The organism is Actinomyces sp. Marseille-QA0893 (assembly GCF_976954355.1).
In genome coordinates this window covers 344,606-401,744 of sequence record NZ_CDRJSY010000001.1, presented here as the reverse complement: position 1 = coordinate 401,744, position 57,139 = coordinate 344,606, and the positions used below count along the sequence as shown (strand labels likewise).

The following is a 57,139-nucleotide window of genomic DNA, read 5'->3' as shown; positions in this document are numbered from 1 at the left end:
TCGCGGGATCGATGCGGGGCGACGTGTGCACGACATCGTCGGAGTCCGGCTTCCGCGTGAAAGCGCGTAGCCGCATCCAAGGCTGGATTTGCTATGTTTTCCCACTTCGCAAAGAGATACAGGTGACATTTAGGGTGTTCGTATTTCACCCGGTTGACAATTTCTATATGCTGACTGTGCATTGAGATTTCACTTCAGCGTGAAACTCCGGCTTCCTCTTCGCGATAGGCGGATCTGCGAAGAGTGGAGATGCGTTCTGCTAGCAGAACGCACGGGGACGGGGCTTCCTCGATGAACCGAGAAAGCCCCGCCTCGGTCCGCAACGTGTGCCCGTCTTCTTCGATGAGGAGAAGACGGGCACAGCTGTATTCGCACCAAAACACGAAGTGTTCTTTTTGAGCGTTTTATGGAAACATTGTGTAATCCATCCCACATTCATCAAGGAAGAAAGAACAGTGAAACAGGTAGCTTACGCGCGATATTTTCAGCGTAGGTTCGTGTGGATCCTCATCACTTTGTCCGCATTCGTGCTCCTCGCTGGATCCCTGAGAGGAACCATCACCGCACTGCCTCCCATCATCGAGGAAATCCAAAGAGACTTGGGACTTTCCTCGGCCGAGGCCGGACTAGTGACCTCAATCCCCGTATTCTGTTTCGGTTTCTTCACCCCATTTACCGCGCTTATCCTGCGAAGAATCCGCCTGAATCGTGCCGTCTGTTTGGGACTGTTAATCGTGATCTTCGGCGCCGTGCTCCGCTCGCTCGGTATGACCTGGTCGCTATTTGTCGGTACCTGTGTGATCGGCATCGGAACGACCTGTTCCAACCTGGTCGTCACTATGCTCATTGGTCGCGATTTCCGCCATCGCGCGGGAATCATGACGGCGGTTTACTCGACGATGATCGACCTCATGATTGCAGCTTCGACCGCTTTCACCTTCCCGCTGGTCGCATACATTGGTTGGCGAGGCGCGGCGGGAGTGTGGGGAGTCGGTCCAGCTCTGATCGCGCTCGTGGCCTGCCTTGCAATCTACCCACTCAATCGCCCGGGAATTCGCCCCTTCTTCGCCCAAAGAGCCGGATGGACGATTCACGCGGATGACTCAGTCGTAACGGATGGACCCGCCAAGGCCTCGGAAATCTATCGCTGGCCCATGGCATGGCTCATGGCTTTCGCCTTCGCTGTCAATACCTTCTGCTACTTCGGCGTCGCAGCATGGCTGCCGAAAATCCTTGCAGACATGCTTGAGATGGGCCCAAACGATGCCGGTTTTGCGGCATCGATCTACCACATCGTGGGTGTTGCTGCGCCGCTGAGCATGATGGCGGTCCAGAAAATGATCCGCGCTCAGACCTCAACAATCCTCACACTGGTCTCGCTGTCGTGGCTTCTCATGCCGATCGGAATGCTCCTTCTGCCGGGAGGCTGGGCTTTGTGGAGTGCATGCGGGGGACTTGGCCAAGGTGCATTTTTCTCAATTACCTTTACGCTGGTCATTGAACGCACGACCAACATGGCTCAAACCCGCACGCTTTCTGCCCTTGTCCAAAGCATTGGATACGGCTTTGGTGCCTTGGGGCCGTGGGTTTTGGGGCGCATGTACGACATGACGGCTAACTGGCTGTGGCCCTTCATCCTTTTAACAGTCCTGACAGGAAGCCTCGTCGTGATCTCCCAAATAGTTGCCCGCTCGACCTCAACCCCCAAGCCTCAATGAGCCCTCACCAGCCAGAAGGTCAGGCCTGGGATGAATACGGTCGTCTCCGAGCTGAACTTGCCGAAGCATGCGCAAAGCGTCCTCTAGCCATCTACGTACACGTTCCCTTCTGCCAGATTCGTTGCGGCTACTGTGACTTCAATACCTACACCGTCGGTTTTGGCCCCGGAGCTGATCGAGAGAGCTACGACCAAAGCGCCCTTACTGAAATGCGTATGGGAGCAGGAATCCTCAGCGATGCTTGTATGCCTCAGCGCCCCGCCTCGAGCATCTTTTTCGGTGGTGGCACCCCCACGCTCTTATCCACCGACATTCTTGGACGTCTCCTTGCGGGGGTAGGTGAGAACTTTGGGATCGCGCGCGGCGCGGAAATTACCGTAGAAGCGAACCCCGAAAGCGTGGACGAGGCGGCGCTTGAACGCCTCGCCAAGGCTGGCTTTACCCGCGTTTCCTTTGGCATGCAATCAGCCGTCCCCGAGGTCTTGCGCGTCCTCGATCGCCGTCATGATCCAGCGAAATTGCCCGGGTTGGTTGGCGCGGCCCGCAGACTCGGGATGGACGTCTCAGTCGACCTCATCTACGGAGCCCCCGGAGAAAGCCTGACGGACTGGCAGACCTCGCTTGAAGAAGCGATCGCAATGGAACCGGACCACATCAGCGCCTACGCCCTTGTCATCGAAGAAGGAACAAAAATGGGCGCGCAGGTCGCCCGCGGGCAACTTCCCATGCCCGACCCAGACGACGAGGCCTCGAAATACGAAATTGCGGATCGTCTCCTCGGCGAGGCCGGCTACAGCTGGTACGAAATTTCAAACTTCGCGCGCAGGGAGGTGGGCGAAGAAGGAATTGTTTCCACCCAGCTGCGCCACGCCTCGAAACATAATCTTGCCTACTGGCGCGACTGGGATTGGTGGGGGATCGGTCCGGGCGCCCACTCTCACATCGGTCGCTATCGCTGGTGGAACGTCAAACATCCTTCGGCGTATGCGCAAAGACTACGAGAGGGACTTTCTCCCGCACACGCCGGTGAAATCCTCGACGCGCCGACGCGAGAAATGGAACGCATCCTCTTGGCTGTGCGCACCAGCGAAGGCGTTCGAGCTCCCGAGGAGGGGGAAGGGGACCGCGAGGCTTTTTACGCCGCGCTTGGACCCCTGGCCTCGAAAGGACTGATCGACGCGCAGGCGGCTAAGGAGGGGCGGGCGATTCTGACTCTCCAGGGCAGGCTTTTAGCTGACTACGTGACGCGCGAGCTCCTTGGATACTGAGTTACGAGCCGCACACTTAGGCGGGAAAGAGTGTTGATCGGGGAATAGAGCGGCACGTCCTCATAGTGTGGAGCGGTGACTTCAGATATGTACGGGACCAATATCTTCGAATTCGACCCGCATCGTGATGGGCCGGGTGCGCGCAGGCCGCGCTCTGTTGAAGTTGCCATCGAGTACGGCATGGTGCTTGAGGATATTTCCAGCGGATGGGTTGGCGCGGTGACCCGCGTTGAAAAATCCGGGGGAGTGCACCTGGTTGAACTCGAGGATCGACACGGGCGCAAGCGTTCTTTTCCACTTGGTGGCGGGTTTTGGCTTGAGGGGAAGCCCATTGTCGCTCTCCCTCCCAAGGCTGCACCCGCGCGTCAGACTCCCGCTTTGACTACTCCAGGCGGCCGAGCGGTCACAAACTCCGGATCGATTGCTGCTGAAAATCGCGTTGCGCGCGTCGCGCGAAAGTCTCGAATCTGGGTCGAGGGACGTCACGACGCCGAGCTCATCCAGCACGTGTGGGGAGAAGACCTTGCCGATGTTGGAGTTGCAGTTCAGCTTCTTGAGGGCGTTGACCACTTGGAGGAAATCCTCGAAGTCTTTGGACCCACCGAGAAAGTACGAGCGGGTGTGCTTGTGGATCACTTGGTCCCCGGATCCAAAGAATCCCGCATCGCCGAGGCCGTGAGTGCGCGCTGGAAGGATGCGGTCCTCATTGTCGGCCACCCCTATGTCGATATTTGGCAATCGGTGAAGCCTCAGCGTGTGGGACTTGAAAAGTGGCCCGAAATTCCTCGGGGAGTGGATATTAAACACGGGACTTTGGAGCACTTGGGCTGGCCCCATGCGACTCAGGCCGATATCGCGATGGGGTGGAAACGAATCCTCTCCACGGTTCGCAACTATAAAGACCTCGAGCCGGCCCTTCTGGGGCGCGTCGAGGAGCTCATTGATTTCGTCACTCAGCCCGGTTTGGAATGATCTCTCTTTCCCATTCGGCTCCGGGTAAAAACTGTTGATAACAGGGCGAATTGGGTATTTGCGGAGTAAACTGGCACTCAAATAGCGTGAGTGCCAGATTAGGGGAGGATGAATGAACGACCGTCGCCTAGACGTTCTACGAGCCATCGTGTCCCAGTATGTCCACACGCGTGAACCAGTGGGTTCCAAAGCCATCGCGCAATCCCAAGATCTTGGGGTCTCTTCGGCGACCATCCGAAACGACATGGCTGTCTTGGAAGAAGCCGGGCTCATCTACCAGCCCCATACCAGTGCTGGCCGCGTACCAACCGACAAGGGCTACCGAGTTTTCGTCGACCAATTGGCGACCCTCAAGCCCATGAGTGCCCCAGAGCGCCAGGCGGTCGAGAAATTCTTGGCCCGCGCCGAAGACCTCGATGACGTCGTCATGGCCACAGTCCGCCTGCTTGCCCAGGTTACGCGCCAGGTTGCCCTCATCGAATACCCCGTGAATGCTCGCTCAACACTGAGCCGCATCGAATTTGTCGATCTGAGCGACTCGCGCCTGCTCATCGTTGTCATCACCGAGCAGGGCAAGGTTTTTGAACGCCTGCGTGAGATGCCCCAAGACCTCGCCCAAGAAGATCTCTTGACGCTGCGCTCGGTCCTCAACGCCGCCTACCAGGGCAAAGACGCGGGAGAAGTTCGTGCCCATTACGAGGCCATGGCTGAGTGTCTGCCGCCCGCACTGTCTGGGTGCGCCGGAGACATCAGTGAAATCATCGCCAGCCTCCTCCAAGGAGAGCCTTCCGCGCGAATCGCTATGGCGGGAATGTCGAACCTTGCTCGAAGCGGTGTTGACTTCCGCGACATTGCACCGGTTTTAGACGCCCTCGAAGAACAAGTCGTTCTCCTGCGTCTCTTCGCCGAAATGGACGAAGGAAACGGCGACGTCCACGTCTCCATCGGTTCTGAAAACGGACACGATGCATTCGTTGAGACCTCCCTCGTTTCAGGAACCTACGCTTCCGGGGGGAACTCAGCCCACGTGGGAATCCTCGGGCCCACCCGCATGGACTACGCCTCGACAATGTCCACGGTCCACGCCGTGGCCTCGTATCTGTCCAAGTACTTGAACTCAACACACTAACCGCAGCCGCAGAAGGATATTCGTGAACGATTACTACGCAATCCTCGGGGTCTCACGCGACGCCGACCAAAGCGAAATCAAAAAGGCCTATCGCAAGAAGGCTCGCGAATTACACCCGGACTACGGCGGGGACGAGGAAGCTTTTAAGGAGCTATCGGTCGCCTACGAAACTCTTTCCGATCCGGAAAAGCGCCGCATGTACGACATCGGTGGTGCAGACGCTGCCCGAGGCGGCGGATACGCTGGTGACTCCTTCGATTTCGGGGACATCCTCTCAACGATGTTCGGTGGAGCCTTCGGTGGCGGATTCGGCGGGGGCGGCGGCCCTCAGTCGCGCACTCGCCAGGGCCGCGAACAGCTCACGCGCATTGAGATCAGCCTGGAGGAAGCAACCTTCGGTGCGCATCGCGAAATTTCGCTCAATACCTACGTTGCCTGCGATGTCTGCCACGGATCGATGTGCGAGCCCGGGAGCGAACCGACAACCTGTGGGACCTGTAGCGGTGCAGGCTATTCGATTCAAACCCAGCAGACCATGCTGGGAACCATGCGCACCCAAGTTCCTTGCCCCACCTGCCAGGGATATGGAACCGTCATCGAACAGCCGTGCCATGAATGCGCGGGCCAAGGGCGCGTGCGCACTCGCCGAAGCCTGACCATCGACATCCCCGCAGGTGCAGGAGATGGCATGCGCCTACGCCTCGCCGGACAAGGTGAGGTCGGCCCCGGCGGCGGCCCGAATGGTGATCTCTATGTCGATATCGTCGAAAAGAGGCACCCTACCTTCTCGCGTCAAGGCGATGATCTGTACATGACCGTCACCATTCCCATGACTGCAGCAGCTTTGGGAAGTACTTTCGAGCTCGATACCTTGGATGGAAAACAATCCATCACGGTCAAGCCTGGAACTCAGCCCGGCGACGAACTGCGTCTGTCCGGCTTGGGGGTCGGACACCTGCAGCGTCCCGGCCGCGGTGACCTGCATGTCGGCATCAACGTCGAGATTCCGCGCAAGCTTGATGACCGTTCCCGCGAGCTCCTCGAAGAGCTTTCCGCTGTGCGCGGGGAAGAAAGCGCCCGTCCCGAAAAACAGGGTTCCTCCTTCTTCGACAAGCTTCGCGAAACCTTCATAGGCCAGTGATCGGAACACATCGATGACCCTTCCCGTTTTCATCGCTCCCGAGGCCGCCGCCCTCCAAGACTGCGCTCTTGGGGATTCCTACACTCTTGACGGGGATGAAGGCTTCCACGCCGCAACTGTTCGTCGCATGGACGTGGGGCAAATGCTCGACGTTGTTGACGGCGACGGATTGCGTGTCCGCGGGAGCGTGATTGAACGAGCGAAAAAGTCATTGACTCTTCGCGTTGAAGAGATCATCCACGAGGCGCTCCCGTCTGTACGTTTGATCCTTGTTCAGGCTTTGTCCACGGGTGGCCGGGATGAAATGGCCATTGAAATGGCAACGGAAGTCGGGGTCGACGCTGTAATTCCTTGGCAGGCTAATCGCAGTGAAGTGCGCTGGAAGGGCGAAAAAGCCGCGAAAGGCATGAAGAAGTGGGAGTCGACTTTAAGGGCGGCCGCGAAGCAGTCTCGTCGTGCCTTCATTCCTCGCCTCGAAGATGCCTGCACTTCCCAAAGACTTGCTCAGTGGATTGGCGAAGAAACAGCAGCCGGCGCGTGGGTGATCGTCTGTCACGAGAGTACGCGGGCCCCTTTGAGTCTTCTCCTGCGTGAACTGCGTGCTGCTGCAGAAAAGCCTTTGCCTGCCACTGTCGAGGCCTCTGGTCAGGCGGTGCCGGGAACTTGCCTTCCGCCTCGGATCAGCGTGATCGTTGGCCCTGAAGGTGGGGTTGACCCCGACGAGCTTTCCCTTTTCGAGGCCGCGGGTGCACGCGTGCGTCTATTGGGGACGACCGTGTTGCGCGCTTCGACCGCGGGCCCGGTTGCCTTGTCACTGATCAGCGATGCAATTGGACGGTGGTGACATGGAGGCAAAACGGATCGAAATTCCTAGGGGCGTCGACCCGGTTGTCCTTTTCGGCACATCAGATCGCGTCTTGCGCTCCCTCGAAAAAGGATTCCCGCAGGTGCGCTTCTCTCTCCTGGGACGCACTCTGTCGTTGATTGGCCCCGAAGGCATTGTCGATATGGCTGTTCAACTGGTCGACGAACTGGTTGAACTTGCTAAAGAAGGACACTCTCTTGATGCCGACGGAGTCGAACAGGCAATCGCACTCCTCACTTCGGCACATTCGTCGACCGAGCGTCCCCAGGAGATTCTTCGTAGTCGGGGCCGTTCGATACGCCCGCAGTCTGCGGGGCAAAAAGCCTACGTTGACGCCATCGAACGCTCGACCCTGGTCTTTGGCCTCGGCCCTGCCGGTACCGGGAAAACGTACCTCGCAATGGCACAGGCGGTCTCAGCTCTGCTCTCTGGTCAGGTTCGTCGCATTGTTCTCACGCGTCCCGCGGTCGAAGCGGGGGAGAATCTGGGTTTCTTGCCGGGAACTTTGACGGACAAGATCGATCCCTATCTACGTCCCCTCTACGATGCCTTGGGTGACATGATGGATCCTGATGCTCTTCCCAAGCTCATGGCCTCCGGTGCGGTTGAAGTTGCTCCTTTGGCCTATATGCGCGGCAGGACTTTAAACGATTCATTCATCATCTTGGACGAGGCGCAAAACACGACGCTCGCACAGATGAAAATGTTCCTCACCCGTCTGGGTTTCAACTCCAAGGTCGTCGTCACCGGTGATACCTCCCAAATTGACTTAGCGGGGGAGCGCAGCAGTGGCCTGCTCGTCATCGAAGATATTCTGGGCGGCATCGATGACATAGAATTTTGTCATCTGACAAGCGCTGATGTTGTGCGCCATCGACTTGTTGGCGAGATCATTGACGCATACGAACGCTGGGATGAGTCACTGGCACGCCTGAAAGCGCGCCGAGACCGCTCACTTCACTCCCGTTCCCGACACAATGGACATTAAGTCATGACTGAAGTTCTTAACGAAACCGACTACGAGATCGACATCGCAGAGTTCGTGCAATTGGCTGACTTCGTGCTCAGCGCAATGCACGTCTCAACCGAGGTCGAACTCAACATCATCTTCATCGACCCCGAACCCATGGAAGAACTTCACGTGCGCTGGCTGGACCTTGAAGGCCCCACCGACGTCATGAGCTTTCCGATGGACGAACTCCGCCCGGGTACCGCCGAACACCCCACGGCCTCGGGAACTCTGGGGGATATCTGCATCTGCCCGCAGGTCGCCGAAAAGCAAGCTCGCGAGGCGGGTCACTCGACCGCAGAGGAAATGCTCTTCCTCGCTACCCACGGGATGCTTCACCTCATGGGATACGATCACGCTGAACCCGAAGAAAAAGAAGAGATGTTCGCCCTGCAACGCCAGCTCCTTTTGAGCTTCTTGGCGCAGCGATGATCGAAGCGGCAGTACCCGTCGCGGCGATGAGTATCGTCGCCGCGATTGCACTTCTCTTTGCGATGGCCCTTGCGACCAGCGAGTTTTCGCTTTCGAAATTGACTCGCGCCATTGTCGAGGACTTAATTCAAGAAGAGAGGAAACACGCGGGCGCTCTCATGGAGCTGGTGGACCAGCGTCGCGTGGTTATTTTTGTCCTTCGAGGCGTTCGCACTTTCACGCAGGTGGTCTTCGCCGTCTCGATGGCGACGATCGCGCTGCATCTTGCCAATCACTGGTGGCTCGCTGGATTGGTTACGATTGTGGTCGTCACCCTCGCGCAATTCCTTGCCAATAGCGTGATTGCAACGCGTTGGGCACAGCGCAACCCCACGGGTGCCGCGCTGCTACTCACCCCGCTCATCACCCGCCTCGTGGGAATTGCGCGCTTCTTTGCCCCTGTTGCCCACAAAGCCCGCGCGGTCCTACCCCAGCCGGAGCGTACCGAAGCTGAAATGCGCGCAGAAATGGCGGATGAACTGCGCGAAATGGTTGACCAGGTTGGCGAAACCGAAGGTTTTGAAGAAGAAGACCGCCAGATGTTGCGCTCGGTCTTCGAACTTGGGCACACCCTCGTGCGTGAAGTCATGGTTCCGCGCACGGAAATGGTGACGATCTCTTTCGATACGCCCGCGCACAAGGCCCTGCGACTCTTCGTCCGATCGGGCTTCTCGCGTATCCCCGTCACCGGGACAGATACCGACGATGTACGCGGAATCCTCTTCTTCAAAGACGTCGTGCAGCGGCTAGAGACCTACGAAGGTGACCACGAACTGCGCGCGGACCAAATGATGCGCCCTGCCGAGTTCACCATCGAAATGAAACCCGCCGATGACCTGCTTCGCCAGATGCAAGCCGAGCACTTCCACCTGGCACTGGTCGTTGATGAATACGGTGGGATTTCAGGCCTCGTCACCCTTGAAGACATCATCGAGGAAGTCGTCGGCGAACTCACCGACGAACACGATCGCAACACGATCGAACCCGAAGAGATTTCCCCCGGCGTGTGGCGTGTCCCCTCTCGGTTCTCCATTTGGGAACTCGGCGAATTGTGGGGAGTGGAATTGCACGATGATGACGTCGACTCTGTGGGCGGTCTGCTGGCCAAAGCAATTGGTCGAGTTCCCCTGCCCGGAGCAACTGGCGATATGCTCGGCGTGCACATGGTTGCCGAAGAAGCGCGCGGGCGCCGCCGACAAGTCGGAACAATCGTGTGCTCGTATGTCCCCGAAGTTTCCTCCGATGACACCAACCAAAGCCAGGAGTAGCAATGCATTTTCCCAGCGATGACGAATTGATGGCTGGCCCCAACGCCTTTGAAGGCGTGGACATCGACTCCTTCGATTTCCCCGAGGAAGATGGTGACGAGGCCATGGAGGCGGCCGGAGAGGTGGATCTTGAGGGCTCAGACTTCGGTGATTCAGATCTTGACGAGGCCGACGAGGAGACCGCGCAGGACGTGGCCGATAGCGTTGACTCCTTGCGTCAACTGCGTGCCGAAACAAACGCGGCAGCGGACATCATCATCCCCGAGTTCCCCGAAGATTTTCGAGCGGGTTTTATCTCAATCGTTGGGCGTCCTAACGTTGGAAAATCAACACTGACGAACGCCCTTGTCGGACATAAGGTGGCGATCACCTCGGGGCGTCCGGAGACGACTCGCCACAATATTCGCGGCATCGTTCACGGTGACAACTACCAGCTGGTCCTGGTCGATACCCCCGGATATCACCGCCCGCGAACGCTCTTGGGAAAGCGCTTGAACGACATGGTCCGCGAGGCCTTGGCCGAAGTTGATTGCGTGATCTTCTGCTTGCCTGCAAACCAGCGCATCGGACCGGGCGACCAGTTCATCGCGCGTGAATTGCGTTCCGTGCGCAGGCCGATCATTGCGGTCGCGACCAAGTGCGATAGCGTGCCTCGTGAGCGCGTTTTGGAACACCTCATGGCGATTGAAAAACTGGGGGAGTGGAGCGCAATCGTTCCGGTTTCTTCCTTCGAGAACAAGGGAATCGATCGCCTTCGCGAGGTTCTGGCGCAGACGGTTCCTCTTTCTCCGCCCCTGTACCCGCAGGACAACATTTCGGATGAGTCCCGCGAAACGATGATTGCCGAATTTATTCGCGAGGCCGCACTCGAAGGCGTGCGCGACGAACTTCCGCACTCGCTGGCCGTGCAAGTCGAAGAAATTATCGAACGATCCAAGCGCGAGGGTGATGACCGCCCGCCCTTGTTGGATATCCACGTCAATGTCTACGTCGAACGTGATTCCCAAAAGGCCATCATTATCGGTAAGAAGGGTGCGCGTTTGAAGGAAATCGGTACGCGGGCTCGGGCCAATATTGAAGAGTATTTGGGACGCCGGGTCTACTTGGATTTGCACGTGCGAACCGCAAAGGATTGGCAGTCGGATCCGAAGATGCTTCAACGCCTCGGTTTCTGAGTGTTTCCCCCGCTTTCGATGTGAAAGTGGGGGATTCAACATCTGTGCCCTGACCAGGGTCCTGAGTCTGAACGGGTATTTCATGGCATGCTTATCCTGTGAGCGAAAATCCCCAAAACCCTAACGCTTTTGAGCTTTCATCGTTTGCCCCGGACGACGCATCACTGACCGTGCATCGCATGGCCGCGCATGATCGTCTGGCCTACCAATCCCGAGTTGTTTTGCGCTTGGGCCAGATGCTTCTTGCGGCTGGTGCTGGTTCCTACCGCGTCAAGGCCTCGATGCGCACCTGCGCCGAGGCGGTTGGCATTGAAAAGCACCACGCTCAGGTGACCTTCACTGAGGTCGTTGCAACCGCCTATGCGAATGGTACTTTCCGTACCGAACTTGCTGAGCAGCGTCTCTTGGGCGTCAACGCTGACCGAATTGACCGCATCACAAACTACTTGGCGTCAATTGAAGGCACACAAGTGCTCGTCGAAGACGTCGATAAGGCTCTTGACGAGATTGAACGCGTCAAGCCCCTCTACGGGTGGCTCGCGAATGCTCTTGCTTCGGGACTCGCCTGTGCGGCCTTCGCATTCCTGAACGCTGGGGGATGGGTGGAGTGCTCGGTCGTCGCGATCGCGGCTTTCGTTGGTCAGTTCCTCCGCCGTCAAATGCTCAAGCGCCACATGAACCACTTCGGTGTGTGGATGGTGTGTGGAGGCGTCGCTGCAAGCGTGTACATCCTGTGCGTCTACTTGGCGCAAAAGTACATGGGGATTGAACCCACTCACCAAGCTGGATTTATTTCAGCGCTCCTCTTCTTGGTTCCAGGATTCCCGCTGGTTACCGGGATCATTGACCTAGTTCGTCACGATTTCGCCGGCGGTATTCAGCGCATCGTCTACGTCGCCATGCTGGTTGTCTCCGCTGGTGTTGCCGTGTGGAGTATCTCCGAGGCCTTTAACTGGTCTGTTACTCCCGAATACGTTGTTTCACTGCCTGCCTATATCCACTTCCCGCTGCGCTTCTTCACCAGTTTTGTTGCAGCCTTTGGCTTTGCGATGCTCTTTAATTCCCCGCCTAAGGTTTGCGCTGCTGCGGCTCTGATCGGCGCGGTCATCAACACCGGCCGTATCGCTTTGGCTGTTGAACTGGGAATGCCGGTGCCCGCGGCAGTGGGACTTGCTGCCCTGTGTGCTGGACTTTTGGCGGCTGCTGTTGCGGCGAAGACGCGCTATTCGCGTGTGACCTTGTCCGTTCCTGCCGTGGTCATCATGATCCCCGGTGTTCCGCTGTATCGTTCGCTCACGTACTTGAACAATGGCCAGACGTTGGAAGCCCTCGAGCAGCTGTCTACCGTTCTCTTCACAATTGTTGCGATTGGTATTGGTCTGGCGATTTCGCGAATGCTGACGGACCGTGCGTGGCTCATGGAATCGCCGACCGGTGTTCCTCGCCTAGAAGAGTCAATGAACGAGGCCTAAAAAGCGTGTCCACCATGTGCACTCGTCGTGCCCGGTGCCACGAGCCTTCATAGACTGAAGATGTGAAGACAACATCTAAGGTTCCTCGTCCTGTCGGTTCTGGAATGCCCACGGTCAAGTACCGCGCCTTCCTTGACACCAACCCGGTGGATCTTCCCGATCGCCAGTGGCCCTCCAAGCGCATTACCCACGCGCCCAGGTGGATGTCCACGGATTTGCGTGACGGAAACCAAGCGCTGATTGAGCCCATGGATTCCGCGCGAAAGCGCAAGATGTTCGATCTTCTCGTTCGCTTGGGCTACAAGGAAATCGAGATTGGCTTCCCCTCGGCGTCGCAAACGGACTTCGATTTCGTCCGTTCGCTTCTTGAAGACGATGCTCTTCCCGAGGACGTGACGATCTCGGTGCTCACGCAATCGCGCCCTGAGCTCATCGAGCGAACGGTTGAGTCCATCGTTGGTTTCCCGCGCGCAACAGTGCACCTCTACAACGCGACGGCCCCCGTGTTCCGTGAGGTCGTCTTCAAGGCTGACCGTGCGCAAACCGTTGAGCTTGCACGCTTTGGTACACGTGAGGTCATCGCGCAGGCAGAACGTCAATTGGGCGATGAGACCATCTTTGGCTTCGAATATTCACCCGAAGTTTTTATTGATACCGAGCGTGATTTCGCGCTGGAAGTGTGCGAAGCCGTTATGGATATCTGGCAGCCACAAGAAGGCCGCGAGATCATCCTCAACCTGCCCTCGACCGTTGAACGCGCGACCCCCAATGTCTTCGCCGACCAGATCGAGTACATGTCGCGTAACCTTTCCCGACGCGAGCACATTGCGCTGTCTGTTCACCCGCACAATGATCGTGGAACCGGTGTCGCCAGTGCTGAACTTGCACTCCTCGCCGGCGCAGACCGCATCGAAGGCTGCCTCCTGGGACAAGGCGAACGTACCGGTAACGTTGACCTGCTGACCTTGGGACTGAATCTTTTCAGCCAGGGAATTGATCCGGGCATCGACTTCTCGGACGTCGACGAGATTCGCCGGACGGTCGAGCACTGCACCCAGATGGAAGCATCGCCTCGTGCGCCATACGTTGGCGACCTTGTTTACACGAGCTTCTCGGGATCTCACCAAGACGCAATCAAGAAGGGCTTCGCAGCCCGCAAGATCAAGGTGGACGCGGCCGGAGGCGACGAGAACTCCGTGGTGTGGGAGCTTCCTTACCTCCCCATCGACCCGCACGACGTGGGGCGCTCTTACGAGGCCGTGGTGCGTGTGAATTCTCAGTCCGGTAAGGGCGGGGTTGCCTACCTCATGTCGCGGGCGCACAACCTGGAATTGCCTCGCCGACTGCAGGTCGAATTCTCGCGGATCGTCCAGCGTCACACCGACACCTACGGCGGCGAAATCAACGCCGACGCACTGTGGAAGATCTTCGCTGACGAGTACTTGCCCACCAGTGCTGCTCCCGGCCTGCAACCGTGGGGCCGCTTCGAATTGCGCAAGTCGCAGGTGGGAACTGTCGACGATGAACACGTTGAATTGCATGCAGAACTCACGGATAACGGTGTGCTGACCGCGATTGATGCAAACGGAACCGGCCCGATTGATGCCTTCGTGTCAGCCCTGCACCAATTCGATTTGGATGTGCGCGTCTTGGATTACTCCGAGCACGCAATGAGTCAAGGTCGCGACGCAAAGGCAGCTTCGTACGTGGAGGCCGCTGTTGACGGACAGATCGTGTGGGGCGTTGGCATCGATTCTTCGATTACCCGCGCATCCTACAAGGCCGTGATTTCGGCGGTTAACCGCGCGCTGCGCAACCAGTAAACACGAGGCGCGGCTTCAAGGACAGCGAGTCGACCGCTGAGCGCAGCGCATAGGTGAAGGGGGGCATCGTTAAGATGCCCCCTTTTCTTTCCCTGCACTTCGACGAGGGAAAACTCCGCCAAAAGTGAAAGGTTACGTGGCCTCGCGCTGCCGCCCTACTTGGCCTCGTCAGCGGGGAAAGCCCGCATCCCCGCCCCCGTACTGACCGCCCTACTCGGCCTCGCCTGAGGGGAAATCGCCACCCGCAATCTCATCAAGAAGGTCCAGGGAAGGCACAAAGAAAACCTGGCCGAAAAGTACCTTCGAGAAGGTGAGAAGGTAGTCCTTCTTCGACACCATGTTGGTAAGCATTCCTTTGGTGACGCTCCAGCGGCCCGCATAACCGATGAAGTAGGTTCCGGTGATCCCGGATGCCGGGTCAGAGAAGGGAACATTCATTCGAATGATCTTGTTCTCTTCTCCATCGATGATGAATTTTGAAGTGACGTTGTGTGCATTGGGAGCTTTGGCCTCGTCATCAAGCTCGAGATCGGTGAACTGCTCGCGACCAATTGCTCGCTCTTGCTCGTGTGTTCCAAGGGAATGCCACGCATCCATGTCGTGGATCCACTTCTGCGCGAAGGCGTACGAACCGCCTGCGAACTGCGGGTCTTCGCTGCCGACTTCGGCCCACAGCGATGCATCGATCCCGGTCGGGTTCTCGGTCCCATCAATGAAACCGATGATTGCGCGTCCCTCGAGGTAACGGAAACCGTGGGTCTCATCCACAACCCTTGCAAAATCCTTGAAAGACAGGCGGTACTGTTCGGCGACTTCGTAGACAACGGCCTCGCGCTTGGCACGAATGTGAAGGAAAAGGTCAGCGTCCGCGCCGATTCCTTCGGGCATAGCGATGGAAGGGGTTTCTGCGTTGACGAGGCCCTTGAACTCCTCAAGTTCCTGCGGGCGGGCTGCACCCGGGAAAAGATAATCCCAGCCATTGCGGCTCACGCCGATGGAGACTCGCAGATCGTCGCCCTGTGCGCGGATATTCATTGACCGATTGATTGCCTGGGAGGTGTCAGCAAAATCGCGGAAGGCATCCAACTCTGCGGCCTGATCCTGACGATTAAAACGCAAGTAAACGAAGAGAACGCATTCTCCCGCGTCCTTGTAAACGTCTTGGGGATGAGTGGACATGATGACCTCCGTCGTGGGTACCTTCATGTTGATCATAGGTCGTGGAACTAGTGTTTGCCCTCGCGGCGGATGAGCGGGGGAGGGGCATCAGTCGAGTAACGATCAAGTGCCGTCGCGACCGAACCGCGCATGATGACCTCAATGTTTTCGGTCAAAATGTAGGGATCGGCTTGCATGTCCCGGTTGAGCCAGTGGAAGAGGTGCGCGACAACACCCAAGGTGAAGTGATCGATGATGAAATCACGCTGGGCTGGGTCAAGAGGAGCGCTTCCTTCCAATTCGTTGATGATTGCCCGCATCATTTCCCGGAAAGCGCGGTAGAAAAATTCCTCGATTTCACTGCGGCTGAGGGAAGAAACGACCGCATAGGTCTGCTCGCGGTGCTCGCTCATGTACACCAAGAGATCACAGAACCCGTCGGACCACTCGCGGTAGGTCGCATGAGCCATGATGTGTGTGACGATATCGCGCTCGAAGACCCAGGTGGCCAGGGACATGACATCGGGGAAGTGATAATAAAAAGCCTGGCGCGTGACCCCTGCTATTTCGGTGAGGCGGCGAACCGTCACCTTGGTGAGAGGCGTGGTTCTGAGCTCCTCTTTGAGGGCGTTGCCGAGCCTCTCGTGGGTTAACTCTGCGTTGGTCGACATGAATGTCCTAGGTCGATAGTCCTGTGTGATGTCTGAATGGGAACACGTGGGATGTCGCGTTCTCTTGAGTATTAGACACTTTCGATTCGGTGTCCAATGACTCGCGCGAGAAGTGCCTCTTAGAGTGAGCGCATCATCTTGTTTCACAAAGGAGTTGGAGACATGTTCCTCTTCGAGTCAATTCCCTGGTATTCCTGGCTTGCCTGGTTCGGGGTCCTTGCTGCTTTGATCATCGGCAACGAGATCACCCGCCGCTGGAAGTGGGCAGGGATCGCAATCTTCATTGTTCTTCCCATTGTTCTGACCATCTTCGTCTGGCCGACAACAGCGGGTCCCGATTCCTCGACAGGAACCTGGTTCCACTGGGTCAAGGTCTACTCCGCCCTTGCTGGGTGCCTGGGCTTCATGGCAATCCGCTACATCCCCAAGTTGCAGACGAATCGTTGGGCTCTTGCCTTCCCGCCGGCGATCTTGGCCATTAACATCACCGAGGCCTGCATCCGTGACTTCCAGGTCGGTGCTATGGGTGTGCGTGAGATGGTCGATGGAGTCTTCATGGTTTCCGGCCCGTGGAACTACATGAACGGTATCGCCGGTCTGCTCAACCTCCTGACGATCTGTGGGTGGTTCGGTATCTTTATCTCTCGCGATAAAGAACAGGACATGATCTGGCCCGACATGCTGTGGTTCTGGATCATCGCCTACGATCTGTGGAACTTCGCCTACGTGTACAACTGCGTGGGAGACCACTCCTTCTACGCCGGTGCAGCTCTTCTCATTTCCTGCACTATCCCCGCTTTCTTTATCAAGCGAGGCGCGTGGCTCCAGCACCGCGCGCACACCCTGGCGCTGTGGATGATGTTCACCATGGCAGTGCCCTCATTCGTCACCTCGTCGAAGTTCGCAGTCAATGCCTCTCACAACGACGCGGCCCTCATGACCGTTTCTGCGATCGCGCTCGCGGCTAATGTGGCCGTTGCGCTCTACCAGATCTACGTGATTGTCCGTGGGCGTAAGAATCCGCTGCGCGATGAGCTCTACACCGATCTCGAGGCATACAAGAGCGTTCGCGAGGCCAATATCTGAGTGGTTGTCGCGCCACTATTCGCGATCTAGATCCTTCACGTATTCCACATCTATTCGGGCGATATCTATTCGGGCGATGCAGGATCTGAAATTACACAGGCATATTGCGCTTGGGGTCACTTCGGCCCCAAGCGCAATTTTGTGTCGCGGCGGGCCTGCTCTGGCAGGGAATGTGAAAATAAGAAGGTGATCAGGAGTTACAGGGACGAGGCCGTGGTTTTGCGCACGCAAAAACTAGGTGAGGCCGACCGTATCATTTGGCTCCTGACCTCTGAACATGGCCAGGTACGTGCTGTTGCCAAAGGCGTGCGCCGAACAACATCTAAGTTCGGAGCACGCCTCGAGCCCTTTTCTGTCGTCGATATTCAGCTTCATCGCGGGCGAAGCCTCGACACGATCATTCAAGTTGAAACGATTGCCTCCCATGGGGAAATGCTCGCCTCTGACTACGAACTCTACTCACGGGCCTCGGTCATCGTTGAAACCGCAGACAAACTATCAAGCGACGGAGACGACGGGACCCACCAGCAGTATCTTCTGCTGGTCGGAGCGCTCCACGCACTGTCTCATCGCCGGCACGACCCAGCCCTGATCTTGGCCTCGTACATGCTTCGCGCCCTAGCGATCGCAGGGTGGGCCCCGTCCTGTTTCGACTGCGCAGTGTGTGGAGCCGAAGGACCACACGCTGCCTTTTCGATCACCGAAGGCGGTGCCGTGTGCGAGAACTGTCGCCCACCCGGCGCCTCTCTTCCGGCTCCTGACTCAATGGAGCTCATGGGATCTCTTCTAAGCGGTGATTGGCATGATGCTGATAACTCGCCGACGTGGGCGCGCTCGGAAATGATGGGACTGGTTTCTAGCTACACTCAATGGCATATCGAGCGACGCTTAAAATCACTGCAACTCCTGGAAAGGAGCGCACACGGATGAGCTCTGAATTCGCACAACTGACGCCCATGGATCGCGCGCCCAAAGACCCACGTCAGCCGGTCGCAGGACCGGGGCAGTGGCCTCGGCAAGCACCCGAATTTGCGGCCGGGGAAGTACCTCGCCACGTCGCCATCATTATGGACGGCAATGGGCGCTGGGCCAATGATCGGGGACTTCCGCGCACCGAGGGACACCGGGCCGGCGAATATGCGCTTCTCGACACGATCGCCGGGGCCATCGACGCGGGAGTGCGTTATCTTTCCGTCTACACTTTCTCGACGGAAAACTGGAAGCGCTCGCCTGCAGAGGTCCGCTTCATCATGAGCTACGCCAGCGATGTCTTGGCTCGGCGAACGGAGCTGCTGAACCAGTGGGGAGTGCACGTGCGCTGGAGCGGGCGCGAGCCGAAACTGTGGAAATCGGTCATTCACGCTTTGGAGCGCGCGGAAGAAAAAACGCATCAAAACACCACTTTGGATTTGGTGATGTGCGTGAATTACGGGGGTCGCGCGGAAATCGCGGATGCTGCGCGCTCGATCGCACAAGATGTTGCCGCGGGGCGTTTGTCGCCGCGCGGGGTGAATGAGCGGACTTTTGCTCGCCACCTGTATCTGCCCGATGTTCCCGATGTTGATTTGATGATCCGAACTTCGGGGGAGCAGAGGCTCTCGAACTATATGCTGTGGCAGATGGCCTATGCGGAATTCATGTTTAGTCCGAAACCGTGGCCGACTTTTGACCGCGAGGCGCTGTGGGACTGTCTTCTTGAATACGCCGGGCGTGAGCGGCGCTTTGGCGGCGCTCAGGACCTTGTGGCTGGTGGGGCTGGCGCTTAGGGCCTCGTGCGCTGAGCCGTCCAGTTTCTACTGCCTCATCCGCGCCTCACGCTGCTCCGCGTGTGTTTTGCGCCCACTCTCCGCTGCTCCGCGTGTGTTTCACGCACGCTCCGCGCCAGCTCCACATGAAGTCGGTGAATGTCACAGGCTATGCCCTGTGTCTTTTTCCGACTTCGTGTGTCATTTGGGGAGGGGGCGGAGGAAGGCACGGATGGCGTGTGTTATTCCGCGACTTCCTGTGTCAATTCGGCGTGCTCGAGGCTCTGTTCGCTTCCGCGCCCGCGGCGTCGCTTGACCAGAACGACCGTTGCGACAACCGCAGCCGCTGCAAGCAGGCCAAGCCAAGCCCACACCGAACCAGCTGCCGCGCGCACAACCGCCATCCACACGGCGAGCATGCCTAGACCGTACATGATCGACCAAGCGATACAGCCCGGAATCATCGCGAGCGTGTACTTTTTCCATGACATTCGCACGACGCCAGCTCCGGCATTGACTGCAGTCTGAACGCCGACAGTGAGGAAGCACAGGGGAATGATGACGATTCCCCACTGCTCGAGCAGCCGAGCACCGTACTTCGGGACGGGACCGTTAAACCAAGCAGCGATCTTTCCTCGCAGGCCGTTCTTCCCCGCAGAGGCCAACGCGCCTTTTGCTGCACCGCGACCCAGCCAATAGGTCAGCTGTGCGCGATGAAAAACAACGAAAAACAGGAAGATAAAGAGCGGCAGTCCCGAGGACGCCCACGAGGGTGTCAATTGTTTGCCTTTCGCGTGCAGTCGGCGCACAGGCCAAAGAGCTCAATCGAGTGCTCAATCTGGGTATAACCGTGCGTCTGCGCAACCGTAGAAACCCACTTTTCAAGTTCTTCAACACCCAAATCCTCGGCTCGCCCACAATTGCGGCACACCAGGTGGTGGTGATGCGTGTGAGTATCGCACTTGCGATACAGGGCCTCGCCCTCGCTGGAGCGCAGGACGTCAATTTGATGGTCTTCAGCCAATGCCTGGAGGTTGCGATAAACCGTCGCCAAGCCGATCTTGTGCCCGCGCGAGGTCAGGTCCTCGAAGACCTTCTGCGCGCTGCGGAAGTCGCGGTGCTCACTGAGGTTGTCGAAAACCGCCTGGCGCTGCTTGGTCATTCGCTGCATGGCGATCCTTTCATTGACGAGGCCTATGTTTCCTTTTTCGTATCCCTAGCCGCGCGCGGTGGTGGCGTGGGCCTGGTCCGTGCGCGAGGCCTCGGGATGATCAGCGGGGGCGGACAGTGCGCGCATCCTCTGCTTGCGGCGGAAGTGGTCGCGTAGGCCTCGGATTCCGTATCCAACAGCATAGAGAGCAATCGCCCCAACAACAATTGTTGCGCCGGGGGAGAGGTCGACGTAGTAGGTCAGGGTTAAACCGCCCAGACATAGCACTGCTCCCAGGACCATCGCATACGCCATGGTCCGGCGGAAGGAATGCGCCCCCAATTGTGCGATCGCTACGGGAACGACCATGAGAGCCGAGACAAGGAGCGACCCAACGATTCGCATCGCGACAACAACTGTAAGGGCTGACAAAATCGCGATGAGCATGGTGAGTGCGCGCACAGGAAGCCCGGTCGAGCGAGCGAATTCCTCGTCATTTGTCACCGAGTAGAGTGCGGGAAGCAGCCCGATACCGATCACGACAATGACAAGAGCCAGGAGACAAATCGACCAGACGTCACTGCTTGAAACAGTTGAAATTGAGCCGAAAAGATAGGCGTTCAGCTGGGAAGATGTGCCGTTAGCCAGCCCGATGAGCAGTACGCCTCCGGCGATACCGCCGTAAAAGAGCATGGCAAGGGCGACGTCTGAGGAAGTTCGCCCGGACTGGCGGACAAGCTCGATGGTAACCGCGCCAAGTAAGGACACAACTAGGGCTCCGGGGATTGCCCACTGATCATGCGGCGTGACATTTGCGGCGGTCCCGGCAAGCCATCCCAAGGCGACTCCCGTCAAGGAGATGTGGCCGATCCCATCACCGAGCATCGCGAGGCGACGGTGCACTAGGTAGGTCCCGACGATTGGCGCGCATAAGCCGACCAAGAGCGCAGCAAGAAGGGATCGTTGCATCAACGGGGATGCGAGCATATCGAAGATCATCGGCTTCCCTCCGTTTCGCGGTGGTCGGCCGTAGTGCAGTGGTCGGCGTGTGGATCGCGCGCTTCGCTTCGGGCAGGGCCGTCATAGGTAAAGTGTCCGGATCGGATGTGGAGTTCACGGTCGAGGACTGGGGCAAGTTCGCCTAACTCGTGGAGTACCAGCAGGATTGTGACCCCCTCGTCCTTTGCGGCTTGGCAGATTTCAGCCAGCCTAGCGCGTGAGGATGCGTCGATCCCAGCCATGGGTTCGTCCATGATGAGGAGTTCCGGCTTGCGGACCAATGCGCGCGCAATGAGTACGCGCTGTTGTTGACCGCCGGAAAGAATGTGGAGTGGGTCCTTCGCGCGATGTGCGAGGCCGACGGCGCGCAGTGCGTCGAGTGCTTTGGTGCGGTCGCCGCGAGAGTGCCACCACTTGCGGTTTCCCAGGAGTCCGGAGAGAACAACTTCAATGCATGATGAAGAAATCGCGCCGCCTGAGGATGCTCGTTGGGGAACATAGCCGATCCGCTGCCATGGGATTGAGGAGCGCTTTTGGATGGAATTGCCAAAAAGCGTGATATCTCCCGAAGAAATGGGGGCCGTCCCAAGGATTGCTTTCATGAGCGTGGATTTTCCAGCGCCATTTGGGCCGGTTACGGCGACGCATTGCCCTTGGGGGATTGAAGCGGTGATGCCGTGAAGAATGAGGTCGTGTTCCCAAGCGACGTGGACATGGTCCAGTGCGATCACCGGGTCAGTAGAGATATTGAATGTCGTTCCCATTAGTGTCGAGTGTAGTCGTTGGGGCGGCATGGTTCACTGTGGAATCATGCCGCCCCAACGCGGAGATATCAGTTCAAATCTGGTGCGGTGTTTACTCGCAGCTCAGAGCCTTTTGCAGTGCTTCAAGGTTCTCGTTCATCACTGCTTCGTAGTCCTTCGAATCATCGGCCTGAGATTCGATCGGGTCGAGAACTGCAGTGGTGATTCCCAGATCCTTTGCCAGGGTTTCAGCAACCTTGGGGCTGAGGAGCTCTTCGGTGAAGATGGTCGTGATTCCCTTTGCCTTGACCGCATCGGAAATCTGCTTGAGACGTGCGGGGGAAGGGGTGGAATCGGGATCGAGGCCGGACAAGCCCAGCTGGGTGAGGCCGGTGCGGTCAGCAAGGTATCCGAAGGCCTCGTGAGAGGTCACAAATTCCTTGTGCTGGCACTTTGCAGTGCCGTCGACAAGCTTCTTGCTCAGGGCTTCCATCTGAGACTTCATGGAAGCAGCGTTCTTCTTGTAGGTTTCGGCGTTGGCCGGATCTGCTTGGGCAAGGGCGTCGCCGATTTGGGTAGCTGCGCTAGCCATGCGGGTGGGGTCGAGCCAGAAGTGAGGATCGGTTGAACCGTGCTCGTGCTCATGTTCGTGAGCTTCTTCTGTCTTTTCGCCGTCGTCAGCGACATCTAGTTCGCTTTCGTGCTTTTCTGCGTCAACCAGGTCAACGCTGGTCGACACGTCGATGACGGTCTTGGGGGCGTTGAGCTCAACGGCCTTGTCGACTGCGGATTGGAAACCCTTGAGGTAAACGACAGCTCCTGCCTGGGAGAGCTGCTGGACTTTTTGGTTCGACAATTCGAGGTCGTGGGGTTCTGCTCCCGGAGGGGTGAGGGACTCGACGCTGACCAGGTCTCCGCCGATCTTCTCGGTCAGGTACTGGAGGGGGTAGAAGCTAGCCATGACCTTCATGGGGGAAGCGGAAGCTTGGGAGCTTGAAGCGCTTGAGGAAGGTGAGGAAGCCGAAGAAGAACATGCGCTCAGTGCAAGCGCTGCGGCGGCGGTAACGGCAAAAACAGTATGTGAACGCGAAAAACTCATGATAATCATTATCAAGCGTATTGATAACGATTGTCAAAAGTGGGCTCGCCCTGTGGAAGCGCGTACGACGAGGTCAGGAGTAAACGCAAAATCCTGATGTTGCTGCGGTTTTTGTGAGTGGATCGCATCGAAGAGTGAAGAGACTGCCGAATGTGAGATAGCTTCAACCGGCTGTCGGACCGTTGTAAGAGCGGGGGAGAGATGGGGCATGAGAAAGGAGTCGTCAAAGCCGATTACCGAAATGTCTCCGGGAACGCTCAGTCCTCTCGACTGAATGGTCCTGATTGCACCCATTGCCTGCAGATCTGATCCGGCAATGATCGCCGTAATTCCCGCATCGATCAGGGAATGGGTTGCCGAGGCCGCGGCCTCGTAAGTGTAGAAGGTTTCCACGACCATAGGGTTGGGGATCCCAAGTTCTTGGGACATGACTTGGCGGAAGGCCTCGCCTTTGCGCAGTGCTGGGACGACGTGATGACGTCCACCGAGCATTGCAATCTTGCGGTGGCCTAGTTCTTTGAGGTGTTGGACTGATGCACGAATTCCCAGAGCGTCTTCCGTTGAAAAGTCTGGCGCTTGGACCTCGTTCCGAGCGCCGTTAATCGTGACGAAGGGGAGATGAATCTGGGAGAGATTTGTATAGCGGCTCAGGTCCGCTTGCAGGTCTGCGTGGCGGCCAGAGACAAAGATGAGTCCTGAAACTCCTCGCGCAAGAAAGGCTTGAGTGTGTTCTTCTTCGCTGGTGGTGCCGGGGGTTTGCGAGGCGATAAATGCCTGGCCACCCGCCCTGTCGACCTCTGTGTGGAGGGTGTGAGCGAAGGTGGCAAAAATGGGATTTGTCAGTTCGGGGACGATTACTCCGATGATGAGGCGATTGTCATCGGCAAGCATGCTGGGGCGTTCGTAGCCAAGTTCGTCGATTGCTGTGAGAACTCGGTATCGAGTGTCGTCCGAGACCTGTCCGACTCCGTTAAATACGCGCGAGACGGTTGCGATAGAAACACCGGCATGTGAGGCAATGTCGGCCATGCGGGTGCGGTTCTTCGACATCGAAGGGCCTTTCAGAATGGGCATGCATGATAGACGGGATGTAACCCAAAGATATCATTTTTCTAACAATCCTGAAACCGCTTGCTGAAAATGATTTTCTGTGATTAGAGTGGTCTTAAGTGCGAAGTACAACTATGTACGAGCAATACTCAATTGATCAGGAGTTGACATGCGACGAGGCATAGCAGTATGCGGAGTTTTGGCAGTTACAGCAACGCTTGCAGCGTGCTCGAATGGAAGCTCGAGCTCTTCGAGCAGCCAGTCGGCGAGCGCGAGCGCTTCTTCCGTCGGTTCGCTGACGGTGTGGGCCGATGACACCCGTTACTCGCAGATCCAAGAGCTGGCCAAGGACTTCACCGCAGCCACCAAGGTTGACGTTCAGGTTGTTCAGAAGTCTGAGACCGACATGGACCAGGAGTTCATCAGCCAGGTTCCGACCGGAAATGGCCCCGACATCATCGTTATGGCTCACGACAAGCTCGGCCAGATGGTGAAGAACGGTGTTGTTTCCCCCGTTGACTTGGGCGATGCAAAGTCAAAGTTCTCTGAGGCAGCAATCCAGGGCGTGACCTACGACGGCAAGACCTACGGCGTCCCCTACGCCGTTGAGTCTGTTGCGCTGGTTCGTAACAACAAGCTCACTTCCGATTCCCCGAAGACCTTCGACGAAATGGTTGCCTCGGGTAAGAAGGCTGGTTCGGAGTACCCCTTCGTTGTTCAGATGAGCACCGACGGCGATCCCTACCACCTCTACGCTTTCGAGAGCTCCTTCGGTAACGAGGTCTTCAAGCAGTCCGCTGACGGCTCCTACACCTCTGATCTGACCCTGGGCGGCGAAGGCGCATCCGAGTTCACCCAGTGGCTCAAGGAGCAGGGCGCAGCAAAGACCCTTAACCCGAATATCACCGCTGACGTCGCCAAGGATGCTTTCCTCAAGGGCAACGCAGCCTACATGGTGACCGGCCCCTGGAACGTCACCGCTGCTAAGGAAGCCGGACTCGACGTCTCCGTCCTCCCGATTCCTTCCGCAGGTGGCAAGGAAGCCAAGCCCTTCGTCGGCGTCCAGATGTTCTACCAGAGCTCCAAGACCCAGAACCAGGTTCTGGTCAGCAAGTTCTTCCAGTACCTGGAGACCAAGGAAGCACAGTCCAAGCTGCAGCAGCTGGGCGGACGTGTTCCGGCAATGACCGAAGTTGCTGACTCGCTCACCGACGAAAACCTCAAGCAGTTCGCTTCCATCGCCGGAAAGGGCCTCCCCATGCCGGCAATCCCCGCAATGGGTTCCGTGTGGGATTACTGGGGCAAGACTGAGGTTGCCATCGTGAATGGCGCCGATCCCGCATCCTCGTGGGAGACCATGGTTAACAACATCAAGACCTCGATGAACAAGTAGTCAGGTCTCTCGGTTTTGCGGGCGCCAAAACGGGGCGCCCGCAAAACCCATACCTGAGCATTTTGTGCTCACGGTCCCCTAATCGCTGTTATAGGTAACGAAGGACCACAATGCCTGCAGCTTCTTCCTCGAATACCGTTCAGAAGGACCGAACCTCGCATGCGCGTGATGTCATGCGACCCGGTTTTATTGTCAAACTCGTCATCATGATGCTCATTGACGCGCTGGGCATCTATGGAATCATGGCGGCATGGGCCGTTAATTCTCGGATCATCATCGGTGTGATGGCGGTCCTGCTCATCATCATTAACTGGGTTTATTTTTCGAAGAGGGCACTTCCTGCCAAATATCTTCTTCCCGGCATGATCTTCCTCTTGATCTACCAGCTCTTCGTCATGGGCTACACCGGGTATGTTTCTTTGACCAACTACGGAGATGGCCACAACTCAACAAAGGCAGACGCGATTGAAGTTGCTCTTTCGTCGAACCGTCAGCGTGTTGAAGGGGCTCCAACTGTCCAGACCGCGGTCGTTGAAGACGGAAGTGAACTCGGCCTCGTTGTCGCAGACCCCGCGACAGGCGAACTGAAGCTCGGTACGGCAACCAAGCCCCTCCAGAGCGTCCAAGGTAAGGTCACTGCAATGGGAATTACCGAGGTTTCGGGCTATGAAGTCCTTGACCTGGGTGCTCTTGCCAGCCGCCAGACGGAAGTTTCCAAACTGACGGTCCCCGTGAGTTCTAACCCGAATGATGGCTTCTATCTAACGACGGATGGAACTTCTGGCTACCTCGCCAAGTCCACCTTCACCTACGACGAAGCCGCCGATGCTCTGACGAACACCGAAACCGGTGTTGTTTACAAGGCGAATAACCAAAAGGGTGTCTTTGAAGATAGCCAGGGGAACCAGCTGTCCACCGGCTGGCGAGTCTTTGTTGGCGCCTCGAACTACACCGCAATGTTCAAGGATTCCGGCCTGGTTAAGCCTTTCGTAAGTTCCTTGGTGTGGTCCTTTGTCTTTGCTATCGGTTCGGTGCTGACGACTTTCGCCTTCGGACTGGTCCTTGCGTTGATCTTCTCTGATCAGCGCATCCGAGGTCGAAAGATCTACCAGTCGCTGATGATCCTTCCTTACGCATTCCCGGCCTTCTTGGCAACCTTGGTGTGGAAGGGCATGCTCAACGAACAATTTGGTTTCATCAACCGGACTTTCTTCGGTGGTGCACAGATCCCGTGGCTCAGTGATCCCATCCTCGCGAAGTTTGCGATTCTGGGGGTTAACCTCTGGCTGGGATTCCCTTACATGTTCCTAGTGTGTCTGGGTGCACTTCAGTCTCTTCCGGGAGATGTTGAGGAAGCGGCAAAGATGGATGGCGCTTCTGGTCTGCGCACAGTGTGGTCAATTAAGTTGCCACTGGTTTTGCAGTCCACCACTCCGTTGCTCATCGCCTGCTTCGCCTTCAACTTCAACAACTTCTCGCTGATCTACATGCTGACGAAGGGTGGCCCCGACTTTGAAGGTGCGCAGTATTCGCTTGGGCAGACTGACATCTTGATCTCGATGGTCTACAAGATCGCCTTCGCCGGCGGTGGATACAACTACGGTCTGGCATCGGCCATGTCGATCTTCATCTTCGTGGTGGTTGGCGTGATTGCCTGGCTTGGATTCCGTCAGACGAAGGCATTGGAGGAACTGTGATGGCTGAACGTAAGAACAAAGCACAGTTGACCACTCTTCGTGGCGCGCACTGGTGGCGTGAAATTGGCTGGAAGCACATTGTCGGTATCGCTGTCATCATCTACTGCGTTATTCCGCTGCTTTACGTGCTTTCGGTGTCTTTTGTTCCGAATGCTGTTTTGACTGCGCCGCTGAGTCTGTCGAATGGAATCTCCTTCGATAACTTCAAGGCATTGGGTTCGGATCAATACAGCATGTACTGGCAGTGGATTTTTAATTCACTGGTGGTTTCGACCGTCACTGCAATTGGAACGGTCCTCATGGGTGCGGCCGCTGCCTACGCCTTCAGTCGCTTCCGCTTCCGAGGCCGTCGCGGAACCCTGACCTTCCTGCTTCTGGTTCAGATGTTCCCGCAGATGCTGGCTTTCGTGGCTCTGTTCCTGCTCTTGCTGGGAATTAAGGACATCTTCCCTGCGCTGGGCCTGAACTCGAAGCTCGGTCTGATCTGCGTCTACCTTGGTGGAGCGTTGGGGTCGAACACCTTCCTGCTCTTCGGTTTCTTCAACTCCGTTCCTCGCGAGCTTGACGAGGCTGCAGAAATTGACGGTGCGTCCCATGCCCAGACCTTCTGGACCATCATCATGCCGCTGGTTCTTCCTGTTCTGGCAGTTGTTGGTCTGCTGAGCTTCATTTCCAGCTTCGGCGACTTCGTCATTGCCAAGGTTGTTATGCAAACCCCCGATCAGTACACGCTGGCGGTCGGTATGTACAACTGGGCTGCCGACGAACGAAATGCCCCGTGGGGTGTCTTCGCGGCTGGATCGATCATCGCTGCAATTCCGGTGATCTTGCTCTTCCAGTACCTGCAGAAGTACATCGTTTCCGGTTTGACCTCTGGTGCGGTGAAGGGCTGAGCGCCCGCTTCTCGCTGACCCGGCCCCGGCCTCGTTCCTCTTTGTGGGGACGAGGCCGGGGTTCTTTTTGTGCGCGAAAGCCGGGGAGGGCGGTGCTTCGCAAGAGATTTTCGTGTGGGACTTGACAGGTTGGTTGGTTATATGGTTCATTAGTCATGTAATGAACCACTGAAGCTGAAGGGAGGACCTGCGCATGGCACCCACATTCGTCTCGGGGATCCCGATCTACGTGCAGATCGCCGACGACATCCGCGCGCAGATCTTGCGCGGCGCCCTGCGCGCCGGGGATCAGCTCACCTCCACCACGGAGTACTCCGCGACCTACCGCATCAACCCGGCCACCGTCGGCAAGGCCTTCGCGATTCTCGTCGACGAGGGACTCGTCGAAAAGCGACGCGGCATCGGCATGTTCGTCGCCGAAGGCGCCCGCCGCGCGCTCGTGGCCGACGGGCTCGCCACCTACGTGGAGGAGACCCTGAACCCCGCCGTCGAAGCGGGCCTGGCCCTGGGCCTCGACCTCGACGCCATCATCGACCACGTCCGCGCCTACAACGCTGACACTACTGCCAAGGAACGCTCATGATTACCCTCAACTCCATCAGTCACACGTATCCGGGAGAGAACGAGGCGGCGCTGCGCGACATCTCGCTCACCCTCGGGGACGCAACCGTCACCGCCCTCGTTGGCCCCAACGGCTCGGGCAAGACGACGCTCATGCAGATCCTGGGCGGTCTGCTCCCGTCTTCGGCAGGAAACGTGTCCATAAATGGAACGAAGGTGAGCTCTAATGACCTGCTCGGATACTCGATCATGGTCTCCTCGGACAGGGACTTCGACAACTCCTCGGCCGCCGCGCTGGTTGCCTATGCCTCGCTGCGCCAGACGTGGGATCAGAAACTTTTTGACCACTATGTCCAGCGTTTTGACTTTCAGCTGAAGGGCCGTAAGAAGTTGCGCAAAGTGTCTTCGGGGCAGGCTGCCATCTTGACCGGTGCCGTCGCGCTGGCCTCGGGTGCTCCCATCACTATCCTTGACGAGATTCAGGCTCCCATGGACGTCCCCACCAGATACGCGTTCTACGAGGAATTGATCACTCTGGCAGCTGACATCATGGAAGGGCGCCGTCCCTGGCGCAGCTTCCTCATCTCTTCGCACATGGTGTCCGAACTTGAAAACGTTGCCGAAGACGTCGTAGCCCTCAAAAATGGGCGTCTGCTTGCCCATGAGGGCGTTGACGAGTTCACTTCGCGTTTCTGTGCGATTACCGGTAACGCCGCTGACGTGGAACGCTTCCTGGCCGATCATTCCGATATTGCCGTCATTACTTCTCGCGCGCTTGGGTCCGCACGAGAGATAGTTGTGGACCTGCGTGGCCGTGGTGTCGCTGACCATGAGATTGCATCCCACTCACTGACCTCCTCACCCTGTTCTTTCCAGGACGCCTTCGCCTACCTCATCCAGGAGAACGACCAATGAACACCGCAACCCCAGACCTCATCAAATCCTCCCCCTCGCCCCTGCGTATTGGGCTTGTTCGCTCGCGATTCACTGTCGTGCTCTACCTGCTGGTGGTGGGCTGCCAGTTCCTCACCAACTTGGCGATCAACGGCATCGTCTACCTATCAGTCTCCGATGTCACCAAGAACATTGAACAGTCCGCCACAAACTCCGCTTTTGTCACGGGTACTTTCCTCTTTATCTGTGGGATCATCAGCGCCACCGTCGACTTGCGAGCCTCTGCTCTTAGCGGTGGCTCGCGCACCGCACTCACCGCAGCGAGTTACGTGCATTCCATTGTCATCATTGGCTTGGGGTCTCTTATCTGGTGGCTTCTTATCGCAATCCATCCCCTGCTCTTCTTCATGGGACGTGGCTCCTTTCCGCTCGGCGTCGACACGTGGTTATTTGTTGTCTTCGCTTGGGTCGTCTGCGATGGGGCCGGACGTTTTATCGGAGGAGTTTCTCGTTGCATCGGCTCGACCTGGAAGAGGGCTTTCGCGCTCATGCTCGCAATCCCGCTGGGTATCTGTAGCATCGGCGTGCCGATCACTTGGGTGATTCTCACGCTTGTCCACAAGTCAGGCTATCTGCCCCCGATGGATCCGGCCTTTTGGCTGCTCGGCCTTATTTCGGCAGCAGTTGTCGTCGCGGGCTGGCCCCTGACGGCATCCGGCCACATCCGTCGCATCGGCTAAGGCACATCGGCCAAATGAGTGTGGGGAGCAACTTAGGTTGCTCCCCACACTCTCTTAGCGCGAGTGCCCTCGGGCGCGGCCTCGAGAGACAAAACTAGAGTTCGACCTTGAGCTTCGTGAACATCTCTGAAATGTCTTCTGCGACAGTTGCAAAGAGGGAGGTGGTCGTGGTTGCGGTTGCGGTGATCACCACGAAAGAATCCGCAGTCATGGGTATTCTCCACACCCATTGAACGACCGTGTATGAGTTCGCGGCATCGGAGTACACGCCCTTGCAACGAATAGCTTTAGCGAAGATCGCTGAAGACTCTCCCGAAGGAGAGTAACGACCAGGTTCTACGTCTTCTTCTGCCAGAGTGCTCCAGCCGGGGAGTTTCACGTTCAACGCTGCAGAAAGCTCGCCGACTGAGGGAAGCGCATCGGTATCTCCAAGGGATGCGGTAACCGTAAAGGACGAAGGAAAACCTGACTGGGGATCTGAGGGGCCCTGGGCGACGATCAATCGAGAAGACAAGGGAGTCGCTGGGGAAGGCGGAAGCAGCTGAGACGGAGTGTCTCGGGGGAGCTCACGCCATTGCATAGACAGAGGAAGGCGGGCGCTCACGATAACAGCGCGTCCCTCACTCAAGGTAAAACGCAGTGCCTCCCGGGCAGTTTTTCCGTATTTGCTGGTGATATTCCCGTTCTCGTCAACCAAATCGTGGCGCTTATACCATTGCCAATCCGCGTCCATCCACCGCGGAAGCGAAAAGGGAAAAGGGAACATAAATCCAGCGCCGACCAATAGCAGGGCTAAACACGCAAAGAATAGGACCCCTGAAATAGGGCCCGCTCCCCAAAGAGTCAGGGAGAAGAATGAGATACCGCCGCAAAGCGCCGCAATGGTCCAGATCAAGCGGCGGGCAATCTTCCGAGCGGGAGCAAAACGAGTTGCGAAGAAACCGCGCAAGATCTCAGCAAGACGCGAATCGCTGTAGGTTTCCAACCACCAGGAAAACAAGAACACGGCGGGGGCCACTGTCCACGCGATGGCATACAACAACTGATATCTCATGATTTGCTCTCCACACTTCCTAGGGCACGACAAAAGGCGCGAGCTTTGCCCACAGCTCTGTTCGCGTGCACTTCTCCAAGTCTCCTACCGGGCCCGAAGCATGAGCAAGATTTGGCGCATTGAAGGGCTGCGTCAGATAGCTTTCGGGAAGCGTGCGTGCACTCACCAAGTAGGCTGCCCAGGGAACAGAGAGAACAGTGTAACTGCGGTGCGCATGATAGCCCTGAGGACTTCGCATCCAGCTTGTCCACACGGCGTATTCCCAGTCCTTTTCCCTGACCAAACGAGTAAAAGACGACCGCTTCTTTGATTTCTGCAACTCTTCAAGGAGGATGTCGTGCGCGGTCAAGGCATCACCGGAATTTGCTGCATCAATGAATTCGATGGGCACGCGTTTGGGGCCATCGAAGCGATTCTTGAGGGAAGGAAAAGTTGAAAACTCTGCGACGATCTGCGGTACATCGTGCGTTTCCGCAAGATAAACCTGGGTTGTTTCAGGTTCTTTCAAACTACTGAGAATGGTCGACTGTCCCGGAGCGATGAAGGCGCACTGCCTGCGAACTCCGGACGAGGCGTAACGCGGTGAAAGCGCAAATTGCGTGAGGGGAGTGCTGTCCTCGCGGATCGGTGCAAGGAGCATCTGAGCGTGCGCGCTCAAAGCACCATCGGCCTCGAAAACCTTATCGAGGCACAGCTGGGCTTCCCCCGAAAGACCTTCCCGCGCGGATTCTTCGGGACCCGCGAGAGCAATGAACGCGGGAACCGAGGCTGTCGGAAGGTTCAGGGGAGCGGAGAAAAAAGTGCTCATGATGCCACGCTGATCTTCGTCACCATCTTGCCTATGTCCTTGAAATGCTCGGGAAACATGCGCGTCGTTGTTGTTGCTGTGGCAGTGATCCTGACGAAGGTCGACGAGTCGAGTTTTTCAACCCATGACCATTGAATAGCCGTCAAGGAAACGCCTTCATCAGTGTATGTTCCCGTGCACATGAGGGACGCTTTCGGCTTGCTCTGTGTGATCTCGTCGAGCGTGAACCACCCCGGAATCTGCCTGGCAATTGCCGCGCTTAAAGTTCCCAGCGGTAGACGTTGCTCGCCGCTGGCCGGAGTCGCGCAGACTGACAGCGTTGATGGACGCAAATTTTCGTAATCCATAGGGCCTTGAGCGACCAAAACGAGAGGGGCCAAAGGAGTGGACGTGAGATAAGAAGGCATTTCCTCAACGCGCTGCCAGCCTAGGGGAAGGGCAATACGAGTCGAGAACTCTCTTTTCTGGCCGCCACCCAGTGTGAGTTCTGTAGTGGTACGAACCGTGCCGCCGCGGGGAAGGAGATTCCCTACTTCATCGACAAGCCCCTTGCGGACGCTGTCGTGCCATCTGGGGTCCAGCCACGTCGGAAAGTTTCGAGGCAGAAGGCACAGGGGGATCAGAAGAATAGAGGCGCACGTACTCCAGCCAAGAAAAAGCACGATGTGCATGGCGAAACCGTGCTGCCGAGCAAAAACTGTCATTCCAGCAAGCAGCGCACACAAAGCCCACGCGCACAGGCGTAGAAAATTCGCCGGATCTAATGTGTGGACGTTCGTAAATGGCCAAGCTCGCTGAGCTAAACGCGAGTTACTGAATGCAACAAAAAGCATGAACACAAGACGCAGGGCAAAAACGAGGACCCACACGATGACCATCCCGCGCGGGATCGTGTAGGCCAAGGTCGAAATCACCATGCGCACGCCTTGATGCTATGACAAGGGAAACAAACAAAGCAATCTGCTGACTTTTCAGCAATTACTGGCTCGCGTGGCACTCTTCAAGCCCCCCAAGCATTCACCGGCTAAAATATGCACAGACCACTGCGCCAGCCAGGTGCGGTGAGCCCTAAAAAAGGAGTTTTCGTGGCACAGCCATCCACCTCTCGTCTTGATTCCGTTATCTCTCTTGCCAAGCGCCGAGGCTTTGTTTTCCCCTGTGGTGAAATTTACGGCGGTACTCGCTCCGCTTGGGACTACGGCCCGCTGGGCGTGGAACTCAAAGAGAACATCAAACGCCAATGGTGGAACTACATGGTTCGCCGCCGCGCAGACGTTGTCGGCTTGGACTCCTCGGTGATCCTGCCCCGCGAGGTGTGGGTTGCTTCCGGACACGTCAAGGCCTTTACCGACCCGCTCATCGAGTGCCTGAACTGCCACAAGCGTTCCCGCGAAGACCAGCTCATTGAAGAGCTCGCGGATAAGAAGGGCGTTGAAGAATCCTCCCTTTCGCTGGAAGACGTGGCCTGCCCGAACTGTGGCGTGCGCGGCCAGTGGACCGAGCCCAAGGCCTTCTCGGGTTTGCTTAAGACCTTCCTTGGCCCCGTTGATGACGAGGCCGGCCTGCACTACCTGCGTCCCGAAACTGCGCAGGGAATCTTCGTTAACTTCGCTAATGTCATGACCGCGGCACGCAAGAAGCCGCCTTTTGGCATCGGCCAGATCGGTAAGTCTTTCCGCAACGAAATTACCCCCGGTAACTTCATCTTCCGCACCCGCGAGTTTGAGCAGATGGAACTTGAGTTCTTCTGCGAACCCGGAACTGACGAAGAATGGCACCAGTACTGGATCGACTACCGCAAGGCATGGTACGTGGGCCTGGGTATTGATCCCGAAAACCTGCGTGAATACGAACACCCCAAGGAAAAGCTCTCGCACTACTCCAAGCGCACCGTTGACCTGGAATACCGCTTCGGTTTCCAGAACTCTGAATGGGGCGAGCTTGAAGGTATCGCGAACCGTACCGACTACGACCTCGGTGTTCACGCTGAGGCCAGTGGCGCCAAGCTCGACTACTTCGATCAGGCGACCGGCGAACGCTGGACCCCCTACGTCATCGAACCGTCCGCAGGCCTGACCCGCTCCCTCATGGCCTTCCTCATCGAGGCCTACCACGAGGATGAAGCCCCCAACGCAAAGGGCGGCGTCGACAAGCGCGTTGTCCTCAAGCTTGACCCGCGTCTGGCTCCCGTCAAGGTCGCCGTCCTGCCCCTGTCGCGTAAGGAAGAATTGACCGGCCCGGCGCAGGCGCTCGCAGAAGAACTGCGCGAGCTGTGGAATATCGAGTACGACGATGCTGGCGCCGTTGGCCGTCGTTACCGTCGCCAGGATGAGATTGGCACTCCCTACTGCATCACCTACGACTTCGATTCCGTTGAGGATCACGCCGTCACCATTCGTGAGCGCGACTCGATGGAGCAGGTCCGCATTCCGCTCGACCAGGTCAAGTCCTACCTGATTGAGCGCTTGGGAGTTTGCTGAGTGACCTCGCAGTCTCACGCTAGTGGCCCAGCCTGCTTGCAGGTTGGGCCACTGCGGCTGTTTACTCCCGTCGTCTTGGCCCCAATGGCCGGAGTGACGGATGCGCCTTTCCGCCGATTGTGTCGCATGTTTGGTGAAGAGGCCTTGGGTGGGCCTTCGCCCCTGACTGGTATGCCCAGTCCGGCTGCTCTTCCCGGCGCTGCTGAGAGCGCTCGCCCAGCCGCGGCCTCGGGAATTGGGAAAGAAAGTGGCGCGGGCGCGGAACTGACGCCCCACGTTGATGCGCCTGCGGGCCTGTACGTCATGGAGATGGTGACCTCCCGAGCCCTCGTTGAGGGAAGCGCGCGCACGATGGCGATGATTCGCCCTGACCCTGCCGAACGCGTGCGCTCCGTGCAGCTCTACGGCGTGAACCCACAGGTCATGGCGCGCGCAACCCAGATCATGATCGAAGGCGAGTACGCCGATCATATCGACCTCAACTTCGGCTGCCCGGTGCCCAAAGTGACGCGAAAGGGCGGGGGAGCGGCGCTTCCGTGGAAACGGGACCTCTACACCGACCTGCTACGCGCGGTTGTTACCCAGGCGCGGGTCAGCGGGGATGTACGTGGCCGCGAGATCCCGGTGACGGTGAAGATCCGCATGGGAATTGATAGTGGACATGAGACCGGCCTCGAGGCCGCGCAGATCGCCCAAGAACTTGGTGCGGCAGCCGTGACGATCCACGCGCGCACCCAAACCCAGCACTACGCGGGCCAAGCGCACTGGGATTACATTGCGCGCGTTAAGGAAGCCCTGGATATTCCGGTCTTCGGTAATGGTGACGTTTTCGAGGCCGCGGATGCGATCGCGATGATGCGTCAGACCGGGTGCGATGGCATTTCTGTTGGCCGAGGCGCGCAGGGGCGGCCGTGGATTTTCCGCGATATCGTGGCCGCCTACCACGGGCGGCCGGCTTTCCCCGCGCCTTCACTTCGCGAGGTTGCCGCCATCATCGAAACCCACGCGCGCTGGTGCGTGGAAGAAGAAGGCGATGAAGACCGCGCGATGCGCGAAATGCGTAAGCATATCGGCTGGTACCTGCGTGGTTTCAAGGTGGGTGGGCCGCAGCGCCATGCGCTGGGGATGGTCTCTACGCTTGATGAACTGAGCGATCGCCTGACCGATTTGGATCTTGATCAAGATTTTCCCGAGGCCGCGCGTGGGCCTCGTGGGCGCGCTGGGGGAGAGAAGACCCCGCACCTGCCTGACGGCTGGTTGGAACACCGTTATTTGACGGACGCCGAGCGGGCGTCGATTCATCATGCAGAAGTTGGCTACTAAAGGGCTGCTGAGCAGAGGGGACGTCATGGAACCTGTTGTTATTGGACGCAGTGATTTGGGCGAGGCCTACGGCGCAGCACCTTCGGGTCTGGGCGCGGGATTGCTTGACCCTGCGGGAGCTATTCCTCCACGAGGCCGAGTACTTCTGGGCGGTGGGCAGCCGGTGGTTTTCATTGTTCCTCTGATGGCGGGGGACGCGCGTGGAGTCGTTGAACAGATCGGGGCCGCCGCATCGGAGCCGCACGATATGTTCGAGTGGCGTGTGGACTACTTGGATGTTCTTGCGGGGCTTTCAGGTGAGGAACTCAGTGACCAGGCCCGCGAAGAGATTTCGAGGTCTGCGGCAGAGATCTTGGATGCTTCGGATGTTCCTGTTTTAGCTACTGTTCGCACAGTTGCTCAGGGCGGGAATGCTGAAGTTTCAACGCCGGTTTATGGCCAGATCGTTGAGCTACTGGCCGAGTGTGGAATGGATGCGGTGGATGTGGAAATGGCTCCGGCTGCACCTGCACTGACCGAGAAGGCACATGCTGCGGGTGCGAAGGTCGTCATGTCCTTCCATGACTTTGAGGTGACTCCCGAATCGGAGATCATGCGAGAGCTTCTGGAAACCATGGCAGCCTTGGGTGCAGACGTTGCAAAGCTTGCGGTTTTAGCCAATTCGGAGCGCGACGCGCTCAATGTTGAATTGGTGCAAAGGTGGGCGTCCGAGTACGTGTCGGCCCCGTCAATCGTCTTAGCGATGGGTGAGTGTGGCCGCCAGACGCGTGCGACTCAACCTGAAGATGGGGGAGTCGCTTCTTTCGTGGCCGTGAGTGGCCGCGAGAGCGCGCCCGGTCAGTGGGGGGCGCGGGAATTGGCGGAGAGGCTCGGGCGCGAATGAAGGCCCTCGCGGGTGCTTTTCAGGGGAGAAATACGCCTTGAGGGGCATCTGAGACTGAAAGACAAAAGTGGGGGCGCCTCCGAAGAGGTGCCCCCGCTTGAAGCGAAACTCAAATAATCAGTTGAGATCCTTGGTTGCTGCGCGCAGCATCCAGGCCTGCTTCTCCAGGCCGGTTGCAATGCCGATCAGCAGGTCGTTAGACAGGTGATCGTGCTCGTCCACCGGATCTAGGGTTGCCTTGATGCGCTCGGCGACGCCAAGCAGACGCTCTTCGTACTGGCGAGCGGTCTTATCGGTGGGCAGGAAGCCGGGCTCCATCGGGTCAACCAGCGAGGTTGCTGCGACGGTCGCTGCGCGGCCATCAGGAGCAACTTCAATTGCTGCCATGCGCTCGGCGACATCATCAGCGGCAAGGCGAACCTCATCGATGATCTCGTCCAGGTGCAGGTGGAGCGAACGGAAGCCGGGGCCTTCGATGTTCCAGTGTGCCTGCTTGCCCTGAAGTGACAGATCGGTCAAATCAACGAGAGCCTGCTGAAGAGCTGCTGCAACAACGGGGTGTGCCTTAGTCATATTGTTCTCCTAAAACCTATCTGTATATGCGCCCCATAAGGGACGCACCATTGCCATCACTTCTGACAACTCCATTTTTATCGATTTCATTCCCTTTCGCGCCGTAAGGTGAAATATCCGACAGGGGTTGTGACAGGTCGTCGATAAAGTGTCGAGAAGCGCCAGAAAATCTTCGAATTTACTTGAAAAGCGTCCCCAGAATCGAACGGGTGAGTGAACGAGCAGCGGTCGTTCCCACAGTCTTCACAGTGGACTCGATGACGCGTTGTGTTGCCCGCTGGCGGCGTTCTTCCGCTTTCTCAGCCTCACGCTGACGGCGCAAGGCCTCCTTTTCCAACTCGCGCTGACGGCGCTCTTCAGCTTTTTCAACCTCACGCTGCAGGCGCTCGAGTTCCTTCTGACGCGCAGCCTCTTCCTTCGCTGCCTGTTTTTCGGCTTCCTTGCGAGCCTTTGCCTCGTCAAGCGCACGCTGGGCTTCAGCGGCTGCCTGCTCGGCGGCCTGAGCTGCTGCAGCAAGGCGCGCTTCCATGAGCTCAAACGCCGACTCATTGTCGACTGCATCGCGGTAGCGGGCGAGCAAGGGGGATGAGTTCACGATCGAGGATACGACCGAGGCCTCGGCTGGCCCCATGACCGCGGCCGGAGCATCCAGCATGGTCGGCGCAACCGGGGTTGGGCGGCCCTTCTCATCCAAAACCGTCACGACCGCCTGACCGGTACCCAGCGAGGTCAAGACCTCCGCCAAATCCAGGGGCGAGGTTGGGAAAGTGGACACTGCCTTCTTGAGGTTCGCCGCGTCGTTCGGCGTGTGTGCGCGCAGTGCGTGCTGAACGCGCGAACCGAGCTGAGCAAGAACCTCGTCGGGAACGTCAGTGGGGGACTGGGTCACAAACACAATGCCCACGCCCTTGGAACGGATCAATCGCACCGTCTGCACAACAGCCTGCAGGAACTGCTTGGAGGCATCGGTGAAGAGCAGGTGGGCCTCGTCGAAGAAGAAGACCAACTTGGGCTTATCCGGATTGCCCACTTCGGGCAGCGTCTGGAAAAGCTCAGCCAAGAGCCACATGAGGAAGGTCGAGAACAATGCGCCTTGGCTGCCCAAATCGGGCAACTCAAGGGAGGAAATGACGCCGCGACCATCCGTGGACACGCGCATAAGGTCGGAAATATCGAAGGCGGGTTCACCGAAGAAAACGTCGCCGCCCGAGGCCTCCAGAGCAGCTAGTTCACGCAAAATCACGCCCGCGGTTGCCGGGGAGACGCCGCCGATTCCCTTGAGTTCTTCCTTGCCCTCGTCGTTATTTGTCAGGTAGTCGATGACGGCGCGCAGGTCTTTCAAGTCAATGAGCGCAAGGTTTTGGCCATCGGCCCAGTGGAAGATCAACTGCAGTGCTGAGGACTGTGTATCGTTCAAGCCCAAGACGCGCGAGAGCAAGAGCGGCCCGAATTCAGTGATCGTGGTGCGGATTGGAACGCCTTCGCCGCGTCCGCCCAGAGTGAGCAGTTCAGTGGGGAAGGCCTTTCCTTCCCAGTTCTGTCCGATGCTTGCGCAGCGTGCGAGGAGTTTTTCGGAAGAGCTTCCCGCCTGCGCCAGACCCGTCAGGTCTCCCTTGATATCGGTGACGAAAACGGGGACTCCGGCCTCGGAGAGGCGCTCTGCCATGAGCTGGAGGGTACGCGTCTTACCCGTACCTGTTGCGCCCGCAACCAGGCAGTGACGGTTCATCAAGCCCAGGGGAATGCCGACGGGAGCGCCCGGAACCGGGGTGTCGCCGTCCAAGAAAGCCCCCAGTCGCATCGATGGCGCGGTGAAGGAGTATCCCGCGCGGACCTGCTCTGCGTAGCCCTGCAATTCCCCTTCGCTTGCCGAGGCCTCGGCCGGGGTAGTGGGTTCGCTTTCCACAGGTGCTGCAGGAGTTTCGGTGGGAGCCGCCTGCTGGGTTGCTGCCTCGGGTGCAGCTGCCTGGGACGCGGTCTCACTCTGGTCGCTCTGACCAGCCTGCGCGGCAAGAGCAGCGTCGAGTGCAGCCTGCGCGGCTTGTGCCTTAGCGGCAGCAGCTTCGGCGGCGGCCCGTGCGGCCTCGGCCTTCAAGCGAGCAATTTCAGCGGAATCAGTCATGGTTCGTCCTCGCAGTGTTATGGGAAAACTTAGGCATTCCAGTGCGCGCGCAAGGCATCGCACACGGCGTTATAGGTCGAGTGATCGACGGTTGCACCCTCGCGGCGAACATCCGCAGGGTCGACGATAAGCAGGCGATCCAAGCGCACCTGACTGGGACGTCCTTGCGAATCCCAAGCGCCGGTGCCGATCGGGAACCAATAGCGCCCCCAATGTGCCTCTTGCTCGGCATCCTTGCGGTGGTCCTTAGAAGTGAGCTGTGCGACGACAAGGCCTTCAGGCACGCGCGCAAGGACAACGACGGGGCGATCCTTGCCTTGGCTGGGGTCATCCTCGTAGGAGACCCATGTCCACACGACTTCACCCGGATCCGCGTCGCCATCGGGATTGGGAGCGTATTGGAAAGGCGGCAAGCCGAGCGCGCGCACATCCCAGACCTTGTTTTCCTTTCCCGAGGCCGTGCGAGCCTTGGGGGAATGCGCCTGAGTACCTGCACTGCGGGAAGAAGACGAGCGCTTACGGCGCTTCGATGAGCGCATTTCGTCTTGGACGCTCTGGCCTGCGGCCTGGATGAAAATCGCGAGAAGTCGCTTAATGAAGTCCACGTGGTCTCCAGGTGTGATGGAACAGTGATCTAAGTGTACGGGCAGTTCAGTGCTTATTCCGTGACAAACGCACGCGGGTGAACCCGTGCGGTTTCAAACCAGGCACACTGGCCAGGGGCTAGCAGAGTATCGGAAGCAATAGAGGTAGGCAGAACTCCCGTTGACACCAACGGACGGTGTTCGCAAGGAACGACAACGGTGGTATCTGATGTATTAAAAACAACCAAAACCTGAGCGCTCATGTGAACCAAGCAATCCGGACCAGCCCAGGGGAGGCCTCGTACATGGGCAAGAGAGCCCGTTCCCATCCCGTGCTCCTCGCGCGTGCGCAAGGCCTGCTGAACCATCAACACAAAGGAACTGGAAATGGCTTCTTTTGACGGCGAATCAAAATAAGTAGCTCCCGGAAGGGCAAGCGCAAAAAGGGTGTGCGCGCGATGAATCTCGCTGTCATCGTAGGGAAGCGCAGGCCAAGCGGCGATATGTCCCACCGGATCGCGGTTGGCGAAAGTATTCGCGATAGCATCGCACAGCTGCGGGTGCTTCCACTCGATATCGAGGAGAGTGTCATTGCGCAGGTGATGGAACCACGACTCTTGAAGAATCTCTTGCAAATCTGAGTCGTCCATGTGGGGCAGACTCGAAGTCAGAATGGGCAAGGTATCGGTGTTGGCCACCTCAGCCATGACCACGCGCAAGAGATGCATGAACTCCTGGCGCTCAGCTGAATTGGGCCCATAGTGCATAAGCGGTAGAGTCCCCAGATCGATGCCGTCGACCCCCGCATCTACGCATGCGCGAACGCGCCCAAGCAGAGTCGTCACAGTCTCGTCAGCGGAGTAAGGACCATTGAAATCACGCGTATTCCACTCAGCCGAACCAGGAAGATGGACGATGATTTTGACACCGACCCTGTGGAAACGCTTGACCAGAGAAACAAGTTCTGGATTGACGCCCCAAATCATCTGGGGGATCGGAGAAAGCAAAAAAGCATCAACGCCGACTCGAGCAAAGCGGATTGCTTCTTCGCCGAGCTGGCGAGCAAGATCATGGTCGACGCGACGGGGAATGCGGCAAATTGCCGGCGAATGCCACCACGGATGAGTGCCTTTCCGGGCAGCATGGACGAGGGTAGTCACCACCTGAGTCCCGTTCGTTGAATGCACAACACCATCTTATGCAATGAAAGCCCACAACAAGCAGTTAGGCTTATCATGTGAACACTTCCCCTGCCTATGTGCCCAGCGATTGCGAGCGTTTTGTACCAGAGACAGCCAAATCCAGATCTCGGACAGATTTCGAACGCGACCGTGCGCGAGTACTTCACTCTTCGGCTCTGCGACGTTTAGGGGAGAAAACACAGGTCCTTGGGCCAACGTCGGATGATTTTGTTCGAACCCGCCTCACTCACTCGCTCGAAGTCGCCCAAGTGGGCCGCGAATTAGGCAAAGAACTGGGCGCAGACCCGGATGTGGTGGACGCGGCCTGTCTTTCCCACGATTTAGGCCACCCACCCTTTGGACACAACGGCGAACTTGCGCTCAACGAGTTGGCACGTGAGATCGGCGGTTTTGAAGGAAACGCGCAGACCTTGAGAATCGTCGCACGCTTGGAACCCAAAGTTCTTGGCAAAGACGGGCCGGCAGGTCTGAACCTGACGCGTGCCACCTTGGATGCGATCTGCAAATACCCGTGGGCGAGGGGCGAAGGCCCAGACCCCGTTAAATCCCAACGCAAATTCTCCGTCTACGAGGACGACCGCCCGACTTTCGACTGGATGCGCCAAGGAATCCCCGCGGGCAAGCGCTGCCTCGAAGCTCAAATCATGGATCTTTCTGACGACATTGCGTACTCGGTTCATGACATGGAAGACGCTGTTGCAACGGGGAAGATGGACCTTGAACGCCTACGCAGCGATTCCCATACCCAAGGGGTCATTGAATCCACCATGAAGTGGTATGGCACATCGATTTGCGAAGACGATCTTTACCGCGCTTTTGAGCGTTTGGTGACCATGCCCGAATGGATGGGGTCTTTCAGCGGGTCCTACGCTGATTTGGCTGCCCTGAAGGACTTGACCAGTGAGCTGATCGGGCGCTTCTCCAACGCAACGGTCGGGGCGACCCGCGAGGTCGCAGGAGACCAGCCCCTGGGTCGCTACCTCGCTGAGCTCGTCGTCCCGGCCAATACTCGCGCGGAAATCCAGGTCCTCAAGGGCATGGCGGTCCACTACGTCATGAGCCCGCGCGAAAGCGAACCCGTGTACTACCAGCAGCGCACGCTCCTCAACGACCTGGTTGATGCTCTTGTCAACGCTGGCCCCGAATATCTTGAACCGCCTTTTGCCGCTCAATGGCGCGCAACCACGGACGAGGGACAGCGCCTGCGAGTCGTTATCGACCAAGTCGCCTCGTTGACCGATATCTCCGCCTCACGCTGGCACGCGCGCATGTGTGGAATGCTCTCCTCACAGTTGTGAGAAGCGAGATCGGGGTGGCCGACGCCATCCACATCTTTCTGCTAGAAAAGTGTCCACTCGCTAAACTGAACTCATGGCCGGCCTGATCCTCAAAGAAGACATCGCCGCCGTACGTGATGCCTCGCGCATCGAAGAAATCGTCGGCGAGCGAGTTGCCCTGCGCCCCGCAGGCGTCGATTCTTTGAAAGGATTGTGCCCTTTCCACGACGAACGCACGCCCTCGTTCCACGTCCGCCCCTCCCAAGGTTTTTGGCATTGCTTTGGCTGCGGCGAAGGCGGGGACGTGATCAGTTTCGTCCAAAAAGTTGATTCTCTTTCCTTCACCGAGGCCGTGGAAGCCTTGGCCCTCAAAGCTGGGATCACTTTGCGTTACGAGGCCGCGGGCAGCGGAACCCTTCGCCGCGAAGAACCCGGTCGCCGTCAGCGGCTCCTTGACGCGCACCGCGTCGCTGAAGAGTTCTACCAGGCGCAGCTCTCTTCTCCAGAAGCCCACGAAGGACGTCGTTTTCTTGGTCAGAGAGGCTTCGATGAAGCGACCTGTCGTCACTTCGGAATCGGCTATTCGCCCAGCTCATGGGATGCGCTTACCCGTCACTTGCGCTCCAAGGGCTTTACCGATCAAGAAATCGAGATTGCAGGTCTTGCAACTCGCGGAAACCGCGGCCTCTATGATCGTTTCCGCGGCAGGCTCATGTGGCCAATCCGCGACATTACGGGTGCGACGATTGGCTTTGGCGCTAGGCGTTTGAACGATGAGGACAAGGATTCTCCGAAGTACCTCAATACCCCGGAAACCCCGATCTATCACAAGTCTCAAGTCCTCTATGGCCTCGATCTTGCGAAGAAAGAAATTACACGAAACCGCAAGGTCGTTATCGTCGAAGGCTACACGGACGTCATGGCTGCCCACGCCGCCGGTGTGGGATATGCGGTCGCAAGCTGCGGTACCGCTTTCGGTGAAGACCACGTAAAAATCGTCCGACGCCTGTTGGGAGATAGTGCGGACAGCGCCGCTGGAGTTGTCCTCAGCAATGGGAAAACCCACGGCGGAGAAGTGATCTTCACCTTCGATGGCGACGCGGCAGGACAAAAAGCCGCGCTTCGTGCTTTCGAAATGGACCAGAACTTCGCAGCCCAGACCTTCGTCGCGGTGGAACCCAATGGCATGGACCCCTGCGAGCTCCGCATGGCTCAAGGAGAGCGCGCCGTTGTGGAGTTGGTGAACTCTCGGACGCCGCTTTTTGAGTTCGTTATCCGTTCGGTTTTGCGCCAGCTCGATTTGCGCACCGCAGAAGGGCGCGTGAAAGCTCTACGTGCGGCGGCTCCCGTGGTTGCTCGCATCCGCGACCATGCGCTCCAACGTGAGTACACGCGTTCGCTCGCGGGGTGGATCGGCATGGATATTTCCGAGGTCTCGCGTGCGGTTCGCTCAAGCGCACACTCGCGCCCGGCCTCGTACGGGGGAAGGGGAGCGCCCGCGGAAACTCCGCAGCCCGCCCCCGTGAGGCGAGGCCCCGAGGACCCGGTTTCTCGAATCGAGCGCCAAGCCCTTGAAGCACTCATTCAATACCCCATGTATGTGGTGGGGTCGGGCTTTGAAGAACTCGGGGGAGAGGCATTTTCTGTCCCCTCCTATCGCGCGGTTCACGATGCGATCCGCGCGGCAGGGGGATTGGATGCTTTCGTGAAGGTTCTTCGCCAAGCAGAAGAACACTTCGGGAAGGGCGCCAAGGCAGTCCAGGCGGCAACGCGGGCCTTCGTCGATGATGTTCGCGCGCTCATGATTCCCGAGGTCGCAGCCGTGTTGGTGGAATTAGCAGTTGCACCGCTCCCTCAAGACCGCGAGGACCAACTTCGCGCGTACTGCAGGGGAGCGATGGGTGCAATGGTTCGCCTCGATGTGACAAGGCGCCTGGCGGATGCGAATGCGAACCTTCAACGCCTGAGCGAAGATGATCCCCAATACACCCAAGCATTCCGAGAGCTCATGCGCCTCGAAGAAGTGCGCCAGCGTTTCACCGAGCGCGCACAATAGCCCTCGGGCTACTCCAAACCGACGCTTTCACGCAGCTGTTTTTCAAGGGAATGTGCAAGCTCCATCGCCTCGTCATCAAGCCTTCCGCGTGCTGCAAGAACAGAAAACAACTCTCCATCCTCACGCTTGCGAATCTGCGCGGTAATCACCGCACCATTTGGAGCTTTCACGCTGCGAACCAGAACCTGAGTGCGATTGACCTTCTCGCTGATATCTTCCATAAAAGGACGCATGGGAGAATTCGAGGAATGAACAACTAGAGGGGAACGTGCCGGATCAACCCAGTTCACGCTCAACTCCTGTTTCTCTCCCTCCCAGCGAGCGCTCTGAACCTCGTACCACATCGCCGAATCAATGACTTCACCTTCACGGATCATGATCAAGGCATAGCGCCCCGAAACGAGGATTGCCCCGTCATCGAGCTCGATATGGAGCGCATCCGCGTCCCCGCGGGGGAGCAGATCGCGATAATCGGCAAGTCCCGAGCTCATTGAAGCGTCACCACCGCCGGGAAAGTAACGGTCGGAGCACCAGCCCAGAGACGAAGATCGTCGAGGGCGGCTTGAACGCCGAAAAGACGAACATCTTGTGAGTCGGACTGGAGCAGGTTGACATCGGCGCGAAGGCTGGCCTGGGCAAGATCAGAAGGCGAGGTGTTCGTAAGAGAACAACGCAATTGGCGCGAATCCTTGCTCCCGCGTTCGAGAGAGCGCGAGGCGCGATCAAGGAGAGCGTTCTCAATGGTCTCGGCCTCGTAGAAGTCGGCGGTGTGGACCGCAGACTTGGGCAGAGTCTGTGCGATGCAGTCCCAGCTCGCGGTGGAAGCGGCGGCCTCGTCGGAAGACGAAAAAGCAGAGGTTGTTTGCGAGGCCTGGGGGAGCGTCAGGTCGGAGGAAGCGCCCTGGCGGACGAGCCAATTGGGGGTGGCTCCTGTGGTCTGGGTGAATCGCTGGGCGAGAGCATCAACGCCCTGATCGCCCGCATCGATGTCGATTGCGTATGCCTGGGCCAATTGCACTGCCGAGGCGTAGCGTCCCAACGCGACTGCGCTCAGTTGGCGCGATTGCTCAGGAGAGGAAGTCGTGGGGTTGCTGGCTGCACGCAGGTCCCGGCGAGCCGAGATCACGAGCCACGAAATGAATTCTTCGATCCTGTAAGGGGCTTCGGCAACCTCTTCAGGCTGGGGAAGATTGGCAGTGTTCTCCTGATCTTTCCAGGGGTCCCATACTCCACCGAGGAAATCCAAGCGTTGCTGCGAACTCTGCGCAAGGGCCTCAAGAGAAGACGCGCAGGAGGAACACTCGCTTGCAAGTGCAGCGAGGGAATGCGCACGCTGGGCCGCGGCGGCCTCGGTCCTTGCCGAAGCATCGCGGGAAAGTGCGAAACCGGTCAATGCGGGCAAATGGGTGGCGGAAGATTCCAGGTGGATTCCGCATGCCCCCAAGGACATGCTGAGGACAGCAATACACGCAGTGAAGAGTTTCGGGTGTTTCACAACAACATCATCCCATGGTCAAAAGACGAGTACGATTGCCTAGAATACCGTGTCGCGTGAAGGAGTGAAGGTGGCACCCACACAGATTGAAGAACAGGTCCGTGCGCTGGTCGAAGGTATCGTCACCCAAGCGGGGGCGCAGCTTGACGCGGTAACGATCCTCAAACAAAACGGGGACTTGGTGTGTCGCATCACCGTTGAAGAGCCCCTTGGTGCGGAGCGTCTGTCTTCCGATGCTCTTGCCGAAATCTCGCGGGCAATCTCCAAAGCCATGGATTCAGCCGACCCGATCTCGGACGCCTACATGCTGGAAGTATCCACTCCCGGCCTTGAACGAGAGCTGAAGAAGCCTGAACACTGGATGCGTCAGATCGGCGGACTTGTTAGCGTGAAATTGCGCAACGGTGACAAGCTCGTGGGACGAGTCAGCCAGGCAGACGAGAAAAGCGCTACTGTAGATACCGGCGCTGAAAGCCACACAATTGCATATGACGAGATCAAGAAGGCGCGTTCGCGCGTCGACTTCGGCTCGTGGGAATGAGGGACGCTATGGAAATCGATATGACCGCCCTGCGGATGGTCGAACACGAGAAGGGGGTATCGCTCGATACCCTGGTTGACGCCATCGAAGAAGCGCTACTCAAGGCCTACCACAACATCCCCGGTGCGATCTCAAAGGCTCGCATCGAAATTGATAAGCGCACCGGCCGCGTCACCGTGATGGCCACCGAAGAAGACGACGATGGCAACCCCATCGGAGAATTTGACGACACCCCGAAGAACTTTGGCCGCATCGCCCAATCCACAGCGCGTTCGGTCATTATGCAGCGCCTGCGTGACGCCGACGATCAGCGCGTCCTGGGTGACTTTGCCGGCAAGACCGGCCAGATCGTTACCGGCGTCGTTCAGCAGTCTCGCGACTCGCGTATGACGATCGTGAAGCTGGCTGATGATTTCGAGGCCGTTCTTCCCGATTCCGAAAAGGTTCCCGGCGAGGACTACTCCCACGGCACCCGCCTGCGTGCGCTCATCGTTTCCGTCGAACGCACTGACCGCGGTGCTCGCATCACCTTGTCGCGCACCCACCCCGGCCTCGTCAAGGGACTGTTTGAGCGCGAGGTTCCCGAAATCCAAGAGGGCTTGGTCCGCATTAAGGCAATCGCCCGCGAAGCTGGACACCGCTCGAAGATCGCTGTTTTGGCAACCCGTGAGGGTGTTAACGCCAAGGGCGCTTGCATCGGCCCCATGGGTTCGCGTGTGCGTGCAGTTATGAACGAACTGGGCGGGGAAAAGATCGATATCGTCGATTGGTCAGAAGATCCGGCACGTTTCGTTGCTAACTCTCTGTCTCCGGCTCGCGTGTCCCGCGTGGTTGTTCACTCTGTTGAACAGCGCACCGCCACCGCGATTGTCCCTGACTTCCAGCTTTCGCTGGCTATCGGTAAGGAAGGCCAGAACGCACGCCTCGCGGCACGCCTGACGGACTTCCACATCGACATTCACTCGGACACCGAAAACGGTGAAGAAGCACTGGCATCGCGTTCGTCCACACCGGATGACGTGATCAGTCGCTCACAATCCGATGACTTGGATGAGGACTGACTCAGCTAAGCTTGAAGGCGTGTCTCAATCCACTTCTATGCTTCGCACCTGTGTGGGTTGTGGATTGCGCGCGCAACGTTCGGAGTTGATCCGTGTCGTTGCCTCTACCGACGGACATCTCCACGTTGATGCCCGTCGTCAACTTCCCGGTCGGGGAGCGTGGTTTCATCCCGAAGCTCGCTGCCTTGACCTTGCCCGCACCAGGCGGGCGATGGGGCGTTCGCTGCGACGAACGGTCGACATGACCGACCAGCAGTGGAAGGCCTTGGGGGAGGCCATTCTGTCAGCGGCGCACAGGGCGCCGGACAACGAGTAGCGAAAGCGGGTTGAAAGCCCATGGGCACCCGATGAGTACCCAGCGATGAGCTGCCTGCAATATCAGTGATACGTCTCCGTTTCGGGGACGTTCCCGAACAAGGAGAAAAGTGGCAAAACTGCGTGTCCACGAGCTCGCGAAAGAGCTCGGAATCCCCAGCAAGGAATTGCTGGCCTACCTACGAGACAAGGGCGAATACGTCAAGGCTTCGTCCTCCGCACTTGAACCCCCTGTCGCGCGTGACGCGCGTGAACATTTTGAAAAGCTCTCCGGATCAGCCGCATCGGGTGATGCCGCCAAGAGCACGTCCAAGAAGCCCGCTGCCCCCAAGCCTCGTGCGAAGGCCAGCGCTGAGAAGCCGGCAGAGTCCGCTCAGGCTTCAGTGAAGGATGAAACCCCCACTCCCGAGGCTCCCAAGCCCGCGTCGCGCAAGCCTGCGCCTCGCGCACCTAAGGCTGAGGCCCCGAAGGGTGAAGCAGCTGAAAGTGCGAAGGAAACTCGCGCCCCTAAGCCAGCTGCTCGTCCTGCAAGCGATACTCACGCAGCTGCCCCCAAGCCGGGTGCAGCTCCCAAGCCGGGCGCGCCTCGCGCACCCCGTCCCGCTGGCGGCGCAGCTCCCAAGCCGGGTGCACCTCGTCCTGGAGCGCCTCGCCCCGGTGGCCCCCGCCCCGGAAACAACCCCTATGCATCCAGCCAGGGCATGCCTCGTCCCGGCGGTAGCCAGGGTGGCCGTGGGGCAGCGCGTCCCGCTCGCGGCGGCGCACAGGGCGGCGAACGTCCCCCGCGTCCTGCAGGCGCACAGGGCGGACGTTCTGGTGGTCCTCGTCCGCCTCGTGGTGGCGCACCTTCTGGTGGCGGTCCGCGTCCGAACCCGGGAATGATGCCCGGACAGGCAAACTTCGCTCGCTCGGGCGGTCCTGCACCTTCTTCTGATCGTCCTCGCGGCGGTCGCGGCCGCGGTACCCGTCCTGCTGGTGGCGGTGGCGCCCAGGGCGCTCCCGGAGCAAATGCCGGTGGCGGTTTCGCTCCGCCGCGCGGTGGACGCGGTGGCGGCCGCGGCGCAACACCGGGCGCATTCGGTCGCGGCGGCGGCAAGAGCTCGCGCGGACGCAAGTCGAAGCGCGCAAAGCGTCAAGAGTTCGAACAGCAGAACGCACCCGTCATTGGTGGCGTGTCGATTCCTCGCGGCGATGGACAGCAGATCCGTATCCGCCAGGGTGCCTCTTTGGCGGACTTCGCTGAGAAGATCAACGTCAATCCCGCAGCGCTGGTCACCGTCCTCTTCCACCTCGGAGAGATGGCAACGGCCACGCAGTCGCTGGATCAAGACACCTTCGAGGCACTGGGCGCAGAGCTCGGCTACGACGTCAAGGTTGTCTCTCCTGAAGACGAAGATCGCGAACTGCTTGAGTCCTTCGACATCGACCTCGAAGCCGAAGAACTCGACGATGCAGAGAACATGCAACCGCGTCCCCCGGTCGTCACGGTCATGGGCCACGTCGACCACGGTAAGACCAAGCTCCTCGACGCTATCCGTCATACTGACGTCGTCGATTCCGAGCACGGTGGCATCACTCAGCACATCGGCGCCTATCAGGTGAAGGTCACCGCAGAGGACGGCACCCGCCGCCCGATCACCTTCATCGATACCCCCGGTCACGAGGCCTTCACCGCTATGCGTGCTCGTGGTGCGCAGGTTACCGACATCGCGATCCTCGTGGTCGCAGCTGATGACGGTGTCATGCCTCAGACCGTTGAAGCAATCAACCACGCGCAGGCCGCCGGCGTGCCGATCGTTGTGGCAGTCAACAAGGTCGATAAGGAAGAGGCGAACCCGGAGAAGATCCGCGCACAGCTCACCGAGTACGGCCTCGTTGCCGAAGAGTACGGCGGCGACGTCATGTTCGTCGACATTTCGGCCAAGCAGCGCAAGGGTATCCACGAGCTTCTCGAGGCCGTGCTGCTGACCGCTGATGCGGCGCTGACGCTGGAAGCGAACCCGGATACGGACGCACGCGGTGTGGCCATTGAAGCGAACCTTGATAAGGGACGCGGCGCGGTGGCAACCATGCTGGTCCAGCGCGGTACCCTCCGCGTCGGTGATTCCCTGGTTGTCGGTTCCTCGCACGGCCGTGTTCGTGCGATGTTCGATGACAGTGGTAACGATGTTTCCGAGGCCGGACCTTCGACGCCGGTTGCAGTGCTGGGCCTGACCTCGGTCCCGCGTGCAGGTGACTCCTTCCTGGTTGCTTCCGATGACCGTACCGCTCGCCAGATCGCTGACAAGCGTGAAGCTGCTGAACGCCAGGCCATGCTGGCCAAGCGTCGCAAGCGCGTCTCCCTTGAAGACTTCGACAAGGTCCTCAAGGAAGGCGAGGTTGATACCCTCAACCTGGTCATTAAGGGTGACGTTTCCGGTGCTGTTGAAGCTCTGGAAGATTCGCTGCTGCGCATCGACGTGGGCGAAGAAGTTGCTCTGCGTATCATCCACCGCGGTGTCGGCGCAATTACCCAGAACGACGTCAACCTGGCGACCGTGGACAACGCAGTCATCATTGGCTTCAATGTCCGCCCGGCAGAGCGCGTTCAGGAACTTGCCGATGCCGAGGGCGTCGAGATCAAGTACTACAACGTCATCTACTCGGCGATCGACGATGTCGAGGCCGCGATGAAGGGCATGCTCAAGCCGATCTACGAAGAGGTCGCACTGGGTAGTGCGGAGATCCGTCAGGTCTTCCGTTCCGGCAAGTTCGGCAACATCGCTGGTTCGATTGTCCGCTCCGGCACCATCAAGCGTGGAACCAAGGCTCGCCTGGTTCGCGATGGCGTCGTTGTTGCAGAGAACCTGGAAATCGCATCGCTTCGCCGCGAGAAGGACGATGTCACCGAAGTCCGCGAGGGCTACGAATGTGGTATCACCTTGGGCTACAAGGACATCGCAGAAGGCGACATCATCGAGACCTGGGAAATGCGCGAAAAGCCGCGTGACTGAGGTCTAGTTGAGTGAAAGCTCGTGGGCCCCGCACCTTGCCGGTGCGGGGCCCACGAGCTTTGAGCACTCAGAGTGATTACATGCCACCCATGATCTGAGCGACGAGGATCTTACCGATCATGGCAACCGGGTAGACCAAGGCATAACCCAAGGAGACGCGCGGGTCCATATTCGTACGAGAGTTTGCGAAAGCCAGGACCGCAGGCTGCGTCTGAGCACCAGCCAGAAGACCCGCGAGCTTCGTTCCACCCATCTTGAAAGCCCAACGCATGATGATGTAGAGGCCAATGGCCATGATCGAGGTCATGATGATGCCCAGCAAGAGGATCTGCAGCCAGGTGCCGGAGGTGAAAGCCTTTTCAATCTGTCCACCTGCGTTAGCGCCCGCTTGTGCGAGGAAGACCAGAAGGCCGAACTCTGCCAAGACCTGACCGGCCGTGAAAGGCATCGCAGTGACGATAGGGCCGATGCGACCCAAACGGCCAAAGATCAGGCCAACAATCAAAGTGCCGGCGGCTGAACCAATGGAGAAGTAGGCTCCAGTCGGGGTGAAGATCGGAATCTCACCAATCAAAATTCCCAGCGCCATGCCAACACCCAAGCTGATCGGGTTGAGGTCAGACAGGCCTCGCGCGGAGTCGCCGAAGAACTTTGTAATCTCCCGCATCTTCGAGGTCGGTGCAACCACGCGGACGCGGTCACCCTGCTGAAGAACAAGGCCAGGTTCGGCGATCATGTCCACGTCGCCTCGGCGAACGCGGGAAATGGTTGCGGAGAACTTGCCCGCAAGGTCCAGCTCTTCCACGGTATGGCCCGCGAGCTTCGGGTTGGAAATCGTGACGCGACGGAAATCCAAGTAGGTGCGGTCCTCGATGAGAGAGTGCGAGGAAGGGTGGCCCAATTCGGTTGCGACGCGGGCGACGAGCTCGCGCGGGCCGACGACTGTCACCAGGTCACCCTTATCCACGGTATCGGTCATCGACGGACGCATGATGGGGCCCGTTTCGCCTCGGCGCAGGCGCGAGAAGGTGATCCTGGAACCCAGAGTCGTATAAATATCGCCCAAGCAGGGGTGATCGTCGCGCTCGACGCGGATCGTGCGGTTCGCCAAGGGAGAGGGGGCATCCTTGTCGCGCTTGCCGTAGGACAGGGCTGCGGCCGAGGCGATGAGCATTCCGATGACGCCGAAGAGGTAGGCAATCGAGTAACCGACGGTCGCCAAGTCCAACTTCCCCGAGGCCTGGCCAGCGGCGGACAGAGCCGGAGTGTTGGTCACTGAACCGGCGAAGGTGCCGGCGATGAGAGCGGGGTCCATTCCCCACATACGGCCAATGAATTCACCGGTAGCTGCGGCGATGGCGTAGAGGGCGACCATCGTGAGGATCGGGCCGATCGCGCTCTTGAGGTTGTGGAAGAACGAGGCGCCCGAATTCATACCGATTGCGAAGGTGAAAAGCGCCAAGCCTAGGGTGCCCAATTCGCGGGTCACTCGAAGGTGGATGCCGTAGGTTTCGGCCCAGGCCGACAAGATGATTGCAAAGAAGAGTACGGCCGCCGCGCCAAGTCCGATTCCCTTGATCTTCACGTGGCCGAAGGCCATGCCGATGCCGATCAGGAGGAACAAGAATAGGACAGGCTGATCAGCGAGCTTCGTAAATAAGATCTCCACTGTGATGGCTCCATTGTCTGGTGATCAGGATTTTCTGTATCCGCTTCTCAGTATCGTCTTACTCAGGAGAGGGGCCAAATGGATAAAGCGCAGAATTATGCAGATTGTGTCGAAAGGGACTCAATTGCTGTCTGACAAATTTTCGATTTTGAGGCCAAGGTCCCACATATTCCGGAGTGTGAGATTAAAAAGCCCATGGCGGCAAGAGGCTCTACGGTAGAAGCGTGATGAAGCTTCGCATTTCGGGAATTCTCGTCTCGGTCATCGTACCCAGGCGTGCGATTCCTGCCGTGTGAATTGTCGGATGGAACGCACGCCTCAATCCCCGCGCATATGCGCTACGCGTTCGCAAACACCTGAGTTTGCGCCGCGACCGCACCTGTGAAGGGGATTTTTTCATGCATGACACCCCATGATTCCCCAAAGGGCTCATGTCCTTTGAAGCGGAAGCGTAGACCGACTGGAAGGCTGATAATGACTGAAGAAACACGTCGGGTGATGACCGGCGCGCAAGCCATTGTGACCACTCTTGAAGCATTGGGCGTGACTGACGTTTTCGGCATGCCCGGTGGCGCAATCCTGCCCACCTACGATCCTTTGATGAGCTCCTCGCTCCACCACATCCTCGTGCGCCACGAACAGGGTGCAGGCCATGCGGCGCAAGGATACGCCCTAGCCAGCGGCAAGGTTGGCGTCGCGATCGTGACCTCGGGGCCGGGAGCAACAAACACTCTGACTGCGATTGCGGACGCAAACATCGATTCCGTCCCAATCGTCGTCATCTCAGGCCAGGTTGGCGCATCCCTGATCGGCACCGATGCCTTCCAGGAAGCCGACGTCGTGGGCGCCTCAATGCCCCTTGCCAAGCACTCCTTCTTGGTGACGGACCCGCGTGAAATCCCCGCGCGCCTCACCGAAGCCTTCCACATCGCCAAGACTGGCCGCCCGGGCCCCGTCCTCGTGGATATCACCCGATCCGCACAGGTCGAAGAGTTCGAATACATCTGGCCCGTGCCCATGGATCTTCCCGGCTACCAGCCCGCTTTCGAGCCCATTCCGCGCCAGATCGAGCGCGCCGCAGAGGAGATCGCACGCGCGCAGGCTCCCGTGTTCTACGTCGGCGGCGGCCTCGTCCGAGCGCGCGCCGAAAAGGAACTACGCGAGCTGGTGGCACTATCCGACGCGGCTGTCGTGACGACTCTTCCCGCTCGCGGCGCCTTCCCCGATTCGGATCCTCACAACCTGAAGATGCCCGGCATGCACGGTACCGTTCCCGCGGTGGGAGCTCTCCAGCGCGCGGATCTCGTTGTCGCACTGGGCGCTCGCTTCGATGACCGCGTCACCGGGAAGTTGGATTCTTTCGCACCTCGTGCCCGCATTGTCCACGTCGACATCGACGCCGCCGAGATGTCAAAGAACCGCTATGCCGACGTCGCAGTGATCGCGGACCTCAAGCCCGCCTTGGCCGCACTGAACGCCGCTCTTCCCGAGGCCTACGAACGCCTCGGCAAGCCCGACCTTTCGGGGTGGTGGCGTTACCTGAACCGCCTGCGCGAGACCTACCCGCTTGGATGGACCGAACCCACTGACGGTTTCATGGCTCCCCAAGAAGTGATCTCGAAGCTGTCCTCGATCGCTGGCCCCGAGGCCATCTACGTCACGGGCGTGGGACAGCATCAGATGTGGGCCGCACAGTTCATCGAATTCGAAGAGCCCTCGCACTTCATTTCCTCGTGTGGTCTGGGAACCATGGGGTACTGCATCCCCGCAGCCATGGGCGCGCAAGTGGGTGCACCGGACAAGGTCGTGTGGGCCGTTGACGGTGATGGTTCCTTCCAGATGACGAACCAGGAACTGGCAACCTGCTCGATCAACCGCATCCCGATCAAGGTCGCGCTGATCAATAACTCGGTGCTGGGAATGGTGCGTCAGTGGCAGACACTGTTCTATGGGGAGCGCTACTCAAATACGACGCTGAACCCGACCGAGGGTGAGCAGATCCCCAACTTTGAGATGCTCGCGAAGGCCTATGGCTTGGAGGCGCGCACCGTGCGTCGCGCCGAGGACGTCGAGGACGCCATTAAGTGGGCGATGTCCATTAATGATCGCCCGGTCCTCTTGGACTTTAGGGTTTCGAAAGACGCGATGGTGTGGCCGATGGTCGCAGCCGGAGTACCCAATGACGATATTCGCTACGCCCGCGATATCGCGCCCGACTGGGAGGTGGAAGACTGATGATGCACACGCTGGCTGTCCTGGTGGAAAACAAGCCCGGTGTTTTGACCCGAGTCTCCGGCTTGTTTGCACGCCGCTCGTTCAACATTAAGTCCCTGGCAGTGGGGGAGACCGAGCAACCCGGCATCTCACGCATGACGATTATCGTCGAGGCAGATTCTGCTCCCATCGAGCAGGTGAAGCGTCAACTCAATAAGCTCATCAATGTGCTCAAGATTGTTGAGCTCCACCCCGAAGAATCCGTCGAACGTCGTCTGCTCATGATGAAGGTTCGCGCTGATGAATCTCGTCGCACTGGCGTCTTGCAGGTCGTGGACTTGTTCCGTGCGCATGTTGTCGACGTTCAACCTGAGTCGGTCGTCATTGAGTCGATCGGTTCACTACCCAAGCTGGAGGCGCTGCTGCGGGCCATGGAACCCTACGGCGTCATCGAACTCGTCCAATCGGGTGCTGTCGCGATCGGTCGCGGTGAGCAATCGATTACGGATCAACTAAAGGAGAAATAAGAATGGCAGAGATCATCTACGACGACGGCGCAGACCTGTCGCTGATCCAGTCCAAGAAGGTGGCCGTTATTGGCTACGGTTCGCAGGGACATGCACATGCACTGAACCTGAAGGATTCCGGCGTTGACGTGGTCGTTGGCCTGCGTCCCGGTTCCTCCTCTTGGGCAAAGGCTGAGGCAGCCGGCCTCGAGGTGAAGGATGTTCCCGAGGCCGTGGCCGAGGGCGACGTTGTCTCCATCCTCCTGCCCGACCAGGTGCAGCGTTTCGTTTACGCCGAGCAGATCGCCCCGAACCTGAAGGAAGGCGCGGCCCTCCTCTTCGCACACGGCTTCAACATTCGCTACGGCTACATCGAGGTCCCCACCGGTCACGATGTCATCATGGTTGCCCCCAAGGGCCCGGGCCACAAGGTCCGCGAGACCTACACCCAGGGCAAGGGCACCCCGGACGTCGTTGCCGTTGAGGTTGACGCTTCCGGTCAGGCTTGGGACCTGGTTCTGTCCTACGCAAAGGCAATCGGTGGCACCCGCGCAGGCGTCATCAAGACGACCTTCACCGAAGAGACCGAAACCGACCTCTTCGGCGAGCAGGCCGTTCTGTGTGGCGGTGTCTCTCACCTGATCCAGGCCGGTTTCGAGACCCTGGTTGCCGCTGGTTACCAGCCCGAGATCGCCTACTTCGAGGTCTGCCACGAGATGAAGCAGATCGTTGACCTGATCAACGAGGGCGGCATCACCAAGCAGCGTTGGTCTTGCTCTGACACCGCTGAGTACGGCGACTACATCTCCGGCCCGCGCGTCATTGGCGAGTCCTCCAAGCAGGCAATGAAGGACATCCTTTCTGATATTCAGGATGGCACCTTCGCTCGCCGCTTCATCGAGGACCAGGACAATGGTGCTCTCGAGTTCAAGGCACTGCGTGCTGAGGAAGAGTCTCACCCGATCGAGGCCACCGGCCAGAAGCTGCGTAAGGCTTTCGGCTGGACCCAGGCTGATGAGGACTACACCGAAGGCAGCGCAGCTCGCTGAGTTGTCCTCATGTGTGGTTCGGTCGGCTACTTGAGCTGAGCTGAGCTGAGTTCGGGTTAAGACTGGTGTTTTGACCAAACGCTGTGGGCCGGTGCATTCGCGCCGGCCCACAGCGTTTTTGTGTTCGCGCGTGGGGCTTTGGCCGTCTGTGCGCCCCGCCCGCCGGGCCACCGCCGCTGCTGGCCGGTCCGCCCGCCGGCCTCGCGACCGTCTACCGCCCGCCGACCGGTCCGCCCGGGCGCCCGGCCGTGTGCTCCGCCCGCCCGGCTTCGCCGTCCGGCCTCGCACCACCAGAAAAAGACACACGAAGTCGGTAAATGTCATGCCTCATAGCCTGCGTCTTTTGTCGACTTTGTGTGGAGGGTGGGGGAGAGCCCCTGGATAACCTGCGCCTTTTGCTGACTTCATGGGACAAACGCTCCCCGTTTGGCTGAGGAAGCGAAGAAAACCGCGGTCTAGCTACGAACAACGTGTGCCTATTGAAGCTTTCCTGTGTCAAACCCAGCTACAAACGCGCGGCCTCGCCCCTATTTGCACGCACATCAACAAAATTGGTGTAAATATGCTGAAAGGCAGCGAATAGTATCCTGATGAAACCTTCTGAAGGTCCCGCGAATTTGTAAGATGACTTACGTGATGACTGAGACCTGACTCACGTGTCGCTTTTCAGTCTCGCATCCATATCATTGATTCAGAAGGACCAAAGATGACCCTCCGTCGATATGGGCGGGCCATGGCAGCCGT

At 58.5% G+C, this 57,139-nt stretch carries 53 protein-coding genes (2 of these 53 cut by a window edge); 35 read left to right on the top strand and 18 right to left on the bottom strand.

Annotated elements, in window-relative coordinates; all coding sequences use genetic code 11:
• From trmB to leuA, 13 genes are all read left to right on the top strand, one after another.
• A protein-coding gene (trmB, locus tag ACWNMW_RS01860) for a tRNA (guanosine(46)-N7)-methyltransferase TrmB (protein ID WP_295893452.1) crosses the window boundary here: on the top strand, positions 1-70 show its final stretch. The gene continues 680 nt to the left of window position 1, outside the view; the window shows 70 of its 750 coding nt (coding positions 681-750); its start codon lies beyond the left edge, outside the window; its stop codon occupies positions 68-70.
• A gap of 427 nt (positions 71-497) precedes the next feature.
• Positions 498-1,718, top strand: a complete 1,221-nt coding sequence (locus ACWNMW_RS01855) for an MFS transporter (protein WP_449489849.1) — start codon at positions 498-500, stop codon at positions 1,716-1,718.
• On the top strand, positions 1,715-2,986 hold the full coding sequence (gene hemW / locus ACWNMW_RS01850; RefSeq protein ID WP_449489848.1) for a radical SAM family heme chaperone HemW: 1,272 nt from the start codon (positions 1,715-1,717) through the stop codon (positions 2,984-2,986). The genes ACWNMW_RS01855 and hemW overlap by 4 nt, the downstream gene beginning before the upstream one ends.
• Before the next feature lie 87 nt (positions 2,987-3,073).
• Positions 3,074-3,958 carry a DUF3097 family protein gene (locus ACWNMW_RS01845; RefSeq protein ID WP_449489979.1) on the top strand — a complete coding sequence of 295 codons (885 nt, stop codon included), beginning with the start codon at positions 3,074-3,076 and terminating at the stop codon, positions 3,956-3,958.
• Positions 3,959-4,070: 112 nt separating this feature from the next.
• On the top strand, positions 4,071-5,087 hold the full coding sequence (gene hrcA, locus ACWNMW_RS01840) for a heat-inducible transcriptional repressor HrcA (protein WP_448750694.1): 1,017 nt from the start codon (positions 4,071-4,073) through the stop codon (positions 5,085-5,087).
• A 22-nt stretch (positions 5,088-5,109) separates the two neighbouring features.
• The gene (gene dnaJ / locus ACWNMW_RS01835) at positions 5,110-6,228 is read left to right on the top strand and encodes a molecular chaperone DnaJ (protein ID WP_449489847.1); all 1,119 of its coding nucleotides are present in this window, start codon (positions 5,110-5,112) and stop codon (positions 6,226-6,228) included.
• Positions 6,229-6,241: 13 nt separating this feature from the next.
• Complete coding sequence (locus ACWNMW_RS01830) at positions 6,242-7,072, top strand: 16S rRNA (uracil(1498)-N(3))-methyltransferase (RefSeq protein WP_449489846.1); 831 nt, start codon at positions 6,242-6,244, stop codon at positions 7,070-7,072.
• Between the two features lies 1 nt (position 7,073).
• The gene (locus ACWNMW_RS01825) at positions 7,074-8,081 is read left to right on the top strand and encodes a PhoH family protein (RefSeq protein WP_052040884.1); all 1,008 of its coding nucleotides are present in this window, start codon (positions 7,074-7,076) and stop codon (positions 8,079-8,081) included.
• Between the two features lie 3 nt (positions 8,082-8,084).
• On the top strand, positions 8,085-8,534 hold the full coding sequence (ybeY, locus tag ACWNMW_RS01820) for an rRNA maturation RNase YbeY (protein ID WP_034502481.1): 450 nt from the start codon (positions 8,085-8,087) through the stop codon (positions 8,532-8,534).
• Positions 8,531-9,841 (top strand): hemolysin family protein, encoded by a 1,311-nt coding sequence (locus ACWNMW_RS01815; RefSeq protein WP_295893439.1) that lies wholly within the window; start codon positions 8,531-8,533, stop codon positions 9,839-9,841. The genes ybeY and ACWNMW_RS01815 overlap by 4 nt, the downstream gene beginning before the upstream one ends.
• 2 nt (positions 9,842-9,843) lie before the next feature.
• A complete protein-coding gene (era, locus tag ACWNMW_RS01810) occupies positions 9,844-11,016 on the top strand; it encodes a GTPase Era (protein ID WP_449489845.1) in 1,173 nt (390 codons plus the stop codon).
• Positions 11,017-11,195: 179 nt separating this feature from the next.
• Positions 11,196-12,488: a threonine/serine exporter family protein gene (locus ACWNMW_RS01805; RefSeq protein WP_034503572.1), complete on the top strand. Its 1,293-nt coding sequence runs from the start codon at positions 11,196-11,198 to the stop codon at positions 12,486-12,488.
• Between the two features lie 62 nt (positions 12,489-12,550).
• Positions 12,551-14,311: a 2-isopropylmalate synthase gene (gene leuA / locus ACWNMW_RS01800; protein WP_034502487.1), complete on the top strand. Its 1,761-nt coding sequence runs from the start codon at positions 12,551-12,553 to the stop codon at positions 14,309-14,311.
• Between the two features lie 210 nt (positions 14,312-14,521).
• Here the strand turns inward: leuA and ACWNMW_RS01795 are convergent, their stop codons facing one another.
• Both ACWNMW_RS01795 and ACWNMW_RS01790 read right to left on the bottom strand, forming a co-directional pair.
• Positions 14,522-15,490, bottom strand: coding sequence for a Dyp-type peroxidase (locus tag ACWNMW_RS01795; RefSeq protein ID WP_449489844.1), 969 nt, complete (start codon positions 15,488-15,490; stop codon positions 14,522-14,524).
• 47 nt (positions 15,491-15,537) lie between these two features.
• The gene (locus tag ACWNMW_RS01790; RefSeq protein WP_449489843.1) at positions 15,538-16,140 is read right to left on the bottom strand and encodes a TetR-like C-terminal domain-containing protein; all 603 of its coding nucleotides are present in this window, start codon (positions 16,138-16,140) and stop codon (positions 15,538-15,540) included.
• Positions 16,141-16,302: 162 nt separating this feature from the next.
• Between ACWNMW_RS01790 and ACWNMW_RS01785 the strand changes: the two genes are divergently transcribed.
• The 3 genes from ACWNMW_RS01785 to ACWNMW_RS01775 all read left to right on the top strand — a co-directional run bounded on the left by ACWNMW_RS01785 (position 16,303) and on the right by ACWNMW_RS01775 (position 18,992).
• Positions 16,303-17,226, top strand: coding sequence for a DUF5692 family protein (locus tag ACWNMW_RS01785; protein WP_314212142.1), 924 nt, complete (start codon positions 16,303-16,305; stop codon positions 17,224-17,226).
• Between the two features lie 189 nt (positions 17,227-17,415).
• Complete coding sequence (gene recO, locus ACWNMW_RS01780) at positions 17,416-18,156, top strand: DNA repair protein RecO (RefSeq protein ID WP_299062902.1); 741 nt, start codon at positions 17,416-17,418, stop codon at positions 18,154-18,156.
• Entirely contained in the window at positions 18,153-18,992 is an 840-nt protein-coding gene (locus tag ACWNMW_RS01775; RefSeq protein ID WP_449489842.1) for an isoprenyl transferase, read from the top strand. The genes recO and ACWNMW_RS01775 overlap by 4 nt, the downstream gene beginning before the upstream one ends.
• A 221-nt stretch (positions 18,993-19,213) precedes the next feature.
• On the opposite strand, the gene ACWNMW_RS01770 is transcribed toward ACWNMW_RS01775, so the two are convergent.
• From ACWNMW_RS01770 to ACWNMW_RS01745, 6 genes are all read right to left on the bottom strand, one after another.
• Positions 19,214-19,750 (bottom strand): hypothetical protein, encoded by a 537-nt coding sequence (locus ACWNMW_RS01770; protein ID WP_449489841.1) that lies wholly within the window; start codon positions 19,748-19,750, stop codon positions 19,214-19,216.
• Positions 19,747-20,142, bottom strand: coding sequence for a Fur family transcriptional regulator (locus tag ACWNMW_RS01765; RefSeq protein WP_295893426.1), 396 nt, complete (start codon positions 20,140-20,142; stop codon positions 19,747-19,749). Before ACWNMW_RS01765 ends, ACWNMW_RS01770 begins: the two co-directional genes overlap by 4 nt.
• A gap of 45 nt (positions 20,143-20,187) precedes the next feature.
• Positions 20,188-21,120: a metal ABC transporter permease gene (locus ACWNMW_RS01760; protein WP_295893424.1), complete on the bottom strand. Its 933-nt coding sequence runs from the start codon at positions 21,118-21,120 to the stop codon at positions 20,188-20,190.
• Positions 21,117-21,884, bottom strand: a complete 768-nt coding sequence (locus ACWNMW_RS01755; protein ID WP_449489840.1) for a metal ABC transporter ATP-binding protein — start codon at positions 21,882-21,884, stop codon at positions 21,117-21,119. Before ACWNMW_RS01755 ends, ACWNMW_RS01760 begins: the two co-directional genes overlap by 4 nt.
• Positions 21,885-21,975: 91 nt before the next feature.
• Entirely contained in the window at positions 21,976-22,962 is a 987-nt protein-coding gene (locus ACWNMW_RS01750; RefSeq protein WP_295893420.1) for a metal ABC transporter substrate-binding protein, read from the bottom strand.
• Between the two features lie 33 nt (positions 22,963-22,995).
• On the bottom strand, positions 22,996-24,012 hold the full coding sequence (locus ACWNMW_RS01745) for a LacI family DNA-binding transcriptional regulator (protein ID WP_449489978.1): 1,017 nt from the start codon (positions 24,010-24,012) through the stop codon (positions 22,996-22,998).
• A 169-nt stretch (positions 24,013-24,181) separates the two neighbouring features.
• Between ACWNMW_RS01745 and ACWNMW_RS01740 the strand changes: the two genes are divergently transcribed.
• The 6 genes from ACWNMW_RS01740 to ACWNMW_RS01715 all read left to right on the top strand — a co-directional run bounded on the left by ACWNMW_RS01740 (position 24,182) and on the right by ACWNMW_RS01715 (position 30,190).
• Positions 24,182-25,405: a sugar ABC transporter substrate-binding protein gene (locus ACWNMW_RS01740; RefSeq protein ID WP_295894852.1), complete on the top strand. Its 1,224-nt coding sequence runs from the start codon at positions 24,182-24,184 to the stop codon at positions 25,403-25,405.
• Between the two features lie 110 nt (positions 25,406-25,515).
• Positions 25,516-27,102 carry an ABC transporter permease subunit gene (locus ACWNMW_RS01735; protein WP_295894849.1) on the top strand — a complete coding sequence of 529 codons (1,587 nt, stop codon included), beginning with the start codon at positions 25,516-25,518 and terminating at the stop codon, positions 27,100-27,102.
• Entirely contained in the window at positions 27,102-27,995 is an 894-nt protein-coding gene (locus tag ACWNMW_RS01730; protein WP_449489839.1) for a sugar ABC transporter permease, read from the top strand. Before ACWNMW_RS01735 ends, ACWNMW_RS01730 begins: the two co-directional genes overlap by 1 nt.
• A 193-nt stretch (positions 27,996-28,188) precedes the next feature.
• Positions 28,189-28,578 (top strand): GntR family transcriptional regulator, encoded by a 390-nt coding sequence (locus ACWNMW_RS01725; protein ID WP_449489838.1) that lies wholly within the window; start codon positions 28,189-28,191, stop codon positions 28,576-28,578.
• Complete coding sequence (locus tag ACWNMW_RS01720) at positions 28,575-29,471, top strand: ATP-binding cassette domain-containing protein (RefSeq protein WP_449489837.1); 897 nt, start codon at positions 28,575-28,577, stop codon at positions 29,469-29,471. The genes ACWNMW_RS01725 and ACWNMW_RS01720 overlap by 4 nt, the downstream gene beginning before the upstream one ends.
• The gene (locus ACWNMW_RS01715; protein ID WP_449489836.1) at positions 29,468-30,190 is read left to right on the top strand and encodes a hypothetical protein; all 723 of its coding nucleotides are present in this window, start codon (positions 29,468-29,470) and stop codon (positions 30,188-30,190) included. Before ACWNMW_RS01720 ends, ACWNMW_RS01715 begins: the two co-directional genes overlap by 4 nt.
• A gap of 94 nt (positions 30,191-30,284) precedes the next feature.
• Here the strand turns inward: ACWNMW_RS01715 and ACWNMW_RS01710 are convergent, their stop codons facing one another.
• Genes ACWNMW_RS01710 through ACWNMW_RS01700 form a run of 3 tightly spaced genes read right to left on the bottom strand, consistent with a single transcriptional unit; the run spans position 30,285 to position 32,969 of the window.
• A complete protein-coding gene (locus ACWNMW_RS01710; RefSeq protein WP_449489835.1) occupies positions 30,285-31,244 on the bottom strand; it encodes a hypothetical protein in 960 nt (319 codons plus the stop codon).
• 19 nt (positions 31,245-31,263) lie between these two features.
• Entirely contained in the window at positions 31,264-32,052 is a 789-nt protein-coding gene (locus ACWNMW_RS01705) for a hypothetical protein (RefSeq protein WP_449489834.1), read from the bottom strand.
• The gene (locus tag ACWNMW_RS01700) at positions 32,049-32,969 is read right to left on the bottom strand and encodes a hypothetical protein (RefSeq protein ID WP_449489977.1); all 921 of its coding nucleotides are present in this window, start codon (positions 32,967-32,969) and stop codon (positions 32,049-32,051) included. The genes ACWNMW_RS01705 and ACWNMW_RS01700 overlap by 4 nt, the downstream gene beginning before the upstream one ends.
• Positions 32,970-33,137: 168 nt before the next feature.
• On the opposite strand from ACWNMW_RS01700, the gene ACWNMW_RS01695 reads away from it, so the two are divergent.
• From ACWNMW_RS01695 to aroD, 3 genes are read left to right on the top strand one after another with little or no spacing between them, the layout of a single operon-like run.
• Positions 33,138-34,532: a glycine--tRNA ligase gene (locus ACWNMW_RS01695; protein WP_314212709.1), complete on the top strand. Its 1,395-nt coding sequence runs from the start codon at positions 33,138-33,140 to the stop codon at positions 34,530-34,532.
• On the top strand, positions 34,533-35,855 hold the full coding sequence (dusB, locus tag ACWNMW_RS01690) for a tRNA dihydrouridine synthase DusB (RefSeq protein WP_449489833.1): 1,323 nt from the start codon (positions 34,533-34,535) through the stop codon (positions 35,853-35,855).
• A gap of 25 nt (positions 35,856-35,880) precedes the next feature.
• A complete protein-coding gene (gene aroD, locus ACWNMW_RS01685) occupies positions 35,881-36,738 on the top strand; it encodes a type I 3-dehydroquinate dehydratase (protein WP_449489832.1) in 858 nt (285 codons plus the stop codon).
• Positions 36,739-36,855: 117 nt separating this feature from the next.
• On the opposite strand, the gene ACWNMW_RS01680 is transcribed toward aroD, so the two are convergent.
• From ACWNMW_RS01680 to ACWNMW_RS01665, 4 genes are all read right to left on the bottom strand, one after another.
• Complete coding sequence (locus ACWNMW_RS01680) at positions 36,856-37,311, bottom strand: Dps family protein (protein WP_449489831.1); 456 nt, start codon at positions 37,309-37,311, stop codon at positions 36,856-36,858.
• A gap of 178 nt (positions 37,312-37,489) precedes the next feature.
• On the bottom strand, positions 37,490-39,433 hold the full coding sequence (locus ACWNMW_RS01675; protein ID WP_449489830.1) for a helicase HerA-like domain-containing protein: 1,944 nt from the start codon (positions 39,431-39,433) through the stop codon (positions 37,490-37,492).
• Between the two features lie 29 nt (positions 39,434-39,462).
• Positions 39,463-40,038 carry a type II toxin-antitoxin system PemK/MazF family toxin gene (locus ACWNMW_RS01670; protein ID WP_449489829.1) on the bottom strand — a complete coding sequence of 192 codons (576 nt, stop codon included), beginning with the start codon at positions 40,036-40,038 and terminating at the stop codon, positions 39,463-39,465.
• A gap of 53 nt (positions 40,039-40,091) precedes the next feature.
• Positions 40,092-41,177 carry a hypothetical protein gene (locus tag ACWNMW_RS01665; protein ID WP_449489828.1) on the bottom strand — a complete coding sequence of 362 codons (1,086 nt, stop codon included), beginning with the start codon at positions 41,175-41,177 and terminating at the stop codon, positions 40,092-40,094.
• A gap of 77 nt (positions 41,178-41,254) precedes the next feature.
• Between ACWNMW_RS01665 and ACWNMW_RS01660 the strand changes: the two genes are divergently transcribed.
• Both ACWNMW_RS01660 and dnaG read left to right on the top strand, forming a co-directional pair.
• Positions 41,255-42,517 carry a deoxyguanosinetriphosphate triphosphohydrolase gene (locus ACWNMW_RS01660; protein ID WP_449489827.1) on the top strand — a complete coding sequence of 421 codons (1,263 nt, stop codon included), beginning with the start codon at positions 41,255-41,257 and terminating at the stop codon, positions 42,515-42,517.
• 73 nt (positions 42,518-42,590) lie between these two features.
• Positions 42,591-44,552, top strand: a complete 1,962-nt coding sequence (gene dnaG / locus ACWNMW_RS01655) for a DNA primase (RefSeq protein WP_449489826.1) — start codon at positions 42,591-42,593, stop codon at positions 44,550-44,552.
• 8 nt (positions 44,553-44,560) lie between these two features.
• Here the strand turns inward: dnaG and ACWNMW_RS01650 are convergent, their stop codons facing one another.
• Complete coding sequence (locus tag ACWNMW_RS01650) at positions 44,561-45,043, bottom strand: hypothetical protein (protein WP_449489825.1); 483 nt, start codon at positions 45,041-45,043, stop codon at positions 44,561-44,563.
• Complete coding sequence (locus ACWNMW_RS01645) at positions 45,040-46,047, bottom strand: hypothetical protein (protein WP_449489824.1); 1,008 nt, start codon at positions 46,045-46,047, stop codon at positions 45,040-45,042. Before ACWNMW_RS01645 ends, ACWNMW_RS01650 begins: the two co-directional genes overlap by 4 nt.
• A 70-nt stretch (positions 46,048-46,117) precedes the next feature.
• Here ACWNMW_RS01645 and ACWNMW_RS01640 point away from each other — a divergent pair, with 70 nt between their 5' ends.
• From ACWNMW_RS01640 to infB, 4 genes are all read left to right on the top strand, one after another.
• A complete protein-coding gene (locus ACWNMW_RS01640; protein ID WP_448751189.1) occupies positions 46,118-46,588 on the top strand; it encodes a ribosome maturation factor RimP in 471 nt (156 codons plus the stop codon).
• Positions 46,589-46,596: 8 nt separating this feature from the next.
• The gene (gene nusA / locus ACWNMW_RS01635) at positions 46,597-47,649 is read left to right on the top strand and encodes a transcription termination factor NusA (protein ID WP_034502543.1); all 1,053 of its coding nucleotides are present in this window, start codon (positions 46,597-46,599) and stop codon (positions 47,647-47,649) included.
• Positions 47,639-47,965, top strand: a complete 327-nt coding sequence (locus tag ACWNMW_RS01630; RefSeq protein ID WP_295892700.1) for a YlxR family protein — start codon at positions 47,639-47,641, stop codon at positions 47,963-47,965. Before nusA ends, ACWNMW_RS01630 begins: the two co-directional genes overlap by 11 nt.
• 109 nt (positions 47,966-48,074) lie before the next feature.
• Positions 48,075-50,957 carry a translation initiation factor IF-2 gene (gene infB, locus ACWNMW_RS01625; protein WP_449489823.1) on the top strand — a complete coding sequence of 961 codons (2,883 nt, stop codon included), beginning with the start codon at positions 48,075-48,077 and terminating at the stop codon, positions 50,955-50,957.
• 76 nt (positions 50,958-51,033) lie between these two features.
• Here infB and ACWNMW_RS01620 read toward each other — a convergent pair whose 3' ends face one another.
• Positions 51,034-52,626: an aspartate:alanine exchanger family transporter gene (locus ACWNMW_RS01620; protein ID WP_449489822.1), complete on the bottom strand. Its 1,593-nt coding sequence runs from the start codon at positions 52,624-52,626 to the stop codon at positions 51,034-51,036.
• A gap of 474 nt (positions 52,627-53,100) precedes the next feature.
• On the opposite strand from ACWNMW_RS01620, the gene ACWNMW_RS01615 reads away from it, so the two are divergent.
• The 4 genes from ACWNMW_RS01615 to ACWNMW_RS01600 all read left to right on the top strand — a co-directional run.
• A complete protein-coding gene (locus ACWNMW_RS01615) occupies positions 53,101-54,861 on the top strand; it encodes an acetolactate synthase large subunit (protein ID WP_449489821.1) in 1,761 nt (586 codons plus the stop codon).
• Positions 54,861-55,367: an acetolactate synthase small subunit gene (ilvN, locus tag ACWNMW_RS01610; protein ID WP_034502551.1), complete on the top strand. Its 507-nt coding sequence runs from the start codon at positions 54,861-54,863 to the stop codon at positions 55,365-55,367. The genes ACWNMW_RS01615 and ilvN overlap by 1 nt, the downstream gene beginning before the upstream one ends.
• Positions 55,368-55,369: 2 nt before the next feature.
• A complete protein-coding gene (gene ilvC, locus ACWNMW_RS01605) occupies positions 55,370-56,395 on the top strand; it encodes a ketol-acid reductoisomerase (protein WP_034502553.1) in 1,026 nt (341 codons plus the stop codon).
• Between the two features lie 706 nt (positions 56,396-57,101).
• Positions 57,102-57,139, top strand: partial view of an exo-alpha-sialidase gene (locus ACWNMW_RS01600; RefSeq protein WP_449489820.1) — the start only. The gene runs 2,290 nt beyond the window's last position; only the first 38 of its 2,328 coding nucleotides appear in the window; the start codon lies at positions 57,102-57,104; its stop codon lies off the right edge, out of view.

Excerpts from the sequence above, each read along its gene's own strand:
- hemW (WP_449489848.1), top strand. The coding sequence starts at position 1,715 with ATGAGCCCTCACCAGCCAGAAGGTCAGGCCTGGGATGAATACGGTCGT.
- ACWNMW_RS01845 (WP_449489979.1), top strand. The coding sequence starts at position 3,074 with ATGTACGGGACCAATATCTTCGAATTCGACCCGCATCGTGATGGGCCG.
- hrcA (WP_448750694.1), top strand. The coding sequence starts at position 4,071 with ATGAACGACCGTCGCCTAGACGTTCTACGAGCCATCGTGTCCCAGTAT.
- ACWNMW_RS01830 (WP_449489846.1), top strand. The coding sequence starts at position 6,242 with ATGACCCTTCCCGTTTTCATCGCTCCCGAGGCCGCCGCCCTCCAAGAC.
- ACWNMW_RS01825 (WP_052040884.1), top strand. The coding sequence starts at position 7,074 with ATGGAGGCAAAACGGATCGAAATTCCTAGGGGCGTCGACCCGGTTGTC.
- ybeY (WP_034502481.1), top strand. The coding sequence starts at position 8,085 with ATGACTGAAGTTCTTAACGAAACCGACTACGAGATCGACATCGCAGAG.
- ACWNMW_RS01815 (WP_295893439.1), top strand. The coding sequence starts at position 8,531 with ATGATCGAAGCGGCAGTACCCGTCGCGGCGATGAGTATCGTCGCCGCG.
- era (WP_449489845.1), top strand. The coding sequence starts at position 9,844 with ATGCATTTTCCCAGCGATGACGAATTGATGGCTGGCCCCAACGCCTTT.
- ACWNMW_RS01805 (WP_034503572.1), top strand. The coding sequence starts at position 11,196 with ATGGCCGCGCATGATCGTCTGGCCTACCAATCCCGAGTTGTTTTGCGC.
- ACWNMW_RS01795 (WP_449489844.1), bottom strand. The coding sequence starts at position 15,490 with ATGTCCACTCATCCCCAAGACGTTTACAAGGACGCGGGAGAATGCGTT.
- ACWNMW_RS01790 (WP_449489843.1), bottom strand. The coding sequence starts at position 16,140 with ATGTCGACCAACGCAGAGTTAACCCACGAGAGGCTCGGCAACGCCCTC.
- ACWNMW_RS01785 (WP_314212142.1), top strand. The coding sequence starts at position 16,303 with ATGTTCCTCTTCGAGTCAATTCCCTGGTATTCCTGGCTTGCCTGGTTC.
- ACWNMW_RS01775 (WP_449489842.1), top strand. The coding sequence starts at position 18,153 with ATGAGCTCTGAATTCGCACAACTGACGCCCATGGATCGCGCGCCCAAA.
- ACWNMW_RS01765 (WP_295893426.1), bottom strand. The coding sequence starts at position 20,142 with ATGCAGCGAATGACCAAGCAGCGCCAGGCGGTTTTCGACAACCTCAGT.
- ACWNMW_RS01760 (WP_295893424.1), bottom strand. The coding sequence starts at position 21,120 with ATGATCTTCGATATGCTCGCATCCCCGTTGATGCAACGATCCCTTCTT.
- ACWNMW_RS01755 (WP_449489840.1), bottom strand. The coding sequence starts at position 21,884 with ATGGGAACGACATTCAATATCTCTACTGACCCGGTGATCGCACTGGAC.
- ACWNMW_RS01750 (WP_295893420.1), bottom strand. The coding sequence starts at position 22,962 with ATGAGTTTTTCGCGTTCACATACTGTTTTTGCCGTTACCGCCGCCGCA.
- ACWNMW_RS01745 (WP_449489978.1), bottom strand. The coding sequence starts at position 24,012 with ATGTCGAAGAACCGCACCCGCATGGCCGACATTGCCTCACATGCCGGT.
- ACWNMW_RS01740 (WP_295894852.1), top strand. The coding sequence starts at position 24,182 with ATGCGACGAGGCATAGCAGTATGCGGAGTTTTGGCAGTTACAGCAACG.
- ACWNMW_RS01735 (WP_295894849.1), top strand. The coding sequence starts at position 25,516 with ATGCCTGCAGCTTCTTCCTCGAATACCGTTCAGAAGGACCGAACCTCG.
- ACWNMW_RS01730 (WP_449489839.1), top strand. The coding sequence starts at position 27,102 with ATGGCTGAACGTAAGAACAAAGCACAGTTGACCACTCTTCGTGGCGCG.
- ACWNMW_RS01725 (WP_449489838.1), top strand. The coding sequence starts at position 28,189 with ATGGCACCCACATTCGTCTCGGGGATCCCGATCTACGTGCAGATCGCC.
- ACWNMW_RS01720 (WP_449489837.1), top strand. The coding sequence starts at position 28,575 with ATGATTACCCTCAACTCCATCAGTCACACGTATCCGGGAGAGAACGAG.
- ACWNMW_RS01715 (WP_449489836.1), top strand. The coding sequence starts at position 29,468 with ATGAACACCGCAACCCCAGACCTCATCAAATCCTCCCCCTCGCCCCTG.
- ACWNMW_RS01710 (WP_449489835.1), bottom strand. The coding sequence starts at position 31,244 with ATGAGATATCAGTTGTTGTATGCCATCGCGTGGACAGTGGCCCCCGCC.
- ACWNMW_RS01705 (WP_449489834.1), bottom strand. The coding sequence starts at position 32,052 with ATGAGCACTTTTTTCTCCGCTCCCCTGAACCTTCCGACAGCCTCGGTT.
- ACWNMW_RS01700 (WP_449489977.1), bottom strand. The coding sequence starts at position 32,969 with ATGGTGATTTCGACCTTGGCCTACACGATCCCGCGCGGGATGGTCATC.
- aroD (WP_449489832.1), top strand. The coding sequence starts at position 35,881 with ATGGAACCTGTTGTTATTGGACGCAGTGATTTGGGCGAGGCCTACGGC.
- ACWNMW_RS01680 (WP_449489831.1), bottom strand. The coding sequence starts at position 37,311 with ATGACTAAGGCACACCCCGTTGTTGCAGCAGCTCTTCAGCAGGCTCTC.
- ACWNMW_RS01675 (WP_449489830.1), bottom strand. The coding sequence starts at position 39,433 with ATGACTGATTCCGCTGAAATTGCTCGCTTGAAGGCCGAGGCCGCACGG.
- dnaG (WP_449489826.1), top strand. The coding sequence starts at position 42,591 with ATGGCCGGCCTGATCCTCAAAGAAGACATCGCCGCCGTACGTGATGCC.
- ACWNMW_RS01650 (WP_449489825.1), bottom strand. The coding sequence starts at position 45,043 with ATGAGCTCGGGACTTGCCGATTATCGCGATCTGCTCCCCCGCGGGGAC.
- nusA (WP_034502543.1), top strand. The coding sequence starts at position 46,597 with ATGGAAATCGATATGACCGCCCTGCGGATGGTCGAACACGAGAAGGGG.
- ACWNMW_RS01630 (WP_295892700.1), top strand. The coding sequence starts at position 47,639 with ATGAGGACTGACTCAGCTAAGCTTGAAGGCGTGTCTCAATCCACTTCT.
- ACWNMW_RS01615 (WP_449489821.1), top strand. The coding sequence starts at position 53,101 with ATGACTGAAGAAACACGTCGGGTGATGACCGGCGCGCAAGCCATTGTG.
- ilvN (WP_034502551.1), top strand. The coding sequence starts at position 54,861 with ATGATGCACACGCTGGCTGTCCTGGTGGAAAACAAGCCCGGTGTTTTG.
- ilvC (WP_034502553.1), top strand. The coding sequence starts at position 55,370 with ATGGCAGAGATCATCTACGACGACGGCGCAGACCTGTCGCTGATCCAG.